General features: G+C 56.4%; 52 protein-coding genes, 1 other RNA gene and 1 pseudogene (1 of these 54 only partly in view). 19 read left to right on the plus strand and 35 right to left on the minus strand.

Going from position 1 to position 57671, the window contains the following annotated elements; all coding sequences use genetic code 11:
- Positions 1-622 precede the first annotated feature (622 nt).
- From ACTQ34_RS01420 to ACTQ34_RS01445, 6 genes are all read right to left on the minus strand, one after another.
- Complete coding sequence (locus ACTQ34_RS01420; protein WP_441362152.1) at positions 623-1621, minus strand: ATP-binding protein; 999 nt, start codon at positions 1619-1621, stop codon at positions 623-625.
- Positions 1622-1624: 3 nt separating this feature from the next.
- The gene (locus ACTQ34_RS01425; protein ID WP_441362153.1) at positions 1625-2551 is read right to left on the minus strand and encodes a DnaD domain protein; all 927 of its coding nucleotides are present in this window, start codon (positions 2549-2551) and stop codon (positions 1625-1627) included.
- Positions 2552-2679: 128 nt separating this feature from the next.
- Positions 2680-4803: a polyribonucleotide nucleotidyltransferase gene (locus ACTQ34_RS01430; protein WP_441362154.1), complete on the minus strand. Its 2124-nt coding sequence runs from the start codon at positions 4801-4803 to the stop codon at positions 2680-2682.
- 174 nt (positions 4804-4977) lie between these two features.
- On the minus strand, positions 4978-5244 hold the full coding sequence (gene rpsO, locus ACTQ34_RS01435; protein ID WP_297282848.1) for a 30S ribosomal protein S15: 267 nt from the start codon (positions 5242-5244) through the stop codon (positions 4978-4980).
- A 510-nt stretch (positions 5245-5754) separates the two neighbouring features.
- Positions 5755-6072, minus strand: coding sequence for an RNA polymerase sigma factor (locus ACTQ34_RS01440; protein ID WP_441362155.1), 318 nt, complete (start codon positions 6070-6072; stop codon positions 5755-5757).
- A complete protein-coding gene (locus ACTQ34_RS01445) occupies positions 6050-6286 on the minus strand; it encodes a hypothetical protein (RefSeq protein ID WP_441362156.1) in 237 nt (78 codons plus the stop codon). The genes ACTQ34_RS01440 and ACTQ34_RS01445 overlap by 23 nt, the downstream gene beginning before the upstream one ends.
- A 149-nt stretch (positions 6287-6435) precedes the next feature.
- On the opposite strand from ACTQ34_RS01445, the gene spoIID reads away from it, so the two are divergent.
- Together spoIID and ACTQ34_RS01455 are read left to right on the plus strand one after the other, a co-directional pair.
- Entirely contained in the window at positions 6436-7404 is a 969-nt protein-coding gene (spoIID, locus tag ACTQ34_RS01450) for a stage II sporulation protein D (protein WP_441362157.1), read from the plus strand.
- 46 nt (positions 7405-7450) lie between these two features.
- Positions 7451-8209, plus strand: a complete 759-nt coding sequence (locus ACTQ34_RS01455; RefSeq protein WP_441362158.1) for a peptidoglycan DD-metalloendopeptidase family protein — start codon at positions 7451-7453, stop codon at positions 8207-8209.
- A 59-nt stretch (positions 8210-8268) separates the two neighbouring features.
- Here ACTQ34_RS01455 and ACTQ34_RS01460 read toward each other — a convergent pair whose 3' ends face one another.
- The 6 genes from ACTQ34_RS01460 to ACTQ34_RS01485 form a co-directional block, all read right to left on the minus strand.
- Entirely contained in the window at positions 8269-8436 is a 168-nt protein-coding gene (locus ACTQ34_RS01460) for a hypothetical protein (RefSeq protein WP_441362159.1), read from the minus strand.
- Positions 8437-8460: 24 nt separating this feature from the next.
- On the minus strand, positions 8461-9129 hold the full coding sequence (locus ACTQ34_RS01465) for a hypothetical protein (protein WP_441362160.1): 669 nt from the start codon (positions 9127-9129) through the stop codon (positions 8461-8463).
- A gap of 122 nt (positions 9130-9251) precedes the next feature.
- Positions 9252-12371, minus strand: coding sequence for an efflux RND transporter permease subunit (locus ACTQ34_RS01470; RefSeq protein WP_441362161.1), 3120 nt, complete (start codon positions 12369-12371; stop codon positions 9252-9254).
- A 7-nt stretch (positions 12372-12378) separates the two neighbouring features.
- The gene (locus ACTQ34_RS01475; RefSeq protein WP_441362162.1) at positions 12379-13656 is read right to left on the minus strand and encodes an efflux RND transporter periplasmic adaptor subunit; all 1278 of its coding nucleotides are present in this window, start codon (positions 13654-13656) and stop codon (positions 12379-12381) included.
- Between the two features lie 35 nt (positions 13657-13691).
- Positions 13692-15017, minus strand: coding sequence for a TolC family protein (locus ACTQ34_RS01480; protein WP_441362163.1), 1326 nt, complete (start codon positions 15015-15017; stop codon positions 13692-13694).
- Between the two features lie 28 nt (positions 15018-15045).
- Positions 15046-16068 carry a LacI family DNA-binding transcriptional regulator gene (locus ACTQ34_RS01485; RefSeq protein ID WP_441362164.1) on the minus strand — a complete coding sequence of 341 codons (1023 nt, stop codon included), beginning with the start codon at positions 16066-16068 and terminating at the stop codon, positions 15046-15048.
- A gap of 322 nt (positions 16069-16390) precedes the next feature.
- Here ACTQ34_RS01485 and iolG point away from each other — a divergent pair, with 322 nt between their 5' ends.
- Positions 16391-17410 (plus strand): inositol 2-dehydrogenase, encoded by a 1020-nt coding sequence (gene iolG / locus ACTQ34_RS01490; RefSeq protein WP_373164291.1) that lies wholly within the window; start codon positions 16391-16393, stop codon positions 17408-17410.
- A gap of 274 nt (positions 17411-17684) precedes the next feature.
- On the opposite strand, the gene ACTQ34_RS01495 is transcribed toward iolG, so the two are convergent.
- The 7 genes from ACTQ34_RS01495 to ACTQ34_RS01525 form a co-directional block, all read right to left on the minus strand.
- Complete coding sequence (locus ACTQ34_RS01495) at positions 17685-18638, minus strand: TIGR03943 family putative permease subunit (RefSeq protein ID WP_441362165.1); 954 nt, start codon at positions 18636-18638, stop codon at positions 17685-17687.
- 14 nt (positions 18639-18652) lie between these two features.
- Complete coding sequence (locus ACTQ34_RS01500) at positions 18653-19780, minus strand: CobW family GTP-binding protein (protein WP_441362166.1); 1128 nt, start codon at positions 19778-19780, stop codon at positions 18653-18655.
- A gap of 140 nt (positions 19781-19920) precedes the next feature.
- A complete protein-coding gene (locus ACTQ34_RS01505) occupies positions 19921-21234 on the minus strand; it encodes a hypothetical protein (protein ID WP_441362167.1) in 1314 nt (437 codons plus the stop codon).
- A 167-nt stretch (positions 21235-21401) separates the two neighbouring features.
- Complete coding sequence (locus ACTQ34_RS01510) at positions 21402-22499, minus strand: DUF4179 domain-containing protein (protein WP_441362168.1); 1098 nt, start codon at positions 22497-22499, stop codon at positions 21402-21404.
- Positions 22483-22977, minus strand: coding sequence for an RNA polymerase sigma factor (locus ACTQ34_RS01515; RefSeq protein ID WP_441362169.1), 495 nt, complete (start codon positions 22975-22977; stop codon positions 22483-22485). Before ACTQ34_RS01515 ends, ACTQ34_RS01510 begins: the two co-directional genes overlap by 17 nt.
- A 163-nt stretch (positions 22978-23140) precedes the next feature.
- On the minus strand, positions 23141-24568 hold the full coding sequence (locus ACTQ34_RS01520; RefSeq protein WP_441362170.1) for an FtsW/RodA/SpoVE family cell cycle protein: 1428 nt from the start codon (positions 24566-24568) through the stop codon (positions 23141-23143).
- Complete coding sequence (locus ACTQ34_RS01525) at positions 24555-24902, minus strand: PadR family transcriptional regulator (protein ID WP_441362171.1); 348 nt, start codon at positions 24900-24902, stop codon at positions 24555-24557. Before ACTQ34_RS01525 ends, ACTQ34_RS01520 begins: the two co-directional genes overlap by 14 nt.
- Before the next feature lie 165 nt (positions 24903-25067).
- Between ACTQ34_RS01525 and ACTQ34_RS01530 the strand changes: the two genes are divergently transcribed.
- From ACTQ34_RS01530 to ndk, 4 genes and pseudogenes are all read left to right on the plus strand, one after another.
- Positions 25068-25679, plus strand: a complete 612-nt coding sequence (locus tag ACTQ34_RS01530; RefSeq protein ID WP_441362172.1) for a TetR/AcrR family transcriptional regulator — start codon at positions 25068-25070, stop codon at positions 25677-25679.
- A complete protein-coding gene (locus ACTQ34_RS01535; protein WP_441362173.1) occupies positions 25657-27036 on the plus strand; it encodes an MATE family efflux transporter in 1380 nt (459 codons plus the stop codon). The genes ACTQ34_RS01530 and ACTQ34_RS01535 overlap by 23 nt, the downstream gene beginning before the upstream one ends.
- 31 nt (positions 27037-27067) lie before the next feature.
- Positions 27068-27622: pseudogene (locus ACTQ34_RS01540) on the plus strand (prolyl-tRNA synthetase associated domain-containing protein).
- Between the two features lie 72 nt (positions 27623-27694).
- Entirely contained in the window at positions 27695-28099 is a 405-nt protein-coding gene (gene ndk, locus ACTQ34_RS01545) for a nucleoside-diphosphate kinase (protein WP_441362174.1), read from the plus strand.
- A gap of 47 nt (positions 28100-28146) precedes the next feature.
- Here ndk and ACTQ34_RS01550 read toward each other — a convergent pair whose 3' ends face one another.
- The 4 genes from ACTQ34_RS01550 to ACTQ34_RS01565 form a co-directional block, all read right to left on the minus strand.
- Positions 28147-29985: an LTA synthase family protein gene (locus tag ACTQ34_RS01550; RefSeq protein WP_441362175.1), complete on the minus strand. Its 1839-nt coding sequence runs from the start codon at positions 29983-29985 to the stop codon at positions 28147-28149.
- A gap of 118 nt (positions 29986-30103) precedes the next feature.
- Positions 30104-30769 (minus strand): DUF6320 domain-containing protein, encoded by a 666-nt coding sequence (locus tag ACTQ34_RS01555; RefSeq protein WP_441362176.1) that lies wholly within the window; start codon positions 30767-30769, stop codon positions 30104-30106.
- Positions 30742-32049, minus strand: coding sequence for a hypothetical protein (locus ACTQ34_RS01560; protein ID WP_441362177.1), 1308 nt, complete (start codon positions 32047-32049; stop codon positions 30742-30744). The genes ACTQ34_RS01555 and ACTQ34_RS01560 overlap by 28 nt, the downstream gene beginning before the upstream one ends.
- Entirely contained in the window at positions 32016-32978 is a 963-nt protein-coding gene (locus tag ACTQ34_RS01565; RefSeq protein ID WP_441362178.1) for an alpha/beta hydrolase, read from the minus strand. The genes ACTQ34_RS01560 and ACTQ34_RS01565 overlap by 34 nt, the downstream gene beginning before the upstream one ends.
- Before the next feature lie 173 nt (positions 32979-33151).
- On the opposite strand from ACTQ34_RS01565, the gene ACTQ34_RS01570 reads away from it, so the two are divergent.
- The 3 genes from ACTQ34_RS01570 to ACTQ34_RS01580 all read left to right on the plus strand — a co-directional run bounded on the left by ACTQ34_RS01570 (position 33152) and on the right by ACTQ34_RS01580 (position 36485).
- Positions 33152-33943 (plus strand): HAD-IIA family hydrolase, encoded by a 792-nt coding sequence (locus ACTQ34_RS01570; RefSeq protein ID WP_441362179.1) that lies wholly within the window; start codon positions 33152-33154, stop codon positions 33941-33943.
- 110 nt (positions 33944-34053) lie between these two features.
- Positions 34054-34728: a response regulator transcription factor gene (locus ACTQ34_RS01575; RefSeq protein WP_441362180.1), complete on the plus strand. Its 675-nt coding sequence runs from the start codon at positions 34054-34056 to the stop codon at positions 34726-34728.
- Positions 34728-36485, plus strand: coding sequence for a sensor histidine kinase (locus ACTQ34_RS01580; RefSeq protein WP_441362181.1), 1758 nt, complete (start codon positions 34728-34730; stop codon positions 36483-36485). Before ACTQ34_RS01575 ends, ACTQ34_RS01580 begins: the two co-directional genes overlap by 1 nt.
- 20 nt (positions 36486-36505) lie before the next feature.
- Here the strand turns inward: ACTQ34_RS01580 and ACTQ34_RS01585 are convergent, their stop codons facing one another.
- The 4 genes from ACTQ34_RS01585 to ACTQ34_RS01600 form a co-directional block, all read right to left on the minus strand.
- Positions 36506-36979 (minus strand): phosphate-starvation-inducible PsiE family protein, encoded by a 474-nt coding sequence (locus tag ACTQ34_RS01585; RefSeq protein WP_441362182.1) that lies wholly within the window; start codon positions 36977-36979, stop codon positions 36506-36508.
- Positions 36980-37110: 131 nt separating this feature from the next.
- Positions 37111-38514: a sodium-dependent transporter gene (locus tag ACTQ34_RS01590; protein WP_441362183.1), complete on the minus strand. Its 1404-nt coding sequence runs from the start codon at positions 38512-38514 to the stop codon at positions 37111-37113.
- Positions 38515-38656: 142 nt separating this feature from the next.
- Positions 38657-40312, minus strand: a complete 1656-nt coding sequence (locus ACTQ34_RS01595; protein ID WP_441362184.1) for a tryptophanase — start codon at positions 40310-40312, stop codon at positions 38657-38659.
- A gap of 140 nt (positions 40313-40452) precedes the next feature.
- A complete protein-coding gene (locus ACTQ34_RS01600; protein ID WP_441362185.1) occupies positions 40453-40830 on the minus strand; it encodes a RidA family protein in 378 nt (125 codons plus the stop codon).
- Between the two features lie 260 nt (positions 40831-41090).
- Between ACTQ34_RS01600 and ACTQ34_RS01605 the strand changes: the two genes are divergently transcribed.
- From ACTQ34_RS01605 to ACTQ34_RS01615, 3 genes are all read left to right on the plus strand, one after another.
- Positions 41091-41786 carry a helix-turn-helix transcriptional regulator gene (locus ACTQ34_RS01605; protein WP_441362186.1) on the plus strand — a complete coding sequence of 232 codons (696 nt, stop codon included), beginning with the start codon at positions 41091-41093 and terminating at the stop codon, positions 41784-41786.
- Between the two features lie 135 nt (positions 41787-41921).
- Positions 41922-42959, plus strand: coding sequence for a threonine aldolase family protein (locus ACTQ34_RS01610; RefSeq protein ID WP_441362187.1), 1038 nt, complete (start codon positions 41922-41924; stop codon positions 42957-42959).
- 3 nt (positions 42960-42962) lie between these two features.
- Positions 42963-43619 carry a YczE/YyaS/YitT family protein gene (locus ACTQ34_RS01615; protein WP_441362188.1) on the plus strand — a complete coding sequence of 219 codons (657 nt, stop codon included), beginning with the start codon at positions 42963-42965 and terminating at the stop codon, positions 43617-43619.
- Positions 43620-43820: 201 nt separating this feature from the next.
- Here the strand turns inward: ACTQ34_RS01615 and ACTQ34_RS01620 are convergent, their stop codons facing one another.
- On the minus strand, positions 43821-44393 hold the full coding sequence (locus ACTQ34_RS01620) for a hypothetical protein (protein WP_441362189.1): 573 nt from the start codon (positions 44391-44393) through the stop codon (positions 43821-43823).
- A 133-nt stretch (positions 44394-44526) separates the two neighbouring features.
- On the opposite strand from ACTQ34_RS01620, the gene ACTQ34_RS01625 reads away from it, so the two are divergent.
- The 5 genes from ACTQ34_RS01625 to ACTQ34_RS01645 all read left to right on the plus strand — a co-directional run bounded on the left by ACTQ34_RS01625 (position 44527) and on the right by ACTQ34_RS01645 (position 48178).
- On the plus strand, positions 44527-44913 hold the full coding sequence (locus ACTQ34_RS01625; RefSeq protein ID WP_441362190.1) for a GntR family transcriptional regulator: 387 nt from the start codon (positions 44527-44529) through the stop codon (positions 44911-44913).
- On the plus strand, positions 44897-45604 hold the full coding sequence (locus ACTQ34_RS01630; RefSeq protein WP_441362191.1) for an ABC transporter ATP-binding protein: 708 nt from the start codon (positions 44897-44899) through the stop codon (positions 45602-45604). The genes ACTQ34_RS01625 and ACTQ34_RS01630 overlap by 17 nt, the downstream gene beginning before the upstream one ends.
- Positions 45598-46404: a hypothetical protein gene (locus ACTQ34_RS01635; protein ID WP_441362192.1), complete on the plus strand. Its 807-nt coding sequence runs from the start codon at positions 45598-45600 to the stop codon at positions 46402-46404. Before ACTQ34_RS01630 ends, ACTQ34_RS01635 begins: the two co-directional genes overlap by 7 nt.
- 143 nt (positions 46405-46547) lie before the next feature.
- Positions 46548-47198 (plus strand): putative ABC transporter permease, encoded by a 651-nt coding sequence (locus ACTQ34_RS01640; protein WP_441362193.1) that lies wholly within the window; start codon positions 46548-46550, stop codon positions 47196-47198.
- Between the two features lie 59 nt (positions 47199-47257).
- Positions 47258-48178: a zinc ribbon domain-containing protein gene (locus ACTQ34_RS01645; protein WP_441362194.1), complete on the plus strand. Its 921-nt coding sequence runs from the start codon at positions 47258-47260 to the stop codon at positions 48176-48178.
- 124 nt (positions 48179-48302) lie between these two features.
- On the opposite strand, the gene ACTQ34_RS01650 is transcribed toward ACTQ34_RS01645, so the two are convergent.
- From ACTQ34_RS01650 to ACTQ34_RS01675, 6 genes are all read right to left on the minus strand, one after another.
- The gene (locus ACTQ34_RS01650; protein ID WP_441362195.1) at positions 48303-49898 is read right to left on the minus strand and encodes a peptide chain release factor 3; all 1596 of its coding nucleotides are present in this window, start codon (positions 49896-49898) and stop codon (positions 48303-48305) included.
- A 267-nt stretch (positions 49899-50165) separates the two neighbouring features.
- Positions 50166-50765 carry a recombination mediator RecR gene (gene recR / locus ACTQ34_RS01655; protein ID WP_441362196.1) on the minus strand — a complete coding sequence of 200 codons (600 nt, stop codon included), beginning with the start codon at positions 50763-50765 and terminating at the stop codon, positions 50166-50168.
- Positions 50765-51118 (minus strand): YbaB/EbfC family nucleoid-associated protein, encoded by a 354-nt coding sequence (locus ACTQ34_RS01660; protein WP_302665095.1) that lies wholly within the window; start codon positions 51116-51118, stop codon positions 50765-50767. The genes recR and ACTQ34_RS01660 overlap by 1 nt, the downstream gene beginning before the upstream one ends.
- Positions 51119-51132: 14 nt before the next feature.
- The gene (dnaX, locus tag ACTQ34_RS01665) at positions 51133-52779 is read right to left on the minus strand and encodes a DNA polymerase III subunit gamma/tau (RefSeq protein WP_441362197.1); all 1647 of its coding nucleotides are present in this window, start codon (positions 52777-52779) and stop codon (positions 51133-51135) included.
- 273 nt (positions 52780-53052) lie between these two features.
- Positions 53053-53319, minus strand: an RNA gene (gene ffs, locus ACTQ34_RS01670) — signal recognition particle sRNA large type.
- A 55-nt stretch (positions 53320-53374) separates the two neighbouring features.
- The gene (locus ACTQ34_RS01675; protein WP_441362198.1) at positions 53375-55903 is read right to left on the minus strand and encodes a transglycosylase domain-containing protein; all 2529 of its coding nucleotides are present in this window, start codon (positions 55901-55903) and stop codon (positions 53375-53377) included.
- 280 nt (positions 55904-56183) lie between these two features.
- Between ACTQ34_RS01675 and ACTQ34_RS01680 the strand changes: the two genes are divergently transcribed.
- The gene (locus ACTQ34_RS01680; protein WP_441362199.1) at positions 56184-56516 is read left to right on the plus strand and encodes a hypothetical protein; all 333 of its coding nucleotides are present in this window, start codon (positions 56184-56186) and stop codon (positions 56514-56516) included.
- A gap of 38 nt (positions 56517-56554) precedes the next feature.
- On the opposite strand, the gene ACTQ34_RS01685 is transcribed toward ACTQ34_RS01680, so the two are convergent.
- Positions 56555-57671: the 3' portion of a stalk domain-containing protein gene (locus ACTQ34_RS01685; protein WP_441362200.1), read on the minus strand. Its footprint extends 623 nt past the window's final position; only the last 1117 of its 1740 coding nucleotides appear in the window; its start codon lies beyond the right edge, outside the window; the stop codon is at positions 56555-56557.

A 57671-nucleotide genomic window follows, 5' to 3' on the forward strand; every position in this document is an offset into this window, starting at 1 on the left:
TCACTACACAGATTTGAAAAAGGGGGGTAAAAGAGAAATAAAAGATCGGTAGGCTGTCGATTTGGGATTGCGGCTTCCCTTATCGACATACTTAGTATACCCCATGCAGCGCAGGAAAGTGTGAACAGATTATAAATATGCTGTGAAAGAATTGTTTCCAGCCTATTTTTTCATAAACATGGGAAACGCCCTGTTTTCCAAAAGGGGGAATGGAAAACAGGGCGCACGCCAATGCAAAATGAAAAAGAGGATAAAAAAGAAAAGGTGAAAGAAAGAAAACATAATGTAAAAAGGGGGTATCGGTTGGAATGGTGTTTTTCCCTTCCGACAATCATAGTATAGCGCATGTAAGTCAGAAAAGTGTGAACAGCTTTTGAACAGACTTTGAAAGGTTTATGACATTGCCCGCGCCGCCTGAAGAGCGGGAAAAACCCCCGGTCCATGGGGGAAATGGAACCGGGGGTTTTTCGCTCATTTCACAAAATAAAGGGGGGTAAAAGAGAAATAAAAGATCGGTAGGCTGTCGATTCGGGATTGCGGCTTCCCTTATCGACATGCTTAGTATACCCCATACAGCCGGGGAATATGTGAATAAACTTTGAACGTGCTGTGAAAGAATTGTTTACATTTTCTTTTGCTTTTTCATCAGGCGGATATCGTCCCCGAAAAAGCGCAGCGACACAAACTCGCCCAGCAGACGAGACGCCACGGCGGGCGAATATTTTTCCGCCAGCGCCTCCGGCGGCAAATTGGTGTTGACAATCATCGGCCGCCCTGCCATCAAGCGGTTGTTGATAAGGTTGTACAAAGCAGACACCGTGAACGCCGTACCCATTTCGGTGCCCATATCGTCTATAATGAGCAGATCGGCGCGCTCATAGCGTGCCGCGCGCTCGGCCGCGGCTTCGCCGTCGCCGTTGCCGAATTTGATTGTCTCATACGCTGCGACGATATTGATTGCCGTATCATATGCCACTGAAAACCCGCGCGCGGCGACCGCCTCGGCAACGCAGGATGAAAGGAAGGTCTTGCCCAACCCGGTCGAGCCATACAGCAGCAGATTGGGCGAGTGTGCGCCGAACTTTTCGGCATATGTCTTGCACTCATCCAGATTATACTCCATATTTTCCCGTGGGGATAAACCCAGACGCGCGTCCGGTCGAGTGGAATAGTAATCCATGCGGAAATGCGCAAAATTCTGGTCGCGGATAGGCAGCACTGCGGACAGCTGCTCGCGCAGCAACGCGGCATACCGCGTTTTGACGCAGTCGCAGGTCGCACTGCCTGCATAGCCTGTGTCGCCGCACTTTTCGCACATCGGTTTTTCGGTCAGATAATCCGCATCCAGCCCCATGCCGCGCAGCAGCTCCGCGCGCTCGGCCTGCAAGGCCAGATTTTGCCCGCGCAGCTGCTCGATCGCGGCCGACGGATCACCGCCTGTATTGAGCGCCGCGCGCAGAACCGACGCTGCCGTCTGCGACAGCGTGCGATCGATCGCGCGGATGCGCGGTTCTCGTGCGTACACCTCGCGTCGGCGCGCCTCAAATTCTTCGCTGCGCGCTGTGCGCTCACGTTCCAGCTCACGCCGCGCCGCCGCCAATAGCTTTCTATCATATCCCATGGCTTATTCCTCCGTTTTGCGGCGATGGCTGCGCACGCGCGCCGCCCAGTCCTGTTCCCATGCAGCCAGCGTGCCGGGATCGGTCGGCTGCGCCGGGGTCTGGCCGACCGCCGCCCGCGTCTCGGGCTCGAGCGCAGTGATTTCACTTACCGTATGTACACCCGCCTCGTCCCAGCGGCGCAAGATACCCAGCGTGTAGTCCAGACTCTTGTGTCCCTGCTGCTTGTCCGTGCGACGGACCGCCAGCTCAATCGCCTCGGGCGGGAAGCCGTGCGCGAGTGCAAAGCGGCACACACGCTGTTCCTTGGGGGCAGGCTGCGCCGGGTCCGCGCCGAGCGCCTTGTAAACCGCCTCACTCAGCGGCTTTTCGTTTGCCTTACGCGCCAGATACTGCTGCGCCTGCTGTGCGGAAACCACGCCCATATCCGCCCACAGATAGGTTTCGCGTCGGATGTCGCTCAGCCGCACCACGCCTTTTTCGCCTTTGAGATAAGAAAGCAGCTCGATAATCGCGCCCGCCGACAGGCCGAGGTGATCGTAGGCCGTCAGCAGACAACGCAGCTGTCCCTCGGTCAGGGTGCGGCCGAGCACGCTCTCCGCACTGTCGCAAACCGCCGCAAACTTGTGGTCGTCCAGCCGTGCACGGCGCAGTTCGTCCGCCGTGTATTGCGGCGTATCCGAAGGCTTGTCCGCCTGCGGCGGCACAGCGGGCGTGACCAAGCCGTTGAGCGTGAACGCTGCGCGCTCATACCGCTCCTGCGACAGATGCAGCGCACGCGCTGCGGTTTTGCCGTCCGCGCTGCCGTACCGCAGGACGTAAAGATACAGCAGCGCTGCGTCACCGTCCGCAGCGGCAATCAGCTTGTCCAGCATATCACAGCGCGCCACGCGCAGATCGCCCTCGGGGAGCGATACGGAGGTCTGGGCCATCGGTTCATTTCCTTTCCAAATCGGGATTGCTTTTTATTATAACACACGCTGTACATACGGGGCAAATGGAAAAGGGTTTCGGTGCAAAAATTGCGCCGAAACCCTCTGTTATACTTGCCAAAAAGAGATTATTTTACCTTCTCTTCTTCCTTGACGTCCTTCATGGACAGGTTGACGCGGCCCTTGTCGTCGATCTCCATGACCTTGACCCAGACCATATCGCCTTCCTTGACAGCGTCCTCCACCTTCTCGATGCGGTGGTCCGCCATCTTGGAGATGTGCACCATGCCGTCCTTGCCCGGCAGCAGGTTGACGAACGCGCCGAAGTTCATCAGGCGCACGACCTTGCCGTAGTAGATTTCGCCCGGCTCCGGCTCCTTGACGATCGCTTCGATCATCTTCTTGGCCTTGTCCGCATCGGTAGCCTTGACCGCTGCGATGGTGACCGTGCCGTCATCCTCGATATCAACCTTCGCGCCGGACTCAGCTACGATGTTCTGGATCACGCTGCCGCCCTTACCGATAACCTCACGGATCTTATCCGGATGGATGTGCATGGTGGTCATCTTGGGTGCCCACTCGGACACATCCTCACGCGGCGCCGGGATGGCCTTGAGCATAATTTCGTCCAGAATGCCGTAACGGGCCACGCGGCACTTCTCAAACGCCTGCTTGATGATGTTCGGGGTCAGGCCGTCGACCTTGATATCAACCTGAATGGCCGTAATACCCTTCTTGGTGCCGGCAACCTTGAAGTCCATGTCGCCATAGAAGTCCTCTACGCCCTGAATATCGGTGAAGGTGGTCTCTTGACCGCCGTCGGTGATAAGACCGCAGGAAATACCCGCAACCGGCGCCTTGATCGGCACACCGGCGTCCATCAGCGCGAGGGTAGAGCCGCAGACCGAACCCTGCGAGGTCGAGCCATTGGAGGAAATAACCTCAGAAACCAGACGCAGCGCATAGGGGAACTCGCTGACGGGCGGGATAACCGGCAGCAGCGCGCGCTCAGCCAGCGCACCGTGACCAATCTCACGACGGCCAGGGCTGCGGGACGGGCGGGTTTCACCGACCGAGAAGGACGGGAAGTTGTAATGGTGGATATAGCGCTTTTCGGTCTCTTCAAAGATGGTATCAAGCTCCTGCGCATCGCCCAGCGTGCCCAGCGTGCAGAGCGTCAACACCTGCGTCTGGCCACGGGTGAACATACCCGAACCATGCACACGCGGCAGCACATGCACCTCGGCTGCCAGCGGGCGGACTTCCTCCATGCCGCGGCCGTCGACACGCTTGCCGTTTGCCAGCCAGCGGCGCACAATCTTCTTTTCCAGCTTGTCCACACACTCAGCGAGGTTCGCGCCGTGCTCTTCCTTGTATTCATCGGACAGAGTAGCCTCAAACGCATCGACAATTTCGCGCACGCCCGCATCGCGGACGGTCTTGTCATCGGTATCCATTGCAACCTCGAACTTGTCGTTGCACTCTGCCTCGAGCTTGTCGAACAGGTCGTGGTCGATGTCGTGATGCTCGTACTCAAACTTCGGCTTGCCGATTTCATCCTTGATGCCCTGAATGAACGCGCAGATCTTCTTGAGCTCCTCATGCGCTTCCATCAATGCGTTGAACATATCGTCCTCGGGCACTTCCTTCGCGCCCGCCTCAATCATGACGATCTTGTCCTTGGTTGCGCACAGGGTAACGTCCATTTCGGACTGCTTACGCTGCTCGCTCGTCGGGTTGATGACGGTCTTGCCATCGATGATGCCGACCTGGCAGCCCGCAACAACGTAGTCAAACGGGATGTCCGAAATCGAAACCGCGATGGATGCGCCCAACAGGCCCACCACCTCGGGGGAGTTATCGTAATCGTTTTCCAGCACCGTGCAGACGATAGACACGTCATTGCGCAGGTCCTTCGGGAACAGCGGACGCATCGGGCGGTCAATCTGGCGAGATGCCAGAATCGCGCGCTCGCTCGGACGGCCCTCGCGGCGCATAAAGCTGCCCGGAATGCGGCCTACTGCGTACAGGCGCTCCTCAAAATCAACCGAGAGCGGGAAAAAGTCGATGCCGTCGCGCGGCTTGGCCGATGCGGTCGCGGTGACCAGCACGGCGGTGTCGCCGTAGCGCACCAGACAGGAACCGTTGGCCAGCTGTGCCATCTTGCCGGTTTCGACCGTCAGCTTGCGGCCGGCGATCTCGGTTTCAAAAACGCGATAGTTTTTGAAGTCAAAGTGGTTGATGTTTGCCATGTTTTTTCCTCCTTTTTTGTGTTGCGGAGGGCGGCACATCCCTTTTTTAGCACTTGAAGCAAACACGGAAAACCCGGCTCCGGCTCTGCTTCAACTGCTAAAAAGCGGTTTTGCCGCCTTCCTTTTGAAAACAGAAACAGGGGAGCAGACTGCTCCCCTATTTGCTTGTTCTTCTTACTTACGGATGCCGAGCTTGGCAATCAGCGCACGATAGCGGTTGATGTCCTTCTTCTGCAGGTAAGCCAGCATGGAACGGCGCTGGCCGACCATCTTGAGCAGGCCGCGGCGGGAGTGGTTATCCTTCTTGTGAACCTTCAGGTGCTCGGTCAGCTCCTGAATGCGCGCGGTCAGGATGGCTACCTGAACCTCCGGAGAACCGGTGTCGGTTGCGTGAGTGCGGTTTGCCTCGATAACGGCAGTCTTTTCTTCCTTACGGATCATGTTGCGTTTCACCTTTCAAATAATTTTTTTACTTACCCACAGGCTGGGCTGCGGCTGGTGAAATGGGCACGGTAGGGACATGCCCGGAACTCCGGCAGCTAAGCGCGGGGCGAAAGTACAATATATGATACCATGTCCGCACGAATTTGTAAAGCAATTTCTTATTTTTTATTTACTTTGCCGCATTTTTGTACTTTTCTTTTGCCGTTTTGTCGAATTGTACAATTATGAATAAATTGTAAACAAGATTTTGTCAGATTTTAACCTTGTCTTGCCATTCTGCCGGTGCTATAATTCTAGCATCCTCGGTGGACAGCTGGACAACCTTCGCTCGAAACCGTTTTTATTTATTGCTAAAGACACGCGACGGGGCGGTGCAATAGCGCGGCCTGATGTCGCGTTCTTTTTTTGCCTGTCACCGCGCCTCCGGGGCATTTTGTCGCCGGAGGCGTTTTTTTATTTTCATTCGATGCATACTGTTTTCCGTACAGCATCGGCAAACCGCTGTGTTTATGCAAGTGCATTGTTCCGCAACTCCAGATTATAGGACAACAGCACCCGCAAACGCTTTTTCCCGCGCGTCAGATGGCGCGATACCGCCGATTGGCTGATGCCCAACCGGTAGGAGATCTCCTTGCCGGAAAGTCCTTCGACTTCGCTCAGCCACAGCACTTGATACTGCCGCGCGGTCAGCTGCTCCTGTAGTGCATGAAAGAATGCCTCGCGGAATTTTGCGCGAAACGCGCTGTCATCCTCGCCTATCTCCGCGACATACCGCTCATATGCTGCGTAATCCGCCGTCTGCTTAGACAGCCTTTCTGTTTTCATGTGCATCTCCTCCTCTGTCGTAATAATGCTCCAACACAAAAGCCGTTTTGCGGTTTTCGTTGATCATGACCTGCAGACAATTGATGCGCTGTTTCAGTCGATATTTCACCTCGCTCTGTCCCGCACGGCGCCGCGCCGTTTGCAATTGTTTCACTCGCAGCTCCAGAAGCGCTGTGTTGGACCGGTACTCCCTTGCCATTTCTTGCAGCTGCATTTTCTTCCTCCTTGTTTTTATCGAACGTTTGTTCGTATTTCTTGTTTTTATAATACAATATATTGGAAGGCTTGTCAACATCCGCCTACATTTGGTGTGCTATCAAATTTTTAACCCGCATATACTATCAGAGAAAGGAGGCTTCGGACATGCGTAAACTGCTGCTCACCGGATGCGGGCTGGTTTTGGCGTTATATCTGGCGCCCGCTCTTCTGCTTTATGACGGTGAGCCGAAAAACAGCGAAACAACATCCGCTTCCGTACCGACTGCAACGGAAACCGCGCCGACAGGCGATTACTCCACCGTCACGGTTTTGATTGACAACCAGCCTACCCAGCTGCCGCTGGAGGACTATGTCGCCGGTGTGGTCGCAGCCGAGATTCCCAACGACTTTCCGCTCGAAGCAATTCGGGCACAGGCAGTTGCGGCGCGTACTTATGCGGTCTATAAAATGGCAGCAGGCCGTCCCGCAGCGCATCCCGATGCCGATGTCTGTGACGACTACCATCACTGTGCCGCTTACCGTGATATTGCGGTGGAAACCGCGTCCGGCAGCGACCTGTCGCGCGTACAACAGGCCGTGCAGGACACCGAGGGAGAAATCCTGACCTATGACGGCGCACCAATTGCGGCTGTGTTCCACTGTGTCAGCGGACCGCGCACCGAAGCCGCGCGCGACGTATGGGGCGAGGATGTGCCCTATCTGCAAAGCGTGGTCAGTCCGGGCGGCACGGCATACAGTGACTATGAAGCGGCGGTGACCGTTTCCGCGACGGAATTTCGGGAGAAAGTGGCGGAAGCATTTCCTTCGGCGGATGTATCCGGTCCGCCAAACGACTGGTTTAAAGCGTCTGTCCGCTCGGATGCGGGCGGTATCATCACGGTACAGCTCGGCGGCGTGACCGTGGAAGGGTCGGCCGTACGCGAACTGTTCGGCCTGCAATCGACCAACTTCACCATCACCACTACGGATGACAGCATCACCTTCCATACCATCGGCTACGGCCACGGCGTGGGCCTGTCGCAGTACGGTGCCAAGTACATGGCCGAGCAAGGCGCAGATTACACAGAAATTTTATCGCATTATTATCCGGATACCGTGCTTAGCAATGTATAAACCTTTTCCTCCGCGGTCATACTGAGGAAAACGGAGGTAAAGGGATATGAAACAATATCATTCCAAACATACCGCAGTCCTTTCGACCCGCGGCTTCTACACCATTCTGACCGTCTGCGCCCTGATTATCGCGGCATCCGCGTGGGTGCTCTGGTCGGACGCCACCGCGCCCGCAGACGATGAAACGCAGGCCAGCCTGCCCATCGTCACGCCCGCGGAAACACTGCCCGACCTGAGCGAAGACACGCCGGTGCTGTCCGAGGAGAGCGGCGAGGCAGACGAGACAACGACAACGGATGAGGACGAGCAAGCACAGCCCGAAGAAAGCGAGGATACTGCTGCCGAAACTGCAGAACCCGCTCCCGTACCGGTTGAAACGGTATCCGCACCGGTTTATGTGCGCCCGGTTTCCGGCGCAGTCATCACGCCGTTTTCCGGCGATGAACTGCTGTTCCAGCCGACCTTTGGCGACTGGCGCGTGCACACCGGCACGGATTTTGCCGCCGAAGCCGGAGAAACCGTCATGGCGCTGACCGACGGCACAGTGCAAAAGGTGGTCGAAGACGGTCTGTACGGCACGTGCGTCACGCTTTCGCATGATGCCGACCTGACCTCGACCTACTGCGGCGTGACCGATGTGCGCGTCGCAGAAGGACAGGCCGTTGCCGCAGGCGAAGCACTTGGCACGGTTGCAGAGACCATCGATGCGGAAGCGGCGCTCGGCCCACATCTGCATGTGGAAGCCGCCCGTGCAGGCACCCCGGTTGATGTGCTCGAACTGTTGGGCGAAAGCGAAGTCGAATAAAAAATCAGTTATGAAAAGAGCCGCGGGGCGAACGCCCCGCGGCTCTTTATGTGCGGCTGTTATTCGTCTTTTCCACCATTGAGCACCAGTATCAAACCTATGATACCAGCCACCAACCCCAACAGGCTCCATGGCACGTCCTCAATAATCGGTATCCACGGATCGGAATATTCCATCAGCACCAGCAGGATACCAAAAAGCAAAAATGCAAAGCCTTTCCGCTGCATACGCACTGTATCTCCCTTTTTTCCTCACTGAGCGATATAATTGCCCGTCAGTCCGCCGCCGGCGACCGTTACAATCCCGTCCGCGAGCAGGAAATTCATTTGCTCGTCTGCGGATTTGGCCGTCTCACCGTTAACCGCTGCCGTGCCTTCCGTACCGTCCGAAAAGCAATACACAATTCCGGTTTCCTCCTCCTGCGTGATGGTCAGCGTCACGCCCGCCGGACTGACATAGCTGCCCGGCCACCCCTTGTGCTGCTCGGCCTCCGCGTCATACAGAGGGAAGGTGGCGTAATCATCCAACACGCCGTCCCCCAGATAGTTGTATTTCTCGCCGGTCTCCCGGTCCACCGCCACCTTGCCGACCGTCCGGCCGGTGGTATCGCTAACGACGAACACATAGTATTCGCGTGCCGATGCTGCATCCGCGCCGACGGAAAGCGTCTCCTCCGTCGCCTCCACGTCATACTGTGCCTCATCCACCGCCCCGGCAACCTGCTGCAGCGCTTCCTGTTCACTCAGCCCGACTGCCACATCTTCACTGATTAATCCCGCCTGCGTCGCCGCCTCCAGCGCCTGCGTCTGCGGATTGACCTTGGCAGCCTCCTCCGCCGTCGGTTCCATCACATCGGCCTGCTGTGTACACCCGGACAAAAGCAGGATGCTGAGCGACACCATGGCAATCGATCGTTTCATTCTGCCCGCCTCCTTCTTTCTTCTCTTCCTCTACAAATCAGGCGGCACCGCTCCCTGCGGTGCCGCCTTAATCATACCGTATCCGATGCAAAATTGCAACGGTCACTTATCTTAAATTTCCGTCATTCCCCGTGCTTTTTCAACTTTTTCAGCCAATGCCGTTCTTTTTTCGGGCGTTGGAAGCGTTTTTTCACGCGTTCGGTCAAACCGTCGGTCAACGAATAATACACGGGTGTGATAAACAGCGTCGCCACCGTGGAAATTACCATGCCGGTCATCATTACCACGCCCATCGGCTTCATCATTTCCGAGCCTTCGCCGCCGGAGAACACCATCGGCACCAGACCGAGAATGGTCGTCAGCGCGGTCATCAGCACAGGCCGCACACGGCGTGGGCAGGCATTGAGGATGGCCGTCTGCTTATCCTCACCTCGCTCACGGCGCTGCAGAATATAGTCAATCAGAACAATCGACGAGTTGACCACCGTACCAGCCAGAATGATAACCGCCAGCAGCGCCACCATGGACACCTTGTTTCCGGTCGGCCACAGCATCATCAGCGAACCAAGCAGACCAATCGGCAGAATCAGCATGATGGCCACCGGCAGCACAAACGAATTGAACTGGCTGGCCAGAATGAAATACACCAGCAAAATCGCCACCATCAGCGCGGTCATCAGCGACCGGGTCGTCTCCTCAATGCTGGAAGCCGACGTGTCGCCGTTTTCGACTTCGATGCCTTCTGGCATCTGATAGTTTGCAATCAGGTCGTTTACCTGCTGCATAATGTTCACGCTGTCGCCCGACTCCGTCTCGCCCGTAATGGTAACCGTTTCGTACTGATTGATACACGAAATCGACTGCGGCGACAGCTCGGTATACACATCCGCAACCATGGACAGCGGCACCGTGCCGCCGGTGGGCGCGGGCAGCTGCAGGGATTTGAGCGCATCCATATCCTGTGTGAGCGTTTCATCGCCCGATATCGTCACATCGTATTCCTCGCCGCTCATGCGCAGCGTGGTTGCCACCGATCCGGTCAGTTCGCCGCGTACCAGCGAACCGATGGAAGCGGCTGTCAGGCCGAAGCGGGATGCATTTTCTCGGTTGACCTTGATGGCCACACGCGGCACCTGATCGCCCGCAGAGGACTCGACATTGACCGCATCCGGCAGCGCTTCGATTTTACGCGCCAGATCCTCCGCCGTTTTTGCCAGTTCATCATAATCCTTACCGGACAGCTGCACGCTGATATCCGAACCGCTGTCCATCACCATCATGCCGGCATCCGACACAGTGATCTCACAACCTGCGATATCCGCCAAATCGCGGCGCAGCTGCGCGGCAATCTGCGCGGCCGAACGGTCGCGCTCCTCGACCGGCTTGAGCATAATCGTCACACTCGCCCCGGATGCACTGGACATAATCGAGGTTGAGCTGCCCGTGCTGTAATAAATCAAATCGATTTCGGGCACAGTCTGCTCCGCAATTGTTACAATGCGGTCTTGAATGGCAGCCGTTTCCTCCATCGTCGATCCGCTGGGCATGCTGACCGAAACATCCACCTGTCCCTGATCCATCTCGGGAATCAGCTCCGCGCCGGCCGCCACAATGCTGACAACAGAAACCACACAGATACATACGGTCACCGCAATGCCGATCCAGCGGCGCGTGATAAACAGCTTGAGCACTTTTTTATACAACCGTATCGCCGGCTTATCCGCGATAACCTGATCACGCAGGCCCGGCGCCGCAGCAGACAGACGATGCACGCCGCCGCGATCGAGCAGAATGTAGCACAGCAGCGGCACAAGCGTCAGCGAAATCAGCAGCGACGAAGCCAGCAGCGCCACAATCGTGATACAGAACTCTTTGAACATCATACCGGTCAGGCCGCCGGACAGACCAATCGGCAGGAAAACGGCGATGGTGGTCAGGGTGGAAGCCGTAACCGACAGCACTACCTCATGTGTACCCTTGACACAGGAATCCCAGCGGTCGTAACCGTCCGCACGGTAGTGGAACACGTTTTCCAGCACCACGATGGAGTTATCCACAATCATACCGACGCCCAGCGCAATACCGCCCAGCGACATGATATTGAGGGTGATGTCCAGTGCGAACATCAGCAGGAAGGTAAACAGAATGCAGCAGGGCATGGCGATGGAAATTGCCAGCGTCGCGCCGAAGTCGCGCAGAAACACCAGCAGCACAATCGCCGCGAACAACACGCCCATCCAGATGTTGCTCATCGCGTTGTCCACCGTCATGTTGATGTAGTCGGACTGGTCCATGACCAAATCCCACTCCAACGCGCCGTTATTCTCAATAAGGCTGTCCAGCTGCGCCTTTGCGCGCTCGGCAATCTCGACCGTGTTCGATCCGGACTGCTTGTTGACCGACAGCATCAGGCATTCCTCGCCGTTAACCTTGGCCAGCGCATCGCGGTCCTTGGGCTGCAAGGAAACGTCCGCGATCTGGTTCAAACGCACCGTGCCGCCCGCCGGCAGCGAGATCAGAGCGTTTTTCACGTCCTCAATCGACTGATATTCGCCGTCCGTGCGCACAGACAAGGTCTGTGAGCCGCTGTCCAGCTCGCCGCCCGGCACGGCCATATTGTCCGCGCCCAGCTGCTGCGCTACTGAGCTGACCGTCAAGTTATAGCCCTTTAGGCGCGCCGCATCGGTCTTGACCGCGACCTCATTTTCGTAGCCGCCCGAAATATCCACCGAAGCTACGCCGTCCAGACGTTCGAGCGCGGGCGCTATCTCGTCCTCCGCCATCGACTGCAGGCTTGCCAAATCGTTGCCGCGCAGCGCAACCATGATAACCGGCATGGAGTCGATGTCAATCGACATGACGGTCGGGTCGGTCGCGTCCTCCGGCAACAGGGCTTTTGCCTGATCGACCTTGTCGCGCATATCGGTCATCGCCTTATCCAGATTGGTGCCATAGGCAAACTGCACAATGACCATGGACATATTTTCCGCCGAGGTCGAGCTGAGCGTCTCCAACCCTGCAAGGCCCGCACAGGCGGACTCAAGCGGTCTTGTCACCTGCTGCTCGATATCCTCCGGTCCCGCGCCCGCATAGGTCGAATATACAATCGCCACCGGCAGCTCCATATCCGGCATAAGTGCCAGCGGCAGGGATTGAAAGCAATAAAAACCAAACACAACGACTAATATGTACGCCAGAATGGTCATGACGTTGTGTTTGATACAATTCTCCGCAATTTTCATAGGGGTGTCAGCCCTCCCCGTCCGCTGCGGCATCCGCGGTGTCGTTGGTGACGCCCGCTGCGGTGTCACCCTCGGATGCATCATCCTCGCCGGACACCACGCGCACCACCGCGCCGTCCGCCAGGTAGGACTGCCCCTTGACGACTACCCGGTCACCCTCGGCAAGGCCGGACACAATCTCGGTATCCGTTTTGCTGACCAGACCGGTCTGCACCACCACGCGTGTGGCGGTATCGCCCTCTCCGAAATCGTCAACCACAAACACGTACCGCTCGTCGCCCGTTCCGGTCAGAATTGCCTCGGTCGGCACGGACAGCGCATCGCTGCGGCGGGCCGTGTAAAACGTAACGGTCGCAAACGCACCGATGGGAGGCGCTGTGCCTGCGGGCAGTGCAACCGGAATGTCATACAGATTGGTCTGCGCATTGGCCGCTGCGGGCAGCGAACCGATTGTTCCCTGCAGCATGTCATCCGACAGCACCGAAATCACAATCCCCGCACTGTCGCCCTCATGGATGTTGGTAAATACGTCCTCCGCTACCGAAGCGGTAACCTCCACCTTGCCATCCTCCGCGATGACCACGCCGGGCTGCGCGGAAGAGGCCATGCCGCCGCGCACCACATTGACCGCCGTCACGGTACCCGCGCAGGGTGCTTTGACCGTGCCGAGCGCCGCCTGCGTCGTAATCTGGTCCATTGACGCCTGAATCTGCGCAAGAGACGCGGATTGCTGCGCCTGCGCCTGCGACACGCCCGCCTGCGCCTGCTGCAGCGCACCTTGCGCCTGCTCAAGCGCCTGCTCCGCGCGCGTTACATCCTGCGCGGCTGCTGCGCCGACTTCATACAATGCCTTGGTGTTATCCAATGTCTGCTGTGCCTGATCCACACCGATCTGCGCCTGCTGTACGCCGAGCTGCGCGGACGAAATAGCGCCATCGGTCGCGGCCTTGGTGGCGCTGTACGACTGCTGCAATGCGCCCAGCGTGGAGGTGACCGTCGAAGTGTCCACGGTAAACAGCACCTGTCCCTTAGTGACCTTATCGCCTTCCTTGATTGGCAGTGTCAGCACCTGTCCCGCCAAAAGCGGGAACACCTGCACTTCATTGACCGCAACCACCTTGCCCGTCACGGAATACTCCGCATTCATCGGGCCGGACGCAACCGTCATCACTTCCACCGCGGTCCCGGTTGGCGCCTCTTCCGTCTGCTCCTGCTCCTTGCCGCAGCCCGCGCCAAACAGCAGCGCCGCCGCCATCACAGCAGCCAAAATACGTTTGCTCTTCATCTGTGTCCTCCGTCGCTCGCTTTTCCGATTTGCCGTCACATCGCGCCGCCTGCCATATAGCCTCGCTTGGCCCAATCGTAGGTATTGTATGCCGTAAACAGGTCATGCTCGGCCGTGTTGACCGCATCCTGTTTGGCGGCCAGATCGTCCTGCGCCGTCAAATAATCGAGCTGGGAGATCATACCGCGCTCATATTGCAGCGCATCCACATCGAAATTCTTCTTTTCGGTATCATATGCGGCTTTTGCTTCGTCCAGCAGACGTTTTTTGTCCTGCACATCCAGATAAAGCTGCCGGAAGGTGTTTTCGGCGCTCTCCTTGGCATAATCCAGATTGAGTTTCGCCGCCTCATAGGCGTCCACGGTGGACGATTCCCCGTCCTCATACTGATTCGATGCCTCGCGCGCCGCATCCTGCGCCGACCAGATGGAATAGCTGTTGTCCAGCGCTTCCTTCAGGTCCTCTTCGTAATTCATGTCCGACAGCTGCGCATCCGTCACGGTCGGCAGCGTAGTCGGCTTGACCGTAGTTGCAGCCGTATTGCCGCACAGCAGCGACAGCTGGTTTTCCGTTGTCGTCTGCATCAGTGTGAGTGTTTCGCGCTGCGCCGCCGTCGTGCGGCGCGTCTGGCGCAGGTTATCCAGCGTCAGCTGAGAGGCCATCCCTATCTCCACCTGCTTCTCCACCACCGCAATCTGACGGTCGAGCGCCGCCAAGTTCCGGTCGAGCGTTGCGATACCCTCCTGCGTGGTGATGATGCCGATGTACGCGGTCTGCGCACCTACGACAATCTGGTTTGCCGTGTTGTCCAACTGTTTTTTCGTGGTGGTATAGGTGTCTTCGAGCTGATCCTCGGCCTCTTCCTGCGCTTCATCCAGCCCGTCAATCGTCCGTTTCATGGTATCCATCCCGGCTGCCGCCAGATCTCGCAGTTTGGTTGCCATTGCAATCTGCGCCTGCGCGACCGCGTCCTGCGACTGACCCAGCGCCGTGATAAAGTCGTTGTAAGCATCGTATTCCGCTTTATACTGCTTGTACTGCGCTTGATACTGCATCTCCTGCACAAGAAACTGCGCGTCCAGGTTGGTATTCTGAATGCTCGCCAGCGTTTTCTGAAAGCCTTGAATGGTCTGATTGTTTGCTCGGACGGTTTTTTCCAGCCCAACAAAGCCGATCGACTGTTCATCTTGCACCGGCGGCGCGGCATTCACGCCGTCGCGCCCAAGCGCATCCTGCGCCACGGAAACCGTCGCCCACATGCCTGCCCCTGCCACATCCAGCACACTCACCGCGCCGGCCGGCACAACCGTCAGCACACAGAGCGCTCCGGCCAACAAAGCGCCTGTTCGTATCCGTTTCATCTGTTCTGTCGTCGTCTCCTCCCGCTGTTCAGAGCAATTCCCTCGTGATAATACTCGTATGGATATATTCAATCTCCTGCCGCGGCAGCTCCCCCGTGCGCAGCGTATGGGCCAGCACCTCGATCGCTCGCGTCGTCTGCGCGGAAAAATCCTGATCAATGATAAAATCCAGCCGTCCATCCTCCAGATACTGCCGTGCGTGAGGTGTCAGATCGTGACAAACCACATGCACACGGCGCGCGGGCTTGGCGCGCTCGAGTGCATCCATGCAGCCGCGGACGGATTCATTTGCCATATAAATGCCGCGCAGACGCGGATTTTGCCGCAGATTCTGCAAAACACCGTCGTAGGTCAGTTCATACTGTTCTACGCTTTCAATCACGTGCGCATTGACATTGCCGCCGAAAATCTCGTAAATTCGGTCCAGAAAGCCGCGCACGCGCAATCCATGGGCGGTAAACTCACGGTTTCCCGTCACCACCAGCACCTCTGCACCCGATATGTACGGCGCGAGCAGGCCCGCGGCCACCCGTCCGGATTTGACCATATCCTGTCCGATATGATACAAACGGCGGCTTTGACGCACGTCAGAATCACAGGTAACAACCTGAATCCCCGCCGTCACCAGCCGGTCAATTCCCTCGCTCATCGCGAGCGTATCCGGCGCGGTCAGGATAAGGCCGTCAATCCCGCGTCCCTCCAGCCGCTCGATCGCCTCGAAATACGAGCGATGGGAGCGGTTTTTCAGTTCCTCCACCAATACATTTACGTCATTCAAACCACGGTTATGCACCGCCACGCGGATACCCTCCCGCATACGGCGAATGAAAAAGGCGTCCCAGCTCGGCAAAATCACGCCAATCCGGTAAGCACCCCGTCCCACCCGCGCTGCCTGCCGCTGCGCCGGTGTTTTATAGCCGTATTCGTTAATCATTTTCTGCACACGCTCACGCACCTCAGGCGCCACGTTCGGGCGTCCGTTTACCACCCGATCAACCGTGCCGCGTGAAACGCCGCATTGCTCCGCTATCCACTGTGCAGTTACCTTCATCAATTGATTCCCCTTTACCTGTGCTATTGCAGCGGGCTGTCTGCAATATATAGCCATTTTATCACAGTAGCTTGCATGGCACAAGCAATTCTGTGCATTTTGCACACTTTCCCCGTAAAACGCCCTTTTCCGTGCATTTTTCTTTTACGCACAATGCACAGGCTTTTTGCACGCTTTACAGCGGTTCTGCGCCGCCATTTTTCACCAATCATGCTTTTCAAAATTGGGCGGTGCGCCGAAATTCCGGCCATGCTCTTGATGCTCCTTCTCAAGTGGTCTATAATAAAATCACCTTATGTAAAAGGAGAGATTTGAAATGGGCATTTTGAAAATCGGCGTAGTTGGCTGCGGCCGTATCGGCAAGCTGCACATCAATAACCTGATTAACAGCGTACCGGGCGTGCAGGTCGTAGCTGCGGCAGATCCGATGCTGGATAAGTCCGGCGCACGCGAGTGGCTGGCAGAGCGCAAGATCACCAACGTTTCCACAGACTTCATGGACGTTATCAACAATCCCGAAGTAGACGTTGTGTTCGTTTGCTCGTCCACCGACACGCACTGCGACGTTTCCATGGCGGCTGTTAACGCCGGCAAGCACGTATTCTGCGAGAAGCCGATCGACTATGATATTGAGAAGATCAAGAAGCTGCTCGCACTGGTTGAAGAAAAGGGCGTTAAGTTCCAGGTTGGCTTCAACCGCCGCTTCGACCACAACCACAAGGCAGTCGCTGACGCTGTCAAGGACGGCACGATCGGCGATCCGCACATTGTTATCGTTTCTTCCCGTGACCCGGAGCCGCCCCCGGCATCCTATGTTGCGGTTTCCGGCGGTATCTTCTACGACATGATGATCCACGACTTCGACATGGTGCGCTACGTCACCGGTTCCGAGGCAGTTGAGATCTCCGCTGTCGGCTCCTGCCTGGTCAACCCGAACCTGCAGGAAGAGTCCGGTATTCCGGACGTTGACACCGCTGTTGTCACCATGAAGATGGCAAACGGCTGCATCGCGGTCATCAACAACTCCCGTCAGGCTGTTTACGGCTATGACCAGCGCGTTGAGGCGTTTGGCTCCAAGGGCATGGCTTCCGATGCCAACGACCTTATCAACACCACGACCGTTATGACCAAGGATGGCGCTCATTCCGAGAAGCCGCTGTGGTTCTTCCTCGAGCGTTACAATCAGGCGTTTATCGAGCAGGTTATCGCGTTTGTTGATGCAATCAACAATGACAAGCCGGTTCCGGTTGGCGCGATTGACGGTCTGCGTCCGGTTCTCATGGCCAAGGCTGCAACCGAGTCCTGCCGCAACGGCGGTGTTTACGTAAAGGTTGAGGAGTAATCCTTCCTTACATAAGCAAAAAACGCATAATGAATCCCCTCAGGCATTGCCTGAGGGGATTTTTCTATGCCACAACGGATTTCGCGCGACAGCGCGCATAAAATAGAAACCAGGCCGCTTTAGGCGGTCTGTTTTCAGTAAATGGCAGGACATGCGCCTGCCGTTTGCTCCAAGGGCGGGAAAAAGTTTTGCTCGTCGGAACTTTTTCGCTCCAGCTGTGTCCGCACACAGTGCGGGACGACTGCCTCGTTGGAAGCTGTACGCTTCTAACGACTTAATTAAAATATACCAGTTCTTCCTCCGGCTTTTCTGCCGGAATCACCTCGGAAGCATGCAGTACAGGGCCTTCGCCGCGGTATTGCGGCAGCGTCTCGACCGTGATGGACGCGGTCACGCGCACCCAGTCGCGCTGTTTGAGGTCCTTTGCCCCCGGCCAGCGGCAAAGAAAACCCAGAAAGCTGATGTCCTCCGCGCAGCAGACCATGCCAAAGCGTCCCGGCACAAACGAGCCGGCCGGCACGTTGTTGCCGACATAGACCTGCGCCAGAAACCGCACGGTCTTGCCGTCGTACTTGTTCGGGTCACCCATCGCGTCGATATACCATAAGCCATAATCTGCGGGCGCGATGTCGATGATATCTGCATCCACATCGAACGGCAGCGGCATATTGCGCGCATAATCCTCCGAATTGCCATCTACATCATCCAGATAGATGGTCGCGCGCGGGTTCATCGCGCGAATATTCTTTTTGTAAAGCATCTCTTTGAGCGCATCCGTACAGCGGTTGAACACCACCAAATCGGCGGTCGTGATATGTTCGAACATCATCGGCCCCATATTGTTGGAATACAGTTCGAAGGTGGACGCATCCACGGTCGTAACAATCTGGTACAGCTCCCACCGCGAGGGGAACGCGGCCAGCAAATCGTCCAGCTTCCACATACCGTTGTATTCCACGATGATGCGGTCCGGATCGAACTTCTGCTCCACCCGCTTGAGCCGGTTGGGCGTCAGGTCGGAAGCTGACTCGATCGGCACAAGCGCCGTCCCAAAATGCAGCAGCTCACGTTCGTCATATTCCTCGATGCCCTCTTCGCACATCAAAAGTGCGGTGCGCTCGTTTTCCGTAAAATTCGGGTCGGCAAGGATTTCCTTGATAAACTGTGTCTTGCCGCTTTCCAGAAAGCCGGTAAACACATAAACCGGAATCGGTTCCCTATTTGGCATACCGTTTTCCTCCTTTAGGCAACACCGAACAGGCCGGCAATGCGCTCTTCGTCCAGTTCCGCGCCGATGACGCACAGACGGCCGGTATAATCGGCCGCACCGCGGCGAATTTCGGGTGCGCCGGGCACATAGTCAAAGTGCAGCCACTCGCCGCCATCCGCTGCGGGTACAATGCCCTTCGCGCGCAGCACCGTGCCGAGCGACGGGTCGCCCAGTGCGGTGAGCGCGCGGTTCAGCTCCTCCTCGGTGTACTTGTGCGGTGTCTCTACACCCCAAGAGGTGAACACTTCATCCGCATCATGGTCATGACCGCAGCCACAGTGATCGTGGTCGTGGTGATGATGCTCGTGATCGTGGTCATGGCAGCCGCAGGTGCAGTCCGGGCCATGGTCATGATGATGTTCGTGGTCGTGGTCATGCTCGTGGTCGTGGTCATGATGGTGCTCATGCTCATGCTCATGCTCATGCTCGTGATGATGATCGTGATCATGGTGGTGATGATGCTCATGCGGCTCGTGTGCGATTTCGTCGAGCACCTCCTGTACCAAATCGCGGCTGCCCTCCATCGTCTGAAGCAGCTGCATACCGGTCAGTTCCTTCCACGGCGTGGTCACGATGCGCGCATGCGCGTTCAATCCACGCAGCAAGCCAACCACCTCGTCCAGCCGCTTTGCCGGGCATTCCGCCGTGCGGGACAGCAGGATAGCGCCTGCGTGCGCCACCTGGTTCTCAAAGAACTCACCGAAGTTCTTCAGATACATCTTGGCCTTGAGCGCGTCAACTACCGTCACGAACGAATTGAGCTGCACATCCAGATGCGCGTTCTGTACCGCGCCGATGACGTCGGACAGCTTGCCCACACCGGATGGCTCAATCAGAATGCGGTCGGGGTGGTACTGCTCGACTACGTCGTGCAACGCCTTGCCAAAATCGCCCACGAGCGAACAGCAGATGCAACCCGCGTTCATTTCATTTACCACGATGCCGGAATCCTTGAGGAATCCGCCGTCAATGCCGATTTCACCGAATTCGTTTTCAATCAGCACGACCTGCTCGCCCTTGAGAGCGTCCGCCAGCAGCCGCTTAATCAGCGTGGTCTTGCCGGCGCCCAGAAATCCCGAAATAATATCAATTTTCGTCATTTGTTTCGCCTCATTTTGAATTTTAATTCCAGATGAAGATAGTATACCACGTTTTCCGCAAAAAGGAAAGTTTTTCGGTTAGCTTTTGCTAATCCTTTAAAAAAAGAAAAAGAGGGCTTGTCAAGAAGCCCTCTTTGGGTTTACTTCATTTGTCCGCATGCCAGACCATTGTACTTGGTCACACGGAAGGGATAGTGCACTTTCTCAGCATCCACGCCAATCTCATGCAGCCCTTCCACCAGACTGTCCACCACCTGCATATCGTGGTCACGCTGGGCGACCGACAGCTTCATACGGCTGCCGAAAGACGACACCAGCATTGCAAACGGCTGCACCGCGCATGGCAGCACTGCGCCATAATCCAATATGTACGGCATACAGCTTTCCGGCATCTTGAATCGGCCGACGTTAGTGATAAGGAAGCTGTCCTCCAGCACAAAGTCGCGGCACATCTTCTGTCCTTCCTTCATTTTTTCCGCCAGAGGCATATTCGCCTCGTGCAGCTCGCTGCATCGGTCGGACGCTGCTTTCGCGCGATAGAGCAGCTGTTCGCGCTCCATCTGGCTGTTTAAGAACTCCTTGGTTTTGCGGAACACCTCGGGCAGCGGCAAATCGCGGTACTCCGGCAAGTACGGAAGGTCGATAAAGCAGATAAAGTACCGTGTGGTTGCCGACGGCAGCAGCGGACGCAAGTCGACCGGGATCTGTGAAATGACCGGCTTGTCCGGCTCTCCATATTTTTGGTCAAACGCACGCATGAGCAGCGGCGCCACAATGGACAGCGGGCTGACGCCAATCGATTTACTATAGCTGTGCAGCTGCTCAAATGGAAAGGTAACGTCGGTCACAATCTCGGGACCATCGCCCTTGTCAGTCAGATCCCACGCATGAGACGCTTCGGGCTTCTTCCAGATACCCTTGGGTGAAAACTCCTGATCGGCAAGCTGACGGTAACCATCCGCACTCTCCTCCGGTGACCAGCGCGTATCCATGCCGCGCACCGATCCGTCGTTCTCGACCGGATAGCCGCACAGCGTCAGATACTGGAACAACACACAGCGGATGAATTCCTCGAAGCCGCGGCCGTCCGAAATTGAATGCTGATATTCCATAGTGATTGTATTATCCTGATAACCGACCAGAAACAGATAGCCGTGCGTATCGGGCGAACCGATGGTATAGCGTTTTTCCACGCCGTCAAACGGCAGCACCACGGGCGGCAGCACATTGGGACGATAGCGGAAGCTGGTATCGGTCGCCTCCACACCGAGCATCATATGCGGGAAGCGCAGCAACGCCTGTTCCACCGCCTGCTGCAGCTTGTCCGGCCGCACCTTATCGCGCATACGGATGATATGTCTTGGCACACAGGCTACGGTTTCGTGGGTATTGTACAGAAAAATTTTTGCGTAACTATCCGTGCGGAGCAGCGGATAATCCTTGAGCATATCCATTTCTATCCCCTCCGAGGTCAGCATGTAGTGGTTTTCCTAGTTTGATTGTAGCACCGCCTGGAAGATTTGTAAATCGAATCCAGTCGGATTTTACCATTTCCGGACACCGTGTATAGTAACGAAAAAGCAGCGGCATCCGATAACGGATGCCGCTGTTTTTTTCGATTTTACTGCTGAACAGGAATTTCCACACTGCCAATCGTCAGAGAAACGATGTTCTCAAGCGGAATAATCTCACTGAAAATATCACCCTTCTGGCAAACAGTTTTTCCACCCTGCGGCTTGATGCTGCCGCCCGCATAGGACATATCCAGGCTGGTTCCATCCGCCTTGTTAATCGAGATCTGCACATCGTCAAAATACTTCTGCATCTGCGCGCTGTCATGGTCACTCTGTTTGCCTGACTGCGCGTTCTCGTCCCACTGCACCTCGCTATCCACCGTATAATCCACGCGCAGTGCGAGCGGAGACAGCGTGATTTGGTCGATGGTTGCAGTCATACCGTTCAAGTCAAACGTCTGACCCGCCGGTAGATTGATCGAGGTATCCTCGAAATCCAGATTGAACTTAAACGACCAATCGCCTTCCGCAATTACGGTGCGGTTCATGTCCTCGTCAAACACATACAGATCGCTGAATTTTGCCTGCACCGTGTGGCCATGCACATCGCCGTCGCTGATCTCGCGCGTTTCCACATATTGAATGGACGGATCGTTCGGGTCAGCGTCGTAAAAATACGATCCACCATGCGTGCCGCCAAAATATCCCATCAGCGTGGTATCCTCTTCAGCAAAATTCAGCGGCAGCAGACCGTCGCCCACCGTTTTGCTCAGGTCGATGTCAAACGCCTCTCCATCGTCTCGCACGATCGAATAGGTGATGGCATAATGGTACTTGTCGCCAATGATGGCATCCGCCGTGACGGTCACGCCGTTATCCGTATCGCTTGCGCCGATCGGACGGCCAATCTGGTCGATAATCTCGGTGTCCGCCGTCGGACCGAACACACCGGAGAACGCTTCCCCCGCGGTCTTGAACACCCCGGACGCGCCCGCACCGATGCCCAACACCAGCGCCGCCGCCACGCCAACCGCTGCCACGCGCGGCAGGCGAGACTTCCGTCCACGCGGTTTTTCCAGCTGCGGTGCGCTTTCGCCCGCCGCATCCAGCAGGTTTTGCACCATGCGCGCCTTAGCCTCGTCTGAGAATCGCAGACCATCCAGTGCATCAGTATACTCTCTGTTATCATTATACGCTCTGTTCATATTCATTCCCTCCCAAAGTCATGCGCAGCTTTTGCCGTCCCCGGCTCAGGTGCGCGGTCACCGCGGATTCGCTGCGGCCCAGCAGGCTGGCAATCTCGCGGACGGAGTAGCCTTCGTAGTAATACAGGTAAACCGCTTCGCGGTAGTTTTCCGGCAGCGCCATCACCGCTTCCAGCACATCGTTTTCGGGTGCGACAGGCGCGGGCGCTTCCGCCACTGCTTCGAGCGCCACCGTGCGCCGCCGGAACGCATTTCGCATCATGTCCTTACAAGCGTTCGCGGTCGCGCGGATGATCCACGCCTTTTCGTGCGCCGGGCTGTCAAACGTCTGCCCACTGGTCAGCAGTTTGAGGAACACGGTCTGGCAAATGTCCTCTGCATCCTGTGTATGTTTCAGATAGGTGTACGAAAGCCGCAGAATCAGGTCGGAATAGGTGCTCACCAACCGTTCGGCCTCAGCCCTGTCCAGTTGTATCATGGTTTCATCAACTCCTTTGGCGGCCGTCCGGCCGTGTCAGCAACGTCGCTTCACCTACAATACGAATGAGCAAAGCCTTTGCTGACAGCGGGAGGGAATTTTTTTGCCAAAGCAAAAGACAGCCCCCCGAAGGGACTGTCTTTTAGTATAGCATAGTTTGTCGTTACGAGATAGAACGCGCATTCTGCGGCGCAAGGCCGCTCTCGAGTTGTCCCGACCGCTGCGCGGACAGAAGTAGGCCGAGCAGCAGCATGGTCTGGCACAGGTACAGGCTGCCATAGGACAGCAGCGGCAGGCCATAGGCTGCAACCAGGATGATACCGCAGTTTTGCAGCACATACATGAGGGTTTGCAGCGCGAACGTCACCATCACGCCCATGCACACACTGCGCGCGAGCAGGCCGGTCTGTTTGCGCGCAATGCGGAAGCCCCAGACAAGCAGTAGCACCGCCGCCGCCAGAATCAGCAGCACCGCCGCCCAGCCCCAATAGTATTTTGCCGCTATAAACACCCAATCGGTTGCGCCGTTCCTCCACAGCAATGCTTCCACACTATGTATACTGCTGTCGAAGGGGAATGGGATGCCAAACATAATGTTTTGCGCCACCGCCCCCTGATAACCGTTTCCCATCGCATCGCTCTGCGGGTGGAGCACAACCCATAACGCCTCCCGGATGTGTCCATCGGAAACAATCAGGAACAGGCAGTACAGCGCCATCGCCAGCACCGGCGACACCGCGAGCACCAGCCTGCCCCGCGTGCGCCGCCCGAACACGCCGTGCCAGACCGCCATAAACAGCATGCCGCAGCTGACCACCGTCAGCACGCCAAGCGCTGCCATGGACGGCGCGAGCGTCGCAAAGAACCACATGCCCGACAGCGACAACAAGCAGACGCCGACGCCGCGCGTCCCCTTGCCGCGCTGCCGGAACAGGATGCCCGCAAACAGCACCGGAAAGAACCACACCCAACAAGACAGATGATAGTTTTTCCCCATCGCGATCGGCCCTTGGGTCAGCAGCAAACCAATGCCAATCCACGCACCGTATAGCAGCCAGCAGTGCCGCCCAAGGATAGTGTAGTCCACGAAATACGCAGCCAGCAGACACACAGCGCCCGCCACATATTTTCCGAAAAACATGTACCATTCCAAATCATTGTTCGGGCGCATGCTATATTGCAGCACCAACCCGATTGCCGCAACCACCAGCACGATGCCCAGCATCACCCAGTCCGGGCGCGGCCGCCATGCGCGGTCAAGCTGCGTGCCGGTCTCGACCGCGTCGACCATTTCGCGCGCGGTCGCCTGCGCGGCAGCGTCCTCATTCATTCCCTCATTGAGAAAGGCTTCGTACTGGTCGGAAAGGTGGTCAGCCAGTTCCTTTGCCGCCACCGGACGCGCCCGCTTCCAGCGCATCTGAGCGGTCGCGCTGCTCACCCAGCCGCGCAGCAGTTCGGGCAGCGGCCTCACGCTGCGCCCCTCGGCGGCGGCAGCCAGTGCTTCGAGTTCAGCCGTATCCAGTGCCCGCTCAGCCGCATCGCGCTCGAGCAAATGCAGCAGATACCGCCGCACACCGTCAGGCAAACGCATGGCTCTCTCCCCCCTTCAGCACACGCTCGACCGCGCCGGAAAACTGCCGCCATTCCTCGGTTTTTTCCGCCAGCCGCGTACGTCCCGCGTCGGTCAGATGGTAATACTTGCGCATCCGCGCACCGTCCGCGGCGCGCTCATAGCTCTGCACCAGCCCCTGCGTTTCCAGCGTGTGCAGCAGCGGATAAAGCGTACCCGCCTTGAGCGAAAATGTGTCATCCGACCGCTCGCGCAGCCGCTCGATCATCTGATAGCCGTATAGGTCATCCTCCTCCAGCAGCCGCAGCACCAGCAGCGCCGTACTTCCCGCAAGCAAACTTTTGTCAATTGCCATTTTCTATCCCTCCTTATATCGGTGTTCGATATATTGATTATATATAGATGCTCGATATATGTCAAGCCTATTCGCGCCAAATTTCCCCATCGTTTGCGCGCCTCCCGCTTGACAAACTAATACCGTTAGTTTATTCTGAAAATATAGAAAACTAACATTGTTAGTTTGGAGGGATATCGCATAGCAAGAAAGGGGCTCAGCCGCGATACCATTGTCGATGCGGCGGCGGCGCTGGCCGAAGAAAAAGGCATGGAAAACCTGACGCTGCGCGAGTTAGCGGACGCGCTGGATGTCAAACCGGCTTCTCTATACAACCATTTGCAGGGCTTGCCCGAACTGAACGTGCGGCTGGCTGAGTGCGCGCTTGACCGTTTGATGGACACGCTTCAGCAAGCGGTCGATATCCGTCCGGTTACGGATGCCTTGCGCGCGCTGGCTGTGGCTTACCGCAGCTTTGCGCATGAGCAGCCGCAGCTGTACCGTGCAATGATGATGCTGCCGCAGTTTTCCGACCCCGGTTTGATTGCGCGCAAGCAGGCGTTTATGGATTTATTCGTGCGCATGCTTGCACCGCTCGGCCTGCCGTCGGAAGAGCGCGTACATCTATCCCGACTGATTCGCAGTACGCTGCATGGCTATATTTCCATGGAGGCTGCCGGCTTTTTCCGCTCTCCGCTGGCAACCGCAGACGAGAGCTTCGAACGAACAACCGAATGGTTATGTGAACAAATTACACGGACGGAGGCGAACTACCATGGCGGAACAAACCACCAGTGAGGCGCAGGAACGCCGCTTTCATCAGATGACAGAGGCGCCGCTCGAGCCGCTCTTTTGCAAAATGGCTGTGCCGACTATCATCAGTATGCTCATCACTTCCATCTATAACATGGCCGACACTTTTTTCGTCGGTAAACTGGGTACCAGTGCAACCGGTGCGGTCGGCGTGGTGTTCCCACTCATGGCGCTCATCCAGTCCATCGGTTTTTTCTTCGGGCAAGGCTCAGGCAGCTATATTTCGCGCCAGCTTGGCGCGCAGCATCAAGAAGAAGCCGAGCGCATGGCAGCGACCGGCTTCTTTTCCGCGCTCATCACGGGTATTTTGATTCTGGTTTTCGGCCTGCTGCTGCGCAGTCCGCTATGCCACCTGCTTGGCGCAACCGAGACCATCTATCCATATGCGCTTGCCTACATGCAAATCATTCTGTGCGGCGCGCCGTATATGATGGCCGCACTCGTACTCAACAACCAGCTGCGTCAGCAGGGCAACGCGACCTATGCGATGGTCGGGCTGGTATCGGGTGGTGTGCTCAACATCGTGCTCGACCCGCTGTTCATCTTTGTTCTTGATTTGGGTATCAGCGGCGCGGCTTACGCGACCATTCTCAGCCAGCTCATCAGCTTTCTGCTGCTTCTGCTCGGCATTCGCCTGTCGCGCGGCGTGCAGATTCGCCTGCGGCAATTCTCCCCCAGCATCAGCCGCTTCACCGCGCTTGCGGGCGGCGGCCTGCCCAGCCTGTGCCGACAGGGTCTGGCCTCGGTCGCGGTTACCTTTCTCAATACCGCCGCGCGCCCTTACGGTGACGCCGCCATCGCGGCCATGAGCATCGTCTCCCGCGTCTCTCAGTTCGCCGGGTCGGCCATGATTGGCTTCGGACAGGGCTTCCAGCCGGTCTGCGGCTACAATTACGGCGCGCGCAAATACGACCGCGTGCGGCGCGGCTTCTGGTTCTGCGTCAAGTCCTCGTTTCTGGTGCTGCTTGCACTGGCCGTGCTGGGCTGGATTTTCGCACCCCAGATTATCGCTGTTTTCCGTGCGGATGACCCCGAAGTCATTCGCATCGGCACGCTGACACTGCGGCTGCAGTGCCTGTCCTTCCCACTCATCGGCTGGGTGACCATGTGCAACATGCTGCTGCAAAACATCGCGCTGACCATGCGCGCCAGTCTGGTTGCCGCGGCGCGGCAAGGGTTGTTTTTCATCCCGCTGGCTATCGTGCTGCCTGTGTTCCTTGCGCTTCTCGGCGTGCAGCTGTGTCAACCGCTGAGCGACCTGTGTGCGTTCATCCTGTCCATCTTTGTGACCGTACCGGTGCTGCGTATTCTGGCACGCGGGCAGAATCCCGCACGCAATTGACCTCAAATCATCCATCACAGGAGTGTTACCCATGTCTGACTTTTACCTTGACCCCACACTGTACGACGGCCGTCCGGTTGACCTGACCGGTCGAGATGCGGTTGAAATCGCCTGCTATGATTTTCTCGACCGGATCGGCGTACCCTACTGCCGCATCGATCACGATGAAACGCCCTCGATCGAGGCCTGCGGCGAAGTGGAAAAGCTGCTCGGCATTGAAATCTGCAAAAATCTGTTTCTGTGCAACCGGTAGAAAACGCAGTTCACGCTGCTGCTCATGCCCGGCCGAAAAGCCTTCCGCACCAAGGAGCTGTCCGCGCAGCTGGGCTGCTCGAGGCTGTCTTTCGCCGATGCTGAACACATGCAGGCGTATCTGGGCGTGACACCCGGCTCGGTATCCGTACTCGGTCTGCTGAACGACACCGAAAAACACGTCCGGCTGGTCATCGACCGCGACGCGCTCGCGCACGAGTATTTCGGCTGCCACCCCTGCCGCAACACTACCTCGCTGCGCATCAAAACCGCTGATCTGACCGGCCGCATTCTGCCCGCGCTCGGCCATGAACCCACGTATGTCAGCTTGTAAGGCCAAAAAGGCTTGTTTCCGCACCGCTTTATTGCTATACTGAAAGAAAGTATGAAAGAAAGCAGGCGTTTTATGGAAAGAACCTATATCATGCTCAAACCGGATGCTTTGCAGCGCGGCATCACGGGTGAAATCCTCGCGCGCATCGAGCGTAAGGGCTACCGCATCACTCACATGAAAACCATGCAGCTGGACGAGGCTATTCTGCGTGAGCATTATGCGCACATCGTCGACCAGCCGTTTTTCCCGCCCACAGTGGACTATATGACGAGCGGCCCGGTGCTGGCGATGGTCGTGGAGGGTGAAAACGTCATTCAGGGTATGCGCACCCTTATGGGCCCGACCAAGAACGAGAACGCAATGCCGGGTACCATCCGCGGCGACTTCGCCTGCTCGACCACCTATAACGTCATCCACGGCTCGGACTCCCCGGAGAACGCGGAAATCGAGATCCGCCGATTTTTCGGCGAGATTTGACGGACAAACGACAAAAGGACGTTTCCAATGGGAAACGTCCTTTTATTTTACTCTGTTGCCTGCGCATAGTAATCCGTATCCAGAATCGCGTCGTTTACCTCCTGAAAGCGGCGGGCATAGGCGTTCATTTCGGACACCTCCGCGTCCGTCATGCCGTTGTTCCACAAGACCTGCCCGTTTTCCGCGTAAGCCGTATCGGTCAGCCAGCCGCCGTTCGGGAAAATGACATACCCCTTATAATCCGGGTCAAATGCATCCCGCCCCATCGTGTCAGGCACTTCCAACCCGAACAGGTTGGCAAGCGTCGGCAGTAAGTCGACGGTTTGCAGCGTCTTAGTCACCGTTTGCGGCGTGCAGCCTTCATACCAGATAAAGCACGGCGTACGCTCAAGCAGACGGCCGCCTGCGGCTTCAGAGTACTCCTCCAGCACCGCACGGTCGGTCAAGCCATAAGCATAGTGGTCATCATACACGCAAATCACCGTGTTTTCCAGCAGACCGTCCTCCTCCAGCCGTGTGAGCAGACGCGTGAACATCTCGTCGGTCAGCCGTGCCTTGGCAAACAGACCGTTTATCTCATACGGACGGCTGTCATCCTTGTATTCCGGGAACTGTTCGAGCGCATAGGTAGTCAGCGCATCTATCTCGTCATAGCCGAGATGCCCGCTATAGGTGATGAGAAAGTCCGCAAACGGCTGCTGCGCAATCATCGCGCTGTAAAGTTCCTCACAGTCAATCAAAAACCTATCGTCACCCGCCTGCAATTCGTCCTGCGCGTAATCCAGCGCAGAATGATACTGCTCATAGCCGAACGCCTGATGCATCGCACCGCGATTGTAGAACTTGGCTTCGCTCTTGTGAAAGGAATTGGCGGTATAGCCCGCACCTTCCAGCAAATTGCCGAGTGCATACGGAAACGCGCTGCGGCTGAGCGAATAGGCAACATTTCCGTTGGCGTATGGATAAATGCCGGTCTGTGCGGCAAACTCGGTGTTGAAGGTGTAGCCATTCGCGTACTGCGGCGTGTAAAACTCCGCAAAATTGATGCCTTCACGCTGCAATCGCGCGAGTGTCGGCGTGTTTTCATCGTTAAGCACAAAGTCATCCACGCTCTCAAGCTGCACCAGAATCAGGTTTTTGCCCGCGAGCAGACCGGTCATTGGGTTGTTCTCGTGCGCGGGCCGCTCATCGAAAAAGGCATCAATCTGCGCACGCTGCTCGGCTGCGTCTGCATCGGGTACAATAGACAGGCATGCATCCCGAACGACAAACTGATATGGTCCGGTCAGCGCAAGGTCATAGGTGGATGAAGAAAACCGCTCGTATTCGTACCCACTCGACTGCCACGAATCCCAGTCGAGCGTTTCTGGTACAGGCGCATACAGCCGCGGCGCGACAAACTGCGTCAGCGCAAAGAACAGTACCAGCATCGGACAGACACGCCGCCGCGGCAGATTGTCGGGCAGCCGCCGCACGCCCAACACCCCCCACAGTACCAGCAGCACGACCACCAGCACAAAACGCATATCAATCAGCTGCCGGATGTAGCCTGCAAAGCCCAGACCTTCTCCCGCAAACAGGAAGTCCGACAGGAACAGAAACCGGTTAAAAATGCGCCAGATACCATACTGTATCACCGCATATACCGCCCAAACGGTGTAAATCAGTCCATACAGTATTCGTCCGACTGTCCGCCGCTGCGGCAGCAGACACAGCGCTGCGAACAGCGCTCCAAAGCCCAGTGAAAACAGGTTTGGCGCCGCCGCATACAGCGGATACCATGCCGCGCACCCTGTCGCAGCGCGCAAAGTCAGGTCGAGCAGCCAAAACGGCAGCACCGCGCCTGCGGCGCTGCCGCCGAGCCGCAGCAGTTGTTTTTTGTCCATTTCAAAGCCGTCCTTCCGTCTTATCCTGACAGTATACGGCTTTTTGCGTCAAAATGCAACCCATTTCAGCACAAATGCACCCAAATGCAAAAAGAGCCGCTGTACGGCTCTTTTTATATTACAGATGAAACCGCCGCTGCAGCTCAGCCTTGATGGTCTGCCATTGGAACAGTATCAGCGCCGCCAGCGACAAAATGGCCAGCCCCGCACACAAAAGCGAGGGCAACAGCACCCGGACCTGTCCGCACGCAATCAGAACGAGCGGCAGCAGCCCGAAAAAACATGCGCCGATGAGCGGTCCGGCAAACAGCCGGAGCGGTGTTTTGCAGAGCACTGCTATCAGCAGCATCGCCAGAATCCCCACGATGCAAACACACGGCAACACAAAATCCACCGACCAGCCGCGCCAGCCCGTCCACCAATCCCACAAAAAGGACAAAACCGGAATCAGCACAACCTGCCAGCCGATATTCTGCGTCATGTCACGCCGATAGGCCACGCCGACCGCCGCCGCCACCCAGACGCACACCGCACCCGCCACCACGAACAGCGACCAGAGCGCGTGCCATCCGGTTGCAATATTGACCAGCACGCAGATGACGCTGACTGCAATCGCAATCAGCGCCAGCAGCCGCAGCACAAAACCGGTTGTAAACCGCGGCTTTTCCAGCGCCGGAAACACCTCGGTGTCCGGCTCCGGCGTGCCGGAAAGCTGTCCGCCGCACAGCGGACAGCAGGTTTTATGACCGGCGACGGTCACTCGGCAGCTGGGGCATCGCTGCATGACGTTTCCTCCTCTTCATGGTATTCGTTGCTTCGAATCTCGATTTCGATTCCCTCGTCGACCAGCAGCTCAAAAAAGCGGCGCTGCACCTCGGTGTTCTCAAAGGCCGAAGTAAAGCCAAAATGTAGGCTGTTGCCAAATGAACAGGTGCAAAGCTGCGTCGCGCCCGTCGACATAAACACACCGAAACCGCGCACAAAGGGACAAAGCGCTTCGGGCAGACGGAATTTGCCGACGTTGGACAGCGCCGCTGTCTCCCCGCGGTCGGACACCGCGCCACTGAGCCGCAAAACCGGGTTTTTGAGTGCCAGCGGAATCAGCCGCAGCACGGGATTGTGCTCGAGCGCGGCCAACTGGTTCATGCGCGCGCCCAGCCGTTCGGGAGTGAGTTCTTCTTTGAAGGCCGCCGCAACACAGGCCACAATATCCTCAATCTCTCCGCACCGCTTGGAAAAATCATATCCGACCCGAATCGTCCCAAAGAAGTTGCGTGTTGTGCGCGAGGGGAAAAAGCTGCGCAAATCGACCGGAACGGTCAGAATGACCGGTTTTTTCTGCTCGCGGACATACATTTCGCTATGAATTGCGGAAAGCAGGAGCGCTGTCATATAGACGGTCAGCGTCGCGCCGCAGCGGTGCGCTGCGGCCAGCACCTGCCGCACATCTGCCACACCCTCAATAACGGTCAGGCCGCCGTCCGCACGGCGCACCCCACGCAAACGGTAGGCACGCCCCAGCCCTTCGGAGGTCTTACCGCTGCTGTGCGGCTTGTAATACTTCTGGAAGCTGTCTGCCCAGCGTTGGGATACGGACGCCTGCGGCGGCCCGTCCACCCCAGCCTCCGGATGGCGCAGCATCAGGTAAGCAGTCATCAGCGACTCAAAAAACTCGATTGCGCCCGCTCCATCCGCCAGCACATGGTACATGTCCAGACTGACCTTGTGCCGCCAATAGCTGACGCGGAACAGCAGCGACCGGCTGCCCTCATACAGCGCTGCACACGGCGGCGCATGCTCAGGCACGACCGAAGCCCGCAGCGTAGTCTGTTCCAGGTAGTACCAGAACACACCGCGCCGCATGACCATCAACAGATGCGGATAGCGTTTCAGCGTGCGATCGAGCGCGGTTTGCAGCACATCGGGCGCGACCGGCTCGGTCAGTTCGCACGACAGGCGAAACACCCCTGTCGCCGACCCGTGCGAGGTCGGCGGAAATATCTTCGCCGCGTTGTCCAGACGGCTCCAGCTTAAATTTTTTCGGTCGCGTTTATCGTTTGGCATGCGATTGACTCCCCATTCAGGAATTGTTCGATCAGGTCATAGGTGCGCCGCACCATCGGAAACCGCACCGGCAGCGAAAAATAGCCGTGCAGCGCATCCGGCATGCGGTATTGCTCCACCGAATTGCCTGCATCCCTCAGCGCGCGGGCATAGGCCTCGCCTTCGTCGCGCAGCGGGTCAAACTCAGCAGTCACGACCAGCGTGCGCGGCTGGCAGGATAAGTCAGGCGCAAGCAGCGGCGCAAAATATGGATTGTGCATGCGTTTGGGGTCCCCGCCCGCATACAGCATCATATAATCACACACGCGCTTTGCCGTCAGCAAATAGTCTGTGCCGTTTTCCCGCACGGAATCAAAGCGCGAGTCAGGCGAATGGTCATGATAGGTCGCAGGATAAATCAGTATCTGCTGCGCGACCTTAAATTCTCCGCGGTCGCGGGCCATCAGCGAGACCGCTGCCGCCAGATTGCCGCCCGCCGAATCCCCCACGAGCGTAATCTCCTGCGAGCGCACGCCGAACTGTTCGGGATGCCGGTAAACCTCGCGCGCAGCAGCATAACAGTCCTCCAAACCCTCAGGAAACACATGCTCAGGCGCAAGGCCGTACTCCACCGAGGCCACACGACAGCCTGTGCGCCGCGCCAGATTGCGGCAGACCGCATTATAAGTGTCTACATTTTCGAGCACCCAGCCGCCGCCGTGGAAAAACAACAGCAGGCGGCCGTCCGTCTGCTTTTTGGGCGTGTAGATGCGCACACGAATATCATGCCCGTCCCGTTCGATTTTATGGTCCCACAAATGGTAAAGCGGCGACAGCGGCGTGCGCAGGCCTCGTACCGCCCGCTCCACCCGATAGGTTTTTTCCAAATCAATATTTGCCGTATAACTCAGTGCGTGCAGCGCGGCACGCATGGCTTTGCTGATTGCCATTGTCTGTTCTCCATTCCCTCAATTCCCTTACAGTATACCATGCTTTGTCCCCCCACGCAAAGCATCTATCCTTTACAGTTATTTAACAGCTGCGAAACTTTTTTCTCTTGACGAAACCACCATGCATTCCGCATAATAGAAGTATTGCAAAATACTGCGAAAGGAGAACCCAAATGAGCGAAACACTCGAATTGCTTCGTGAGAAAAAAGGTTTTATCTGCGATATGGACGGTGTCATCTATCACGGCAACCGTCTGCTGGAGGGCGTAACCGAATTTGTCGACTGGCTGCAAAAGGAAAACAAGAGCTTTCTGTTTTTGACCAACTCGTCCGAGCGCTCACCGCTTGAATTGCAGCAGAAGCTCGCCCGCATGGGTCTGGAAATCGGTGAGGAACACTTCTATACCTCCGCGCTGGCAACCGCCAAGTTTGTCGCCAGCCAGAAGCCCGGCGCATCCGCCTATGTCATCGGCGCGCCCGGCCTGGTCGGCGCATTGTATGAGGCGGGCATCGTGATGAACGACGTTGACCCGGACTATGTCATCGCAGGTGAAACCAACACCTATAACTATCAGACCATCCTCAAAGCAGTCGATTTGGTCAACAAGGGTGCGCGTCTGATTGCGACCAACTCCGACCTGACCGGTCCGTCCGAGCAGGGCATCATTCCGGCCTGCCGCGCGCTGGTTTCCCCCATCGAACTGGCGACTGGCAAAAGCGCGTATTATGTCGGCAAGCCCAATCCCCTGATGATGCGCACCGGCCTGCGCCTGCTGGGCGTGCACTCGCATGAAGCCGTCATGGTGGGCGACCGTATGGACACCGACATTGTCGCGGGCATCGAAACCGGTTTGGACACCGTACTGGTGCTCTCCGGCTGCACCACACGCGCGGATGTGGAAAACTATGCTTACCGTCCGCACTACATCTTAAACGGCGTGGGCGATATCCCGCCCGGAAAATAAAACAATTCTTTCCAGCAGCCTGCCTTGCGGCAGGCTGTTTTTTTCTGATGCGCGGATAAAATTCGGACAATTCCATGCTATACTGAAAGCAATAAAAGGAGGGGATGCACATGGCGGGACATATTTTACTGGCAGAAGACGATAAGGCGCTCTCTGCGCTTATGCAGGACTTTTTCCGGGCGGCGGGTGTGCATGTCACCCCTGCGTACGACGGTGAGCAGGCGCTCACGCTTGCCGGAGAGCAGAGTTTCGACCTTTTGGTGCTCGATGTGATGATGCCGCAGCTGAACGGGCTGGATGTATGCGCAGCTGTACGGCGCGAGAGCGATGTGCCGGTGATTTTTGTCACCGCGCTCGGGCAGGAGGGCGACACGCTCGCGGGTTTTCGTGCAGGCGCGGACGATTACGTCACAAAGCCGTTTTCCTTCCCTGTGCTGGTCGCCAAAGCGCAGGCGCTCATGCGCCGGGCGCGCGGCCTGCGGCTGGGCGCAAACGAGCTGGGCTACGGCAGCATCCTGATGGACACCGCAACGCACGCGGTCACGGTGGATGGTGCGCCGGTGTCTCTGCGCCCCAAAGAGGCGCAGATTCTCGAGCTGCTTCTGCGCGAACAAGGGCGCACCGTGTCGCGCGACCTGCTGATCGAGCGCGTGTGGGGCGTGGACTTCGACGGCGACGAGCGCATGGTGGACCGCCATGTGGCTGAGCTGCGAAAAGCCCTCGGCACAGCGGCGCAGCATATCAAAGCAATCTACGGCAAGGGCTACCGATTGGGGGGATCGTGATGAAAAAGCTCAAAGCATTCTGGCTAAGGCGCAGCATCGCAACACGGCTGACGGCACTGACGGCGCTTATGCTGGCGCTGGTGTGCGCGCTGTGGACCTGGTTTTCCATGCAGCGCGCGAATGATCACATCATGCAGCAGCGTTATTCCTATCTGGAATACATTCAGCAGATCTTGCTCGACAAGCTGGAATTACATGTGCCAGATTCGGATCACCTTCCTCTGCCGGACTCTGAATCCTATTGGAAGCTACGGTTTGATTACGCTCGCTGGACGAGTTCAAATTCCTCTACACCTTTTATCCTGCAATATGCGGTGGGTGATGAGATCGTTTCCTTAACATCACCGCTTACCATCATACAGACAGTTAGCGCACATGACGCACCGGTCTACCATAACGTAATCATTGATCTAGGCGGCTTCTCCGAGGCAGACATCTGCTCCTTACAGCAATGCGCGCAAACGGTTACACCGGAATGGTCAGGTAACAGCCCATATTGGACAGTTTATGGCACGGTGAAAGGATTGGAAGAGGACGAGTTTTCTAAGATCACCTATCTCGTAGCCAACCGCATTGTTTCCTGTGTGGATGAGCAGACTTGGCATGCGCAGACGCCTGTGGAGGAAACCACCTCGCAGCGCCTCTTCTTTCAGAATATTTTTGCAGATAACAATGCAATGGAACAGTATTTCGACGCGCTCCACTTTCTTCAGTATCGTCAGCGGGAAGATCGAACGCAGGCCGGACTGGATGCACTGCAAACGCGGGATTTTTCTTCCACAGTATCCGGCAACGGTTATTCTACGCTGTTTTTAGCGTATACTTCCGATTATACGAACGAAATTTCCCTTTATTTCAGATATATTCCATTCCTGATGGCGCTGGTTTATATACTTGTGCTGTTCCTGTTCTATCAGGGTGTGCGCTGGGCTGTGGTCTACCCACTGTACGACACCACTCATCAGGCGCAGCACGTTGCGCACCTTGAATTTGACGCTTTCCATCCCGACACCGCCCGCGGCGACGAGATAGGTGACCTCAACCGCGCGCTGGCCGATATGGCAGGAGACCTGCACCAGCGCTGGGACAGCGAGCGCGACCTCGAAGACCGGCGGCAGCAATTCGTCGCAGCGGCCAGCCACGACCTCAAAACCCCGCTTGCGCTCATCGGCGGCTACGCCGAAGCCATCGCGCAGGACATTTCGCCCGAGGAGAACGCGCGCTACCTTGCCGCCATCGAGCAGGAAACCGGCCGCATGAACAGTCTGGTGCGCGAAATGCTCGACTACACCCGTCTCGACCGCACGGACGAGCTGAAACACCGCACCGCCATCGACCTTTCCGCCCTGCTGCGGTCGCTGCTGGATGAATATGCACCGCTGTTCGAACACCGCCGACTGACGGTCCATCTTGCGGACGGCATCCGCATCCGCGGGGACGAAACGCTGCTGCGCCGTGCGTTCGGCTGTTTGCTGGAAAACGCCGCGAAATACTCGCCCGACGACGGGCGCGTGACGGTCACGCTGCGCCGCGGCGGTGGGCCGCTCTTCACAGTCGAAAACGACTGCGATCCCATTCCGGAAAACGAGCTTCCGCGTCTGTTTGAAATGTTCTACCGCAGTGATAAGGCGAGAAACCGCGCCGGCGGGCACGGCCTCGGTCTTGCCATTACGCAGAAAATTCTCGCGCTGCACGGTCTTATCTGCCGCGCGGAAAATACCGAAACCGGCGTATGCTTTTCTGTTTCCGTCCGGTAAATACGGCGAAGGCCGTCCCCTTAGGGACGGCCTTTCTTCTCTCTCTCTTCTTTCGATGTGTCAAACCCCAACACTTCGGCTTGGACATCGTTTTCAATATCCTTCTTGCTTCTCTTCGGACGATCCAGACGCGAAATATACAAATATTTGCGAATAACGAACAGTACGCCAACCGAAAGCACCGCCAACAGATTTTCCAGCGGCGAAGTATGCTCGACGATCATCTGGCGGGCAATCGCCAGCAGCATCACATCCACCACAGAGTCGATTGTGTAGCTGGTGATCATCTTGATTAACTCGATGCCGATAATGATCAAGCAAGCGTCGCTCAGGCGCTCTTGAAAATAATCCGGCACCAACAGCATCTGATTCAGCTCCGTCGTACACACCAACCCTACGCTGCCTACAACACAGGCCAGCAGGATAATCAGGCCAAGTGTGATCTCAATCGCAGTGGCGGCACTGGATATCTTGTCGCGCAGATCCGAGTTCATCTTTTTCTCCTTCATTCCTCATATTCTATTCCATTTGTTCCACTAGTATAACATAAATTGCCCGCCGTCTGCAACAGGCGGCGGGCAATTCCCGTGGGAAGGGGAGTGATTATTTTTTTCCAGTTACGGGATCAGCCGATGCCGCCATAATATACACCCAGAATCAGCGCCAGCAGAGCCAGCGGTACATAGATGAACTTGCCGAGCGGATAGAACCAGCCGCCAATTGGCTTCTTGATGCCTTCGTTGACGGCCGACAAAGCGGTCTTCTCCTTGAGCACCCAGAAGAACATGATGCCTGCGAGCATTGCGCCGAGCGGGCAGATCCAGATCGAAACAAGATCCATCCACTGCGAGGTCCACGGCTGGATCGCAATCGAAACGATCATGCCGATTACACCGATCGTGGCAACCGCCGCGATACGGTTGAACTTCAGCTTCTCCTGCAGGAACGCCACCGGCGCCTCATACAGGTTGACGATCGAAGATACGCCTGCGAACAGCACGCAGATAAAGAATACAAAACCGATAATACGGCCGCCGGGCATAGCGTTGAAAACATTGACCAGATAGATGAACATCAAGCCAGGGCCACCGGAAACATCGTTGATACCAGCACCCAGCACAACAGCCATGGCCGGGATGATAACGAACGCCGCCAGCAGCGCCGCCATCGTATCAAACACTGCAACGTTGCGCGCAGAGTTCGGGATATCCTCGTTCTTGCTCAGGTAAGAACCGTAAATAACCGATCCGTTGCCTGCAACGGACAGGGAGAAGAATGCCTGACCGAATGCAAATACCCAAACCTCGGGATTCGCCAGACCGGCCGGGTTAAGCGTGAAGATGTACTTATAGCCCTCGGAAGATCCGCTCAGAGTGAAGATGTAAATGCCAAGGCCGAGGAACAGGAAGAACAGAACCGGCATCATAACCTTGTTCGCCTTCTCAATGCCGCCTGCAACGCCCAGCGCCATGATGATCAGCGAAACAACCAGGCCGATGATCTGCCAGACACCGTTGCCGATACCGAAAAAGCCGCTGCTCGCCATCATGCCAAGCGCTTCGCCCAGGGACTCAGCGCCGGGTGCGGTCGCATCAAATGCACCGCCAATGACGCCCATATCCGTACCCATGCCGAACAGGCCACCGGAAATGCTCAAGAAGGTATACTTGAAGATCCAGCCGAGTACGACTGTGTAGCCGATGGCCAGCATCAGCGCGCCGATGATCGGAATTGCGCCGATCAGCTCGCCAGAACGGCGGTTGCCGGTGCGCTCCTCGGTGCACATGCCGAATGCGCCTACCGGGCCCGCGCCTGCGCGGCGACCGAGTGCGAATTCTTCAATAACACCCGATGCACCGATCAGGATAACGAAAATGAAATATGGAATCAGGAAGGTCATACCGCCGTACTTCTGCACCATGATCGGGAAACGCCAGATGTTGCCCATGCCGACCGCCGAGCCGATACAAGCTAAAATAAAGCCCCATTTGCTTGAAAAGCCATCGCGTTTGGTTTCTTCATTACTCATGCTTTACACCCCTTTTTCTACCGGTCGTACCAGTAATAAAAACACCCGCGGAATTTTTCACTTTTCCGCGGGTGTCCTTTACCTTTCATCTCCTATGCTCTTTCCACGCGGCACAGGTTACGCCCTTATTGTCTCCTTCAGATTACTTCTCTTCGTTCGGGTACGGCTCGAGGAATGCATGGAAGTGACGCATCGGCAGCTTGTGGCCCCATACAATGCGCATGTTCGGAATGGACTCGCGATCCTCGTACAGCGCCTTAACTGCTGCAATAACGTAATCCAGGTGCTCCTGCGTCAGACGGCTGCGGTCAATTGCGAAGCGAACCACGTTTGCCAGCTCTGCCTGCTGCTCCGGGGTCTTGAGGTCATACTCCATGGAGTAGTCGCCCAGCTCGGATACACGGATACCATAGCGGCGAATCAACTCAAGGCTGAAGCCCTCGCCTGCGAAGGTATCGTGGCCGCGCTTGCCGTCAAAGAATTCATCCATATTGATGTACACTGCATGGCCGCCTGCCGGAAGTACAACGCCCTTGACACCGGCCTTATAGAAGCCTTCTGCCAGATAGTTGCACTGTGCAACGCGCTCGTTCATGTAATTGAAGTCGCAGCTCTCGTACAGACCAACCGCCAGAGCCATGATATCACGGCCGGACATACCGCCGTAGGAATCGTTGCCGTAGCAGGAAATCTGCTTCACCTTCAAGGTAACGCCTACATCCGTAACGATGTTGCCGTTCTCGTCGAAATCGGAGAACTTCTGCCAGAACAGGCCTTTGTCGCGGAATGCGAGCATGCCGCCCATGTTGGCGTGGCCGTCCTTCTTGGCGGACATAGTGAAGGCATCGCAGTACTGGAACATTTCGGTTGCAATCTCCGCGATGGACTTATCGGCATAGCCATCCTCGTTCATCTTGATGAAGTATGCATTCTCAGCCCAGCGAGCGGTATCAAATACCACCGGAATCTCATACTTATGCGCAACGCGGTTGATTTCCTTCAGGTTTGCCATGGAAACTGCCTGACCGCAAACCGGGTTGTTGGTAATGCAGGTGAAAATCAGCGGAACGTTCTCGGGGCCGACACCCTGAATCAGCTGCTCCAGCTTTTCAATGTCCATGTTGCCCTTGAAGGGGTTCTTCTCATACTTGCCGCCTTCCGGTACTTCGTACAGCAGTTCCTTGTTGTACAGGTTACGCGGAATGGAGCCCATCTGCTTGATGTTACCCTCGGTGGTATCAAAGTGACCGTTGGACGGGATGGTGAACTTCTTGCCGGGGTAACGGCGATTGAGGATGTTGCGGACGATTTCCATCAGAACGGACTCCGCCGCACGGCCCTGCTGGATAATGAAGGTATTCGGGCGCTCCATCTGCTTAGCGCCGCCATTGAAGAAGCCGCCTTCATACTCGCAGAGGTACACTTCGTTCATCATCTTCTCTACGTCGCGGCAGTCCGTGCGCACGAGGTCGATGATCTTCTTCCAGTTCTTCTCGCCGCCGCGCTCAAAGATGTCGCGGAAGGTATCGAGCAATACATAGTAACCGGTGTTGCGGCCATACGCCTCGTCGCCGAGGAACAGCGCCGCCCACTGCTGATTGGTCATCGCGGTGGTACCGGAGTCGGACAGCATATCAACAGTCAGCATACCGGCCGGGAATGCGAATTCATTCCAGTGGGTCGCATTCAGAGCGCGCTCGCGCTGCTCAATCGTAACGTCCGGCAGATCGCGAACGGCAAACGTGAAATGATGGGGTGCGGGTACATCCAGCGGGTAGTGAGCCATGTTCTTGTCCATATAAATTACCTCCATTTTTTTTGGCGCGTTGCGCCGTTATTTTTAGAGGATACCCCGGTCATCGATTGCCGGTTTTCCGCTTCCGACAATTCCGACTGGCGGACAGTATCTTTTACTAACGTAAATGAATATCGGGGATGTTACAGCGCCGCGATAACCTCAATCTCGACCAACGCATCCTTGGGCAGACGCGCCACTTCAACTGCGGAACGGGCCGGATAGCCTCCCTCGCCAAAGAATGTTGCATAGACTTCATTCATTGCGCCGAAGTTGTTCATGTCACTGAGGAACACCGTCGTCTTAACGATGCGATCCATACCGATTCCGGCTTCCGCCAAGATTGCCTTTACATTTTCCAAAGACTGCTTGGTTTGTTCCGCAATTCCTTCCGGAAATGCGCCTGTCGCCGGATTGATGGGCAACTGCCCGGATGTGATAACCAGTCCGTCTACTGCAACGGCCTGTGCGTACGGTCCGATAGCCGCGGGAGCCAAATCCGTACTGATGACTTTTTTCATCCTTCCACGCCTCCTTTTCTGAGATAAATTTATCACCAGAATAATAATTTGTCAAGCGGTTTTTGTGTATTTTGTACCATTACACACTTTCATTTTCGTTTTTTGTAGGAATTTTATATAGGTTTTGTCAAAACTATATAATAATTATTTCTTTTAATTGTGATAATTTATTCTCATCTTTTTTGACAAATCTCTTTTTTTTACGGTATAATAAAATCAAGGACAAAAACCTGTCTGATTTTTGAAAACGAGGTGAGCGTATGGCCAATCCGTTGTTGCAACATTATATGAAATTGACCGAATTTCTCGGTCAGGCGCTTGGCCCCGATTATGAGGTCGCGCTGCACGATCTGACCGATAAGAACCGCTCTATCATCGCCATCGCCAACAATCATGTCAGCGGACGCGAGGTAGGCGCCCCTCTAACCAATGTAGCACTCAAAATTCTAATGGATAAAAGCTACGAGTCGCAGGACTACCGGCTGCATTATTGCGGTGTATCCGCCGCGGGCAAAACTTTGCGCTCTTCCACTCTGTTTATCAAGCAAAATGGCCGTCTGATTGGCATGCTCTGCATCAATTTTGATGACAGCCGGTATCAGGCAGCCAGCGAAAACATCCTGCGCCTGTGCCATCCGGATGCGTTTGTGGAGGAACACTGTCAGCCCGACAGACCGCAAAGCGGAGAAGCTGTACGAGCCGTACCAGCCACGACCGAAAGCTTCCACAACTCGATTGACGCTGTTGCAGGCGACGCGGTCAACCGCGAGCTGGTACGTCTGGGCGTGACTGCCGAACGACTGACACCCGACGAACGTATCCAAATCATCTCCTCGCTCGAAGCAGGCGGCATTTTCCTGCTCAAGGGCGCGGTCAAAGATGTCGCCGATGCACTGCACTGCTCACAGGCCAGCGTTTACCGCTACCTGTCGCAAATTAAAAAAGACGAAATCTGATACATTTCCGGTTAATAAGCAAAAAATGAGCGCATTGCGCTCATTTTTCACTCCCCGGAACGGAAACGCAACGCCCCATCCCCCTCGGCCGCCGGCCGACAAAGCAAACCATATTTATGAAAGGGAGGAACCCCCATGCGTTACATTGATTTACGAAGCGACACGGTCACCCAACCGACGCAGGCCATGCGGGATGCAATGGCCGCCGCTGTGGTTGGCGATGATGTATTTGACGACGACCCGACCCTGCACGAGCTGGAGGCTTATGCCGCCGAACGGCTGGGCAAGGAAGCTGCGGTGTTTGTCACATCGGGTATGCAAGGCAATGCCTGCGCGCTGCTGGCGCACACCCGCCGTGGCGACTGCGTCATCATCGACCCACATTCGCATATCGCCGACCACGAAGCCGGCTCTTATGCCCAGCTTTCCGGCGTTTCGCTTCGTTTTCCGCAGAGTGTCAACGGCACCATGGACCCGGACTCTGTGCGCGCCTGCCTGACTGACGACAGCGACGTACAGGTCGCGCCCGCAACGCTTGTGGTGGTGGAAAATGCACATTCCACGGGCGCGGTCGTCTCGCTTGACAACATGCGCGCTATCTATGAGGTCGCGCACGAAAAAGGCGTGGCGGTACATCTGGACGGCGCGCGGCTGTTCAACGCCGCAGCGGCACTCGGTGTTTCCGATGTGCGCGAGCTGACCCAGTACTGCGACACTGTGATGTGCTGCCTGTCCAAAGGCCTGTGTGCGCCGGTCGGCTCGATTGTCGCGGGACCGAAGGAGCTGATCTGGCGGGCGCGCCGCGCACGTCGCATCCTCGGCGGCGGCATGCGGCAAGCGGGCTTTTTGGCAGCCGCCGGGCTGATTGCGCTGCGCGATATGACCGATCGAGTTAAGGAAGATCACGAAAACGCGGCATATCTGGGGGCGCTGCTGGATGATATCGACGGCATACAGGTACTGCGCGACCGTTTGGATATCGATATGATATTCTTTACCGCCGACTGGAGCGCGGATAAAGCCGCCCGCTATCCGGCCTGGATGCTGGAGCATGGCGTAAAGGTCACCGGATGCGCCGGTGGGGAGTATCGCATGGTCTGCCATCACGACATCTCCCGCGAGGATTGCACACAAACCGCACAGTTGGTACGCACCTTTGCCGCGGGGGGGTGACCGATGCCCAATCATTATATCCGTCGCCTGCTTTGGCTGGTTGCGGGCATGCTGGTCAGCGCGGTTGGCATCACCATGATGCTGCAAGCCAACATCGGTCTGGAACCGTGGAGTGTATTGCAGCAGGGTCTGGCACAGACTCTCGGTATCACCTACGGCACCGCTTCCATGATTGTCGGTGCGGTTGCCATAGGCGCGGCCATACTGTACGGGGAGAGCTTCGGCTTCGGCACCATCATCAATATCATCCTGTGCGCGGTGTTCATCGACGGGCTGCTCTGGCTTGGCTGGATCCCACAGATGCATTCCCTGCTCACCGGCCTCCCGATGCTGCTGGTCGGATTGGAGTTGCTCGCGCTGGGTACCTGGATGTACATGAAAAGCGCGTTGGGAGCCGGTCCGCGCGATGCACTCATGGTGGCGCTTGCACGTAAAACCGGCCGCTCAGTCGGGCTGTGCCGTGCCACTGTCGAAATCTTCGTCATCATCGCCGGTTTTCTACTCGGTGGCCAGGTGGGTATCGGCACGGTAATCTGCGCCGTCGGCCTGGGTTCGCTCTTCAACTTGAATTTTCATTTCCTGCACTTCCGCGCAGCCGAACTGCATCAGGAAAACATTGCGGAAACCCTGCAGAACCTGCGTTCTGCGAAACAACAGTGAGTACTTCCCTTCCACAGCTCTTTCAAGCAAATTGCCACACATTCCCGTTTGTTTGATCTGCTGGAATTCCTTTCCCCCTGCTCTACTTGCATCACACTTGCCTCTCTGCGAGTGTGATGCATTTTTTTGCATAAATTAGCCCCGGAGCAATACACTTGCAGCCAACTATGCCAGTTTATTGCTTCCGGGGAATTTTTCGCATCAGAAAGAGAGTGGATCATTCTCACGCATCTGTACCGCACGCATGTACTGCCACAGCAGCACAAGCGGTATGATTTGTCCCACCAGCTGCACGCATACCGCAGGCAGCGGCAGCGCGGTCAGGATAAGCGCGCTAGCGACAAATGCGCCCAGCAGCGGCGCATACAGGCACCAGCGGATGCGGCGCGCGGGATAGTTATAGGCATGGGGGATAATACGCTCATCCAGTCCCCAGTATAGGTAATACTCACTGAGCAATCCCGCGACGCTGCCTGCCATGGACAGCAGCGACATAAAGTTTTGCAGCATAACGTTATCGCCTGCCAGCTGTGTACATACCAGCGCCAGTGCAATCAGCGCAATGCAAAGCATCTGTGCGGGAAAGGCGCGGCCCAGCAACGCACTTTCATCCGAAAGACGGTACAATACATAAGCGATTACGCCATAACATATCAGATTAATGATGTTGGCCGCCAGTAAAACAGGCATAGAATTGCTTAGCGCCGCAAGGTTGGTGACTGCGGATATTGCCAAAGCAGCCCACAGAACACGAAGATGAGGGTAAATTTTCATACATGTCGTTCCTCCGATAAGGCCTATTATAGCATAGCCAACGCCGGATGAAAAATATTTTTTGTCAGGGGTTGACAATTGTGTATCATTGTATTATTATCATAATACAATATGACAAGAGAGGAGCGAGGCTATGCAATGGCAACTGCGAGGCGATCGTCCAATCTACCAGCAGCTGGTGGAAATACTGACCGAACAGATCGTCAGCGGCCAGCTGGCGGCGGGCGATAAGGTGCCGGCGGTACGCGAACTGGCGGCACAGGCAGGGGTCAACCCCAACACGATGCAGCGTGCGCTGGCGGATTTGGAGTGTGAAGGACTGATGCACACCAATCGGACCACCGGACGCTATGTGACGGAGGATAAAGAGATGATTGAGAAGATTCGGGAACAAATCGCAAGTGACCGTATTGCGGAATTTCTGGCTGGCATGAGTCAGCTTGGCTTCTCCGAGCAAGAAGTATACCATCTGCTCGAAAAGCGTCAAGGGGAGGGAAATCAGAATGGAACAGAAAAATGAGCTGATTGTCTGTGCAGGCCTGACCAAGACTTATGGCAGCGTAAAGGCACTCGACAATCTGAACCTGACATTGAGCGGCGGCCGGTTTGTCGGCCTGCTCGGTCCGAACGGTTCGGGTAAGACAACTTTGATTAAGCTGATCAACGGCCTGATCCAACCGACGGCCGGCAGCGTGCTGGTAGACGGACAGGCGCCCGGCGTGCATACGCACAGTGTGGTCAGCTACCTGCCTGACCGGGCATACTTGAACGACTGGATGCGGGTATCCGATCTGATGGATTTCTTTGCCGATTTCTATGCAGATTTTGACCGCGTCAAAGCAAATGATATGCTGCAATCGCTACGCATCAATGCACTTGACCGTCTCAAGACACTGTCCAAGGGCACGAAGGAAAAGGTGCAGCTCATCCTGACGATGAGCCGCAAGGCCAAGCTGTTCCTGCTCGACGAGCCTATCGCAGGCGTGGACCCGGCTGCGCGCGACTACATCCTCAACACCATTCTGTCGAATTACAGTGAGGATGCCGCAGTGCTGCTGTCCACCCACCTGATTGCTGATATCGAGCGTGTGCTCGACGAAGTCATCTTCCTGAAAAACGGCGTGATGACGCTGCATGAGAGCGTGGACACGATTCGGGAGGAACATGGAAAATCCGTTGATATGCTGTTCCGGGAGGTGTTCGCATGCTAAAGCTGTTAAAATACGAATGGAAAGCGTGCGCGCGTATCTGCCTGCCGCTGTACGGCGCGATGCTGTTGATGAGCATCATCAACGCCCTGATGACAACCGATCGCGCACAGGATATTATGAACGGTATCCCGACCGCCATCCTTGCGATGCTCTTCTTTGCGCTGCTGGTTGCGGTGTTCGTTGTGACCGCGGTTATCCTGATCCAACGGTTTTACAAAAATCTGCTCGGTGACGAGGGCTATCTGATGTTCACCCTGCCCGTGACGGTCACACAACACATTTGGAGCAAGGTGATCATTGCGGTGGCAATCTGCTGCCTGAGCGGCATCGTCGCAGCGTTGAGCATTTCGATCCTCGGTGCGAACACCAATCTGCTCTGGGGCATCAGTATGGTATTGGGCGAGTTTGGTCGCTCGGTAGCTGAAGATCCAAACGTACTGGGTTATCTGTTCGAGGGAATTTTACTGTTGGTAATTTCTATAATCAGCGGCGTGCTGTATCTTTACCTGTGCATGGCGCTTGGTCATCTGGCGAAAAAGCATCGCGTACTGATGTCGGTCGTGTGGTATTTCGTGCTGTCCACAGCGGCCCAGTTCCTGCTCACCTTTGTGCTGTTCGGTGTGGCAGACGGCCCGATGGAAACCGTGATGACTGCGCTGGCTAATGCACTCAACGGTGTGCCGCAGCAAACGTTGGTACACGGAGTGCTGCTCGGCTTCTGTGTCGCAGCGGCGATACCGGGTGCAATCTGTTATGCTGGCACACATTATATCCTTCAGCATAAGCTGAATCTGGAATAAGCAGCGCATACACGGGGACGCGCTTCCGCGCGTCCCTTTTTGCACCCCAAAATGCGGGGCACTCATAAAATCTTAAGGATTTTGTAGCAGCAATCCAAAGAATTGCCGCGTACAATGAAAGAGTAACAGTGGGAGGGACAGATATGACGGCGGTATTCCGATATGTACATCGAGCGCGCGATGACGCGGCGGGACGATATACGCTTTGCGAAATCGCGGGGCTGTTTCTGGCCTTTTCGACGGCGGGCTGGCTGTGGGAGGTCGGACTGCACCTGCTGCTTGACGGCGAATTGGTCAACCGCGGCACCATGCTCGGACCTTGGCTGCCCATTTACGGCGTGGGCGGGTTGCTGTCCGTGCTGCTGCTGAAGCGTTTTGCCGCACAGCCGATTTTTGTGTTCGCGTTGGGCGCGATGCTTTCCACGGTTATGGAGTTTGCGACAGGTTGTTATCTGCTGGCCGTTTACGGCCTTCGCTGGTGGGATTACAGCGACTATCCGCTCAACCTACACGGTTTGGTGAGTCTGCCGACCGCGTTGGTATTCGGGCTCGGCTGCTGTGCGGCGGTATATCTGGCCGCTCCCCTGCTGCTGCGGATGTTTCGACGCCTGCCGCATGGTATGTTCCTGCCTCTGTGCGCCTTGCTGATTGCATTATTTGCACTGGATTTTTGCGTTTCCACGCTGCATCCGAACACCGGGCAAGGAATTGCGGTCCATCCAGCAGCACAGGATGAACTTCAGGTGATTGATCCTGCCAGAATTGAATTACTGCTGTACAATTTGCCGAATTAAACTTGCGCACGCCCCTCTTATCTGCTATGATGAAACCAGAGAAGGGGGGGGCTTTCCATATGAAGTGTCAGCATTGTGGCATCAATTACAGCGATGAGGATCGGGAGTGTCCAATTTGCGGCGCACGTACAGGGACCCGCGGGCGTGTCGGCGAGCTGGAGAAAAAAGCAGCCGCATGGCGAGACAAACAATTCGCAGATGAGCCAACCTATCAAAAAACGCGCACGCGAAAAACGCCCATACGCGCAAAACAAGCCAGAGCCAGTGTGAAACCGATTCGTGAAACAAAGAATGGAAAAGGCAAGATTGCCTTGGTTGTGGTAGTTGCAGTTGTTCTGGTCAACTTGCTGCCTTCTTTGATTCCGGCTGTAAAAGACCTGTTTGATAACTTTTTCGACGGCAACAATTCGTTTGAAATCAATCTCGGCGATTGGGAGTCTTACGATCCGGATGCGGAAGCCGAAGCGGAGGATTGGGTCAGCTATGATGATAGCGCACTGTATTACGAGCGAGGCCAGGAATATACGTATGACTCGGATAACTATGTCAGCATTTACGCCGCTCTATACGACCTGACGGGCGAACACGCAGTGGCAACACTGGACGACGGCACGACGATTGATTTGCAGGTCGAGCCGGGAGAAATGGGTGATTATACGCTGCGCATTGATGACGGCACCGGTATATACGAGGAACATGGGTATACCTGGTGTATTTACAATTACCCCGACGAAGGAATTTATGACGAAAACTTTCCGCCCGAGCAATATGACAGCCTGACGCTCGTCCTGTCATGCAGCGAGGGGCGCTACGGCGGCAATCTGTATGAGCGATATGACGCCCGGCAGGAAAATACCGACTTGTGGCTGGTGGTTTACGTAAACCGCGAAACCGGTCTGGTCACACTGCAGGACGCGGAACAGGTGGGTATTTTCAGCAACTCTGCTTTTGTGCCTCTGACCAGTGTGCAATCCGGATAAGGTATCATGCACTCGCTTCAGTAGCAAATTTCCGATATATCTGCAAACAGGCTCCATCTATGCGCACAGCATAAATGGAGCCTGTTTTATCGCTTTGTTGGCTGGTATTTATCGTATAAGATACTTATGCGTTTTGCGAAAACTCAGCCAGACGCAGGTTTTCGTTATGGTCAAGCGCATACGTGATATTCCACGGAGAGGAAAACAACAGCAGACTGTTTCCCTTGAGATCCTCGACAATTTTGGTGTCGCTTGTAAGCTGAAGCGCCTTGATATCAAAATCCGGCTCGTCATTTTCCACCCAGCGCACATGCTCATACGGCAGGTTTTCGCGGATGATCTCAACGTTATACTCGTTTTTCAGGCGATATTCCAACACCTCAAATTGCAGCACGCCTACCACGCCCACAATGACAGATTCCATGCCGGCACCCGGTTCACGGAAAATCTGAATAGCGCCTTCCTGCGCAATCTGCTCCACGCCCTTGACAAACTGCTTGCGCTTGAGCGTGTCTTTCTGACGAACGGTGGCAAATAGCTCGGGTGCAAAGGTCGGGATACCCGAAAACATGCACTTGCGCTTCGGATCGCACACGGTATCGCCAATCGAGAACACTCCCGGATCAAAGATTCCGATGATGTCACCCGCATAAGCCTCGTCCACAATCGAGCGATCCTGTGCCATCAGCTGCTGCGGCGCGGCCAGCACCATCTTTTTGCCGCTCTGCACATGCAGCACCTCCTGACCGCGCTCGAATTTACCGGAGCAAATTCGCATAAATGCGATGCGGTCGCGATGTGCCTTGTTCATATTGGCCTGAATTTTAAACACAAAAGCCGAGAAATGGTCCTCAAACGGGTCAATTACACCGATGTCGGCCGTGCGTGCGGTCGGTGGTGGCGTCATTTGCAGGAACTTCTTAAGAAACGGTTCTACGCCGAAGTTGGTCAATGCTGATCCGAAAAACACAGGCGACAGCTTGCCCTCATGCACCGCCTGCAAATCGAACTCATCCCCCGCGCCGGAGAGCAGCTCCACGTCGTCAATCAGCGTCTGATACTGATCCTCCGGCAGCAGCCCCTCGAGGATAGGATCGTCAATCGACAGACGCTGTGCCTTGACCTCATGCCGGAAATCCGCGCCTTCAAAGGCGATAACCTCGTCGTCCATACGGTCATAGACGCCCTTGAAGCGCTTGCCCGATCCAATCGGCCAGTTGACCGCATAGGTGCCGATGCCCAATTCGTTCTCGATCTCCTCGAGCAGCTCATACGGGTCGCGCGATTCGCGGTCCATCTTGTTGATGAAGGTAAAAATCGGCACACCGCGCATCGCGCACACCTTAAACAGCTTGCGTGTCTGCGCCTCGACGCCCTTGGATGCGTCGATGACCATGACCGCCGAATCCGCCGCCATCAGCGTGCGGTAGGTATCCTCGGAAAAGTCCTGATGTCCGGGGGTGTCGAGAATGTTGATGCACTTTCCTTCATAGCGGAACTGCAACACCGAGGAGGTGACCGAAATACCGCGCTGCTTCTCGATTTCCATCCAGTCGGATACGGCATGGCGGCTGTTTTTCTTGCCTTTTACCATACCGGCCTCCTGAATTGCGCCGCCGTACAGCAAAAATTTCTCTGTAATGGTGGTTTTACCGGCGTCCGGATGCGAAATGATCGCAAAAGTGCGCCGGTTCTCAATTTCTTTTTTCAGTTCTGCCACTGACTATTTTCCTCCCGATTATATAAAAACAAAAATTTGTTGCGAAATGTACACAGAATGTTCACATTTTCCCTATATCATAATAAACGTGGAAAGCGTAAGATCCCCCCACATGTTCTTGCTTTCTACTCTCTATCCTACCTTTTATTGCGGGAACGGCCGGACGAAAGTCCGGCCGTTCCTGTTTTTACGCGCGTTTGGCGCAGCTGCTCTTTCTGATGCACAGCAGCCCGCATAAAAAGCAGGAACAAAGCAGAAATACCATATTTACAAATCCCGCCGACCTTCCAGCGCACGGGTCAGCGTCACTTCGTCGACATATTCCAAATGTCCGCCCACGGGAATGCCGTAGGCAAGGCGGGTGATACGAATGCCGAAGGGCTGTAACAAACGGGAAATGTACATGGCTGTAGCCTCGCCCTCGGTATCCGGATTGGTGGCAAGGATAACCTCCTCGGTGTCCTCATCCGCCACACGCTGTACCAGCTCACGGATGCGAATATCGTCCGGCCCGATGTGACCCATGGGCGACAGCGTGCCGTGCAGCACATGATACAGTCCGTGATACTCCTTGGTGCGCTCGAACGCAATCACGTCACGCGGTTCCGCCACCACGCAGATGGTCTTTTGGTCGCGGGTGTTGTCGGCGCAAATCGGACAAATCTCGCTGTCGGCCAGATTCTGGCACCGTTTGCAGGTGAAGGTCTTAGCTTTTGCTTCACGAATTGCGTCAGCAAATCGTTCAGCGTCCTCTTTGGGCAGGTCGAGCACATGGAATGCCAGCCGCTGCGCGGTTTTCTGTCCGATACCGGGGAGCTTTGCGAATTCCTCGATCAACCGCTCGACCGGCGGTGCAAAAAAGTCCATCAGAACAGGCCGCCCAGACCGCCGCCCATGCCGCCGGTAATCGCGTTCATCTGGCTCTGGGATTTCTCATTTGCAGCCTTGAGCGCCTCGTTAACCGCCGCAACCACCAGATCCTGCAGCATATCAATGTCATCCGGGTCGACTACGTCAGGCTTAATCTCAATGGATTTGAGCGTTGAAGTACCGGTTACGGTCGCGGTCACCATGCCGCCGCCTGCCGTGCCGGTGGTCTCCATCTGCGCAATCTCCTCCTGCGCCTTCATCATGTTTTCCTGCATCTTCTGCGCCTGCTTCATCATCGCCTGCATGTTCATGCCGCCGCCGAAGCCGCCAAAGCCTTTTCCCTTTGCCATCTGTTATGTCCTCCTCAAAGTTCTTTTACTTGAATATCAAATGCTTTCGCCCGACCGATGATCTCATCAACCGCGGCGTTTTTTTGTATTACGGGTTCGTCCCCGACTTCACGCACCTTGACCTTGATCGGCGCGCCCGCCAGCGCTGCTGCCTGTTCCCGGATCACCTTCATCGTCGGCTCCGCTTTGGCCAGCATAGCCGTGATGCCGTCCTCGCACAGAATAACCAACGCGTCATCCTCCAGCATGCCCTTGGCAGATACCTTGAGATTGGTATGTGCGCCGGTGTTGATTTTGCCGGTGAGCATTTCCAGCAGCTGCGTCCATTTCGGCCACGCGGCTGCCTGAACAGCCGCAGTGGGCTTTGCCGGTGATATCGGCTGTCCGACCGCAGCCTCGTGCTCCGCCCAAAGCGGCGCATCGCTATCATCCGGCGGTGGCGGAGCGTCCTCGTCGCCCGGCGGAGGCGGCATATCGTCCGCTTGTCGCACGGTTTGCGCCGGTGCCGCTGCAACCGGTATGCCATGCTTCATTTTCTCCTCCAGCGCTTCCACGCGCCCGCTCAATGTATCGTATTGTTCTGCGCCCAGACTACACAGTCGAACCGCACACAACTCCGCTTCAACCCGGCGATTGGCCGCGCTGCGCATGCGGTCGAGCGCTTCGCCTATCACACGACTCCATGCAATCAGCGTAGACGAAGCCAGACCGTCACACAGCTTTTGCAGACTTTTCACCGTATATGCCGGAGAAATCAGCGCAGATACATCGGTTTTGCTGGTCTTAACCAGCAGCGCGTCCCGGATGAGCCCCAGCATCTGGTCATAAACCGCAGCCAAGTCCCGGCCCGCGTTATAATATTCGTCAATCAGCGCAATGGCCGCAGCCAAATCGCCGGTTTTCAGATGCTCCGCCAGCCGAATGCCGTCATCCTGCCCCATCACGCCGAGTGCCGCGGTCACAGTTTGCTCATCCACCGCGCCTGCCGCCGCCGCTCGGTCCAGCATGGACAGGGCATCACGCATTGCGCCGTCTGCCAGCCGTGCAATCAGGCGCGCCGCGCCTTCGGTCAGTTCGATGCCCTCACCCGCTGCTACATCCAGCAGGCGGCGCGCGATATCCTCCGCGCCGATACGCCGAAAATCGAACCGCTGGCAGCGCGACAGAATGGTCGCGGGCACCTTGTGCAGCTCGGTGGTCGCTAAGATAAACAGCACATGCTCGGGCGGTTCCTCGAGTGTCTTGAGCAGCGCATTGAACGCGCCAATCGAGAGCATATGCACCTCGTCGATGATAAACACACGCTTTTTCACCTGCGCGGGTGTGTATCGTGTCTCGTCACGCAAATCGCGAATGTTATCGACACCATTGTTCGATGCCGCGTCAATCTCGGTCACATCGAGCACCGATCCGTCCAGAATACCGCGGCAAGCCGCGCACTCGTTGCATGGGTCGCCATTCACCGGATGCTCACAGTTGACCGCGCGCGCCAAAATCTTGGCGCAAGTTGTCTTGCCCGTGCCACGTGTGCCGGTAAACAGATAGGCATGGCTCAGCCGACCGGACTGGAGCTGCGCGCGCAGCGTATCCGTGATATGCTGCTGGCCGATTACGTCCGCAAAGGTCTGCGGCCGCCATTTACGATATAACGCCTGATACAATGCATACCACTCCTTTCCATTGCCTGTCCGGACGTTTTATATACCACAAAAGAGGCGGGCGCAAGCCCGCCTCCCAGCGTTCTCTCCTGCGCGTCAAGCGCGCAATCCAATCCATAAAAACCCGCGACATGCGCGTGGGTTTTTATACCAGTCGGAGCAAAAGTTTCGCTTGTCGGAACTTTTGTCCCGGCCGGATGTATCCGAGCCATGCTCGGTGCATCCGCTCGCTTGAAAGCGTGGTTTCAAGCGAAATCCGTTCAGCGCCCCACAAGACCGCACGCGAGCAATTCGAAAGCGCACGCCCGACTGCCTTTCCGCGGTTTGGGCTCAAAATCGGCAGCTCTGCGGCACACGATGGTTTCCACTTAATGCTGCTCGGTTCCCCGCCTGACATGGTTCACGGTCCTCCGTTGCGCAGTACCGGTCTCTCATCACCCTGTTGGCAGCTGCTTCGCCGCGCGTACGTCCCTCCTTGCCCGCATCATCCCCGCTGTAGCGGATTGCGGGTACAGGACACCGCTAACGCCCCGATGTGTGCGGCCTTGTGCGGCGCTGAACAGATATTCGGTTGTTATTTTATGCGTTCCAGCCGGTTTTATGCTTCTGGATCGTCAGACGACGGTGTGGTCTCGCCGCCAGTACCGCCACCGGTTTCTCCTCCAGTGCCGCCACCGGTTTCGCCGCCCGTGCCGCCACCGGTTTCGCCGCCCGTGCCGCCGCCGGTATTCCCACCAGTCTCGCCACCGGTGTTTCCACCGGTCTCGCCGCCGGTTTCGCCGCCGGTATTGCCACCGGTTTCGCCGCCCTCCGGATCGGTCGGAGTAGACGGCAGGCCGGTTTCCGGATCAATAGAAGGATCATTGGGATCAGTCGGTGTCTGCTCTTCCGGTTTCTTCTGCTCTTCCGTCTTCTCCTCTTCCTCTTCTTCCTTCCAGTCGGTTACGCCAACTTTAGCAAAGTTATAGTTCGTAGTAATGCCCTGATGGCTGCACGTCTCGGTCGGTACTTCGTTGTTCCAGAAGCGGCCGCTTGCAGCGCGTCCCGCTGCGCGGCAGGCGCCGGAAGCAAGCAGACCGGTATCCATACAATAGGTCACCGTCGTGAAGTCCTGCGGATGCGAATCAAACACCAGACCGGAGTCGCCTTCATGCACCTTCTGCATCACTGCCAGCCAGGTTGCCGCGGCATTGCGGCCATACAAGCCATTGAGCGTATAGTTATGCTCATAACCTACCCAAACCGCAGCGGAATACTGAGGCGTTACGCCGCAGAACCAGATATCGGTGTTGGAGGTCGTCGTACCGGTCTTACCGGCGGTCTGCACACCGGAAATCTGCGTGCCGGACGCGGTACCGTAAGCCGTGACGTTTTGCAGGCATTCGAGCATGTAATATGCGGTGCGCACATTTTCAAAGCCCAGATCCGTGCTCGGATTGTTTTCAAGCACCGTATTGCCCTCTGAATCAAGCACCTTGGTGTAGGTGCGCGTGCCGCCGAACACGCCGTCGTTGATGAAGGCAGAGAAACCGCCCGCCATCTCTCGCACGGTCACGCCGTCGGTCAGCGCGCCCAGTGCCAGCGGTGAATAGTCGATATCGCTCTTGACTGTGCCGTCCTCATAGGTGCGGCTGCCTACCAGCTGGATACCGAGTCGCTGTGTCAGGAAATCATAGGATGCCTGCGGCGTCAGCATGGCCATTACCTGTACGGCAATGGTGTTAACCGAACTGGTAATACCGCTTTTAATCGTCATGGACTTGCCCGTCGGCATCTTGCCGTCGTTCATCGGCCACGGTTTTCCATCATCCCCGATATACAGCGGCTTGTCATACACTGTCGTGGAGGGGACAATAATCCCCTTATCCATAGCCGGGCCGTAAGATGACAGCGGCTTGATTGAGGAACCTGGCTGACGGCGCGCGTCCGTAGCATATGAGAAGGCCAGATTTTCTGTCTTTTCGCCGCGGCCGCCCGCAATGGCAACAATACTGCCCTGCTTATCCGTGATGACCATGGCGCTCTGCGGGCGCTCACCGTATTTCTCGGTATTGGGGAATACGGAATCATCCGCCCACACCTGATCGACGATGCTCTGCACCTTGGTATCGATGGTAGCATAAATCTTCAGGCCGCCTGAGGTGACCATGTTGCTGGCCACGACTTCGGAATATCCCTTCTGCTCCATCAGGTCGTTGGTTACGTCCTTGATGACCGCATCGGTAAAGTAGGAGTAAATATCGCTGATATCCTGCTGGTACTGCTCATAGGGGCGGTAAACCAGCTCGGTTGAGATTGCCTCGTTATACGCAGTCTGGTCAATCATGCCCAGCTCCAGCATTTTGCCGAGGATATTCTCCTGTCGCTCCTTGACCTTTTCCGGCCGGTTATACGGATCATAAATGGACGGATTGTTGGTCAGTCCGGCCAACGCGGCACACTCCGCGAGGCTCAGCTCGGACACATCCTTGCCGAAATAGGTGGTCGCGGCAGTTTTCACGCCATAGCAGTTATAACCGAGGTAGATCGTATTGAGATACATCTCGAGAATACGGTCCTTATCCCCGATTTCATCCTCCAGCGCCAGCGCGCGGAAAATCTCGTTCACCTTACGCTTGACCGAATAATCGTCCTCATCGGTAACGTTTTTGATGAGCTGCTGAGTGATGGTCGAGCCGCCGTACTGGTCATCGCCAACCAGCCAGTTGGCAACCGCACCGAACGTGCGCTTCCAGTCCACGCCGTGGTGTTTGTAAAAGCGTTCGTCCTCAATAGCGACCACAGCATTTTTCAGATTATCCGGAATATTCTCGCTGTCCACCCAAATGCGGTTTTCCATACCGCGAATGGTTTCATAGAGCGTTTCTTCTCCCGTTTCGGAATCGACTGCATAGATGAAGGAGTTCAAATCCAAGCCCAGACCCTTGCTCAGGTCGGTTGCAGTTTCCTGCGCAGACGGGTTGATATATGCATGTACATAATACGCAAATGCAATGCCGCAGAAGCAGGCGCAAAGCACACCGATAAGCAGCAGCGTCAGCAGCACGCGGGATATCACGTGCAGGACGCCCGATCCTTTTCTTTTGCCAGTTGCCAATTCGGTTTCCTCCTTGCCCGCCGGATTCATGCCGCGGGTCTCATCAGGTCGGACGTATGAGCCGTCCGTTTTGTTCCCGATATTCCCTAAAATAAGCAGTTTTTTATCTGCTTTCAGTCATTATACCACAGAAACAGGCGTTTTAAAAGCATACATTTTTCCTGTCTCCCTCTGTTGGTCACAGTCGTTCGCGGCTATTATACCACATTATTCCGCAAATTTCAAACAAATTTTACACCTGTTTGCGAATACTTTCCAGAATTCCGGGCATACTCAAAGAAAATTCCAGGAATATAAGGAGGTAATTTCCGTGATGCAGGGGTTTTACATGCTGGCCATGCTGCGCGCGAAACGACAGCGGCGCATCGCGCTTGCGGCCTGCGCAGCGGCGCTTATCAGCGCATTTTTTGCCGCGCGCGTCTGGTTTTCGACTCCGGTCGTGCCTGCCAGCACGACCGAGCTGCCCTATATTGCCCAAGCGGAGGAGGGCCGTTTGGTCGTCTCCCGCGGCGGCGAAATCGTCATCCGCACGGATATTGATGTCCGCACCCTGCCCGCCGCCGACCGCGAAGCGCTCGAGGACGGTATTCTGCTGTCGGATGCGCAGGCGCTTGCCCGTCTGCTCGAGGATTACGGCTCATAAAAACGACGGGCAAACGCCCGCCGTTTTTATGCTTCCCGTTATGCCGCGTTTTGCAGCATGGCTTCGATTTCCTCACTTGTGATGACCTCATCGGACGCGGGTACCCGCGTCTCGCTGCCCGCCGGAGCGGGCTGCTGCGTCAGCGTCAGCGTGATTTCGGTCAGACTTTCATTTTTTACATGCACAGACAACGCGATATCGCTGCGGTCAGCATCGCCCGCAAAGGTCAGCGTCACCAGCGTCTCGCCGTTCCAGTCGTTGAGGCGGCATTCCACCTCGCCCTCAATACTGCCGTCCGACATATCGAGCGTATAGGAGGCCGTCACATAACCGTCCTCATCCGGCAGCTGCGTGGACAAATCCGCGCTATACTGCGCGTCGCTCTGCGTAAAGCAGTCGTCGCCCGCAAACGCGGCGAACAGGTCCGCCGCCTGCTGCACCTCGCCCCACAAATCGCTGTACGAATAGGCGTAGTTGCGCTCCGCCTGCGTAACCAGCACCGTGCCGATGGTCGCGCCGCTTGTATCAAACGCCGTTTCCGGCAGCAGCGCCGTCCCGGCGAGTATATTCTGTCCGGTCAACGGGTCATCCAATCCATCCGAAAAGGCAATCCACTTATCCTGCGGCATGGATACGCCGCTCGTCTCCGCAAGCAGCTCCATCAACAGCGGGCAGCGCAGGTACAGGATGCCGCTTTCCGCATCCCAGACCATCTCCAGACGGGCGTTTTGCAGCTGTTCCTGCCACTGGGCAAGCTGTGTGGACAGTTTTTCCGCATCATCCCATGTATACTTATCATACTCCCGCGCAAACAGCGCCGCCAGCCCGTACAAATCAACCTGCACATCCACTGTCAGTCCGCCGCTGCCGTCAACCACCTCCAGCGTGCCGTCAAGCAGCACCGTGGTCTCGTCCCCGTCAATCGTATTAAACGCCGTGTACAGCACACGCAGCGCGGCCGCGGTGCGCATGGTCTGCGCCGGGTCACGCACAGGCTGCGCGGCAAGCCACCGGTTCACCACGGTAAACCGCGCGTCAATCTGCTCCACCAGCGCATCTCTATCATACAGCACCGCCGTCTGCGCATCGTTGTCCCACTGCACAGTCAGTCCGAAGGTCTCGGCAAAGAACCGCACCGGCACATAGGTGCGCCCG

The sequence above is a fragment of the Agathobaculum sp. LCP25S3_E8 genome, assembly GCF_052117165.1.
GTDB lineage: Bacteria > Bacillota > Clostridia > Oscillospirales > Butyricicoccaceae > Agathobaculum.

What these genes read in the sequence shown, in the direction of transcription:
- ndk (WP_441362174.1), top strand. Translation starts at nt 27,695, where the DNA reads ATGGAAAGAACCTATATCATGCTCAAACCGGATGCTTTGCAGCGCGGC.
- ACTQ34_RS01575 (WP_441362180.1), top strand. Translation starts at nt 34,054, where the DNA reads ATGGCGGGACATATTTTACTGGCAGAAGACGATAAGGCGCTCTCTGCG.
- recR (WP_441362196.1), bottom strand. Translation starts at nt 50,765, where the DNA reads ATGGACTTTTTTGCACCGCCGGTCGAGCGGTTGATCGAGGAATTCGCA.
- spoIID (WP_441362157.1), top strand. Translation starts at nt 6,436, where the DNA reads ATGCGTAAACTGCTGCTCACCGGATGCGGGCTGGTTTTGGCGTTATAT.
- ACTQ34_RS01535 (WP_441362173.1), top strand. Translation starts at nt 25,657, where the DNA reads ATGGCGGAACAAACCACCAGTGAGGCGCAGGAACGCCGCTTTCATCAG.
- ACTQ34_RS01600 (WP_441362185.1), bottom strand. Translation starts at nt 40,830, where the DNA reads ATGAAAAAAGTCATCAGTACGGATTTGGCTCCCGCGGCTATCGGACCG.
- rpsO (WP_297282848.1), bottom strand. Translation starts at nt 5,244, where the DNA reads ATGATCCGTAAGGAAGAAAAGACTGCCGTTATCGAGGCAAACCGCACT.
- ACTQ34_RS01570 (WP_441362179.1), top strand. Translation starts at nt 33,152, where the DNA reads ATGAGCGAAACACTCGAATTGCTTCGTGAGAAAAAAGGTTTTATCTGC.
- ACTQ34_RS01675 (WP_441362198.1), bottom strand. Translation starts at nt 55,903, where the DNA reads ATGAATCCGGCGGGCAAGGAGGAAACCGAATTGGCAACTGGCAAAAGA.
- ACTQ34_RS01550 (WP_441362175.1), bottom strand. Translation starts at nt 29,985, where the DNA reads ATGGACAAAAAACAACTGCTGCGGCTCGGCGGCAGCGCCGCAGGCGCG.
- ACTQ34_RS01445 (WP_441362156.1), bottom strand. Translation starts at nt 6,286, where the DNA reads ATGCAGCTGCAAGAAATGGCAAGGGAGTACCGGTCCAACACAGCGCTT.
- ACTQ34_RS01465 (WP_441362160.1), bottom strand. Translation starts at nt 9,129, where the DNA reads ATGAAACGATCGATTGCCATGGTGTCGCTCAGCATCCTGCTTTTGTCC.
- ACTQ34_RS01590 (WP_441362183.1), bottom strand. Translation starts at nt 38,514, where the DNA reads ATGAGTAATGAAGAAACCAAACGCGATGGCTTTTCAAGCAAATGGGGC.
- ACTQ34_RS01480 (WP_441362163.1), bottom strand. Translation starts at nt 15,017, where the DNA reads ATGAAACGGATACGAACAGGCGCTTTGTTGGCCGGAGCGCTCTGTGTG.
- ACTQ34_RS01605 (WP_441362186.1), top strand. Translation starts at nt 41,091, where the DNA reads ATGGCCAATCCGTTGTTGCAACATTATATGAAATTGACCGAATTTCTC.
- ACTQ34_RS01630 (WP_441362191.1), top strand. Translation starts at nt 44,897, where the DNA reads ATGGAACAGAAAAATGAGCTGATTGTCTGTGCAGGCCTGACCAAGACT.
- ACTQ34_RS01505 (WP_441362167.1), bottom strand. Translation starts at nt 21,234, where the DNA reads ATGGATATGCTCAAGGATTATCCGCTGCTCCGCACGGATAGTTACGCA.
- ACTQ34_RS01470 (WP_441362161.1), bottom strand. Translation starts at nt 12,371, where the DNA reads ATGAAAATTGCGGAGAATTGTATCAAACACAACGTCATGACCATTCTG.
- ACTQ34_RS01495 (WP_441362165.1), bottom strand. Translation starts at nt 18,638, where the DNA reads ATGCCAAATAGGGAACCGATTCCGGTTTATGTGTTTACCGGCTTTCTG.
- ACTQ34_RS01420 (WP_441362152.1), bottom strand. Translation starts at nt 1,621, where the DNA reads ATGGGATATGATAGAAAGCTATTGGCGGCGGCGCGGCGTGAGCTGGAA.
- ACTQ34_RS01565 (WP_441362178.1), bottom strand. Translation starts at nt 32,978, where the DNA reads ATGGCAATCAGCAAAGCCATGCGTGCCGCGCTGCACGCACTGAGTTAT.
- ACTQ34_RS01500 (WP_441362166.1), bottom strand. Translation starts at nt 19,780, where the DNA reads ATGACGAAAATTGATATTATTTCGGGATTTCTGGGCGCCGGCAAGACC.
- ACTQ34_RS01515 (WP_441362169.1), bottom strand. Translation starts at nt 22,977, where the DNA reads ATGATACAACTGGACAGGGCTGAGGCCGAACGGTTGGTGAGCACCTAT.
- ACTQ34_RS01580 (WP_441362181.1), top strand. Translation starts at nt 34,728, where the DNA reads ATGAAAAAGCTCAAAGCATTCTGGCTAAGGCGCAGCATCGCAACACGG.
- ACTQ34_RS01635 (WP_441362192.1), top strand. Translation starts at nt 45,598, where the DNA reads ATGCTAAAGCTGTTAAAATACGAATGGAAAGCGTGCGCGCGTATCTGC.
- ACTQ34_RS01660 (WP_302665095.1), bottom strand. Translation starts at nt 51,118, where the DNA reads ATGGCAAAGGGAAAAGGCTTTGGCGGCTTCGGCGGCGGCATGAACATG.
- ACTQ34_RS01625 (WP_441362190.1), top strand. Translation starts at nt 44,527, where the DNA reads ATGCAATGGCAACTGCGAGGCGATCGTCCAATCTACCAGCAGCTGGTG.
- ACTQ34_RS01485 (WP_441362164.1), bottom strand. Translation starts at nt 16,068, where the DNA reads ATGAAGGTAACTGCACAGTGGATAGCGGAGCAATGCGGCGTTTCACGC.
- ACTQ34_RS01555 (WP_441362176.1), bottom strand. Translation starts at nt 30,769, where the DNA reads ATGCAGCGATGCCCCAGCTGCCGAGTGACCGTCGCCGGTCATAAAACC.
- ACTQ34_RS01610 (WP_441362187.1), top strand. Translation starts at nt 41,922, where the DNA reads ATGCGTTACATTGATTTACGAAGCGACACGGTCACCCAACCGACGCAG.
- ACTQ34_RS01520 (WP_441362170.1), bottom strand. Translation starts at nt 24,568, where the DNA reads ATGCGTTTGCCTGACGGTGTGCGGCGGTATCTGCTGCATTTGCTCGAG.
- ACTQ34_RS01645 (WP_441362194.1), top strand. Translation starts at nt 47,258, where the DNA reads ATGAAGTGTCAGCATTGTGGCATCAATTACAGCGATGAGGATCGGGAG.
- ACTQ34_RS01585 (WP_441362182.1), bottom strand. Translation starts at nt 36,979, where the DNA reads ATGAACTCGGATCTGCGCGACAAGATATCCAGTGCCGCCACTGCGATT.
- ACTQ34_RS01595 (WP_441362184.1), bottom strand. Translation starts at nt 40,312, where the DNA reads ATGGACAAGAACATGGCTCACTACCCGCTGGATGTACCCGCACCCCAT.
- ACTQ34_RS01425 (WP_441362153.1), bottom strand. Translation starts at nt 2,551, where the DNA reads ATGGCCCAGACCTCCGTATCGCTCCCCGAGGGCGATCTGCGCGTGGCG.
- ACTQ34_RS01430 (WP_441362154.1), bottom strand. Translation starts at nt 4,803, where the DNA reads ATGGCAAACATCAACCACTTTGACTTCAAAAACTATCGCGTTTTTGAA.
- ACTQ34_RS01510 (WP_441362168.1), bottom strand. Translation starts at nt 22,499, where the DNA reads ATGAACAGAGCGTATAATGATAACAGAGAGTATACTGATGCACTGGAT.
- ACTQ34_RS01560 (WP_441362177.1), bottom strand. Translation starts at nt 32,049, where the DNA reads ATGCCAAACGATAAACGCGACCGAAAAAATTTAAGCTGGAGCCGTCTG.
- ACTQ34_RS01475 (WP_441362162.1), bottom strand. Translation starts at nt 13,656, where the DNA reads ATGAAGAGCAAACGTATTTTGGCTGCTGTGATGGCGGCGGCGCTGCTG.
- ACTQ34_RS01525 (WP_441362171.1), bottom strand. Translation starts at nt 24,902, where the DNA reads ATGGCAATTGACAAAAGTTTGCTTGCGGGAAGTACGGCGCTGCTGGTG.
- ACTQ34_RS01440 (WP_441362155.1), bottom strand. Translation starts at nt 6,072, where the DNA reads ATGAAAACAGAAAGGCTGTCTAAGCAGACGGCGGATTACGCAGCATAT.
- ACTQ34_RS01460 (WP_441362159.1), bottom strand. Translation starts at nt 8,436, where the DNA reads ATGCAGCGGAAAGGCTTTGCATTTTTGCTTTTTGGTATCCTGCTGGTG.
- ACTQ34_RS01455 (WP_441362158.1), top strand. Translation starts at nt 7,451, where the DNA reads ATGAAACAATATCATTCCAAACATACCGCAGTCCTTTCGACCCGCGGC.
- ACTQ34_RS01640 (WP_441362193.1), top strand. Translation starts at nt 46,548, where the DNA reads ATGACGGCGGTATTCCGATATGTACATCGAGCGCGCGATGACGCGGCG.
- ACTQ34_RS01620 (WP_441362189.1), bottom strand. Translation starts at nt 44,393, where the DNA reads ATGAAAATTTACCCTCATCTTCGTGTTCTGTGGGCTGCTTTGGCAATA.
- ACTQ34_RS01615 (WP_441362188.1), top strand. Translation starts at nt 42,963, where the DNA reads ATGCCCAATCATTATATCCGTCGCCTGCTTTGGCTGGTTGCGGGCATG.